Below are 55,026 nucleotides of genomic sequence, written 5' to 3' on the forward strand. Positions count from 1 at the left end.
GAATTTCGGCGCGGGGATGACTGGTGGAATGGCGTTCGTCTACGATCCCGACGACCTGTTCGGCACCCGCGCCAACCCCGACAGCATCGTGTGGCAACGCGTCGCAACGCCGCATTGGGAGGGGGTTCTCCACGATCTTGTCGCGCGGCATGCCGATGCCACCGACAGCACATGGTCGCGCGGGCTGATCGAGGATTGGCCGCGGATGATCGGCGATTTCTGGCAGGTCGTGCCCAAGGAAATGCTCACCCGCTTGCCTTACCCGCTCGACGAGGAGCTCGAGGCCCAGGCCGCCGAATGACATCGCGAGACACTGGCGACCAGGCCGGTTCTGGTGTAAAGTGCGCAACTTAGCCTCGATTCCCGAAGGACCCGAGTCATGCGTATCGTGCCACCAGCAAGCCTTGCCGCCCTCCTCGTCGTCACCGCGCTGCCCGCCGCTGCGGTCGCCGCTCCGCCCGAGGCGGATCGCGCCGCACAAGCTGCCGCCGCGCTTCAGAACCCGCTCGTTCAGGACGGCGTCGCGCAGACGCTGACGACGCTCGCCGGAATCATTCTCGACACGCGCGTCGGCCCGATCGCGGCGCTCGCCGATCCCGCGGCGGGCGTCCGTCCCGGCGATACGCTGCGCGATGTCGCGCATCGTGACGATCCGCAGTTCGAACGCCATCTCTACGAGAAAACCCGCCGCTCGGTCGCCACGGTTGGTGTGGTTGCAGGTGGGGTGACGCAGCAGGTCGCCGAGATCGACCGCACCGCCGATCGGCTCAAGATCGCGCTGGCGCCGTTGATGGCCGCGTTGGCACCGCATCGCGACGCGGAGCCCGCCGCCGATTATTGAGCAACGTGCGGGTTGACCCGCTCGCGGTGATTGACGACGGGCAGTTCTTTCGCCGTTCGGAGCTCCGTATGCGTTTGCGTTATCCTCGGATCGAACCCCTCGACGACGACGAGTTGAACGACGAACAGCGCGAGGTGCTGAAACCGTTCGGCGATCGCGTGCTCAACATCTTCCGCACGCTGGCGCACGCGCCCAAGGCGCTGAAGCGATTCAACGTCTGGGGCGGCTACATATTGTCGGATCGCAATGCGCTCACCCCCCGCGAGCGCGAGATCGCGATCCTGCGCACCGGCTGGCTGTGCGGCGCGGGGTATGAATGGACCCAGCACGTCACCCTCGCCAAGGAGGCCGGGCTCAGCGACGGCGAAATCTGGGCGATCGGGCGCGGGCCGAAGGCGCCGGGGTGGAGTTCGCTCGATGCCGCGATCCTGACCGCCGCGGACGAACTGGTAAAGGATCATTTCATCACCGACGCGACCTGGGCCGCGCTCGCGCCGCTGGGGCACAAGGCGCGGATGGACGTGGTCTTCACGGTCGGCCAGTACACCCAGGTCTCGATGTTCCTCAACACCTTCGGGGTCCAGCTCGACCTTGGCCAGACGCTCGACCCCGCATTTCCCAAACGTCCACCGAAAGCGCCCGAGTTGCGATGATCGGGCGCTTCGGCGCTTGCCGCGGCTTGTGGCCCGCCGCTACAGCCTGACACCATGTGGCAGCTTTACCAATTCCCCTTGTGTCCCTTCAGCCGCAAGGTGCGCCTGCTGCTCGGTGAGAAGGGCGTCGGCTACGAACTGGTCCGTGAATCGCCGTGGGATCGTCGTGACGAATTCGTCGACATGAACCCCGCGGGGGCGACCCCGGTGATGGTCGATTCGGCGCGCGGCGGCGCGCCGTTGATCGATTCGATGGCGATCTGCGAATATTTCGAAGAGACGGTCGACAAGTCGGCAATGATCAACGGCACCGCCATCAACCGCGCCGAGATTCGGCGGCTGGTCGCGTGGTTCGACACGCATTTCTATCGCGACGTCACCAGCCTGCTGCTCCACGAGCGCGTCGTGAAGCGGATCGCGCACCGCGCCGCGCCCGATGCCAAGGGGCTGCGTGAGGCGATGAAGGCGGCGGTCAGCCACCTCGATTATACCGATTATCTGCTCGATCACCGCAACTGGCTGGGCGGCGCGACGATGAGCCTCGCCGACCTCGCCGCTGCGGCGCAGATATCGGTCGCGGACTATCTCGGCGGGATCGACTGGAAAAGCCACCAGCAGACCGCACGCTGGTATGGCGGTCTCAAGAGTCGTCCGAGCTTCCGGCCATTGCTCTCCGAACGGATGGAACTCGTCGGCCCACCGCCGGTGCATTACGACAATGTCGATTTCTGATCGGGCGCCCGGGATCGCTTACCGGGATGTTCGATGAGCAACCCGATAGTCTCGCGCCGAGGCAACCACCCGACGGACCATACGTTGTTGCGGGATGAAAACGATTCCGATCGTCGCCGGGCTGCTACTGCTCACCGCGTGCAACAAGCACGACGCCGTAGCTGACAACGACCAAACCGCGACCGCGGCGTTCGTGCCGCCCAAAACCCAGGCGCCCGCGCCGCTGCCAGGGCAGGCGCATCAGGTGCCGCTCGCCGCCTATATCGGCAAATATCCGACCGACACGGTCGGTGGGGTCACGTTCTTCGACCGCACCGAGGTCGCCAATGCACTCATCGCAGCGGTCGGCGACGACAAATTGCGGCGGATGATCACCGCGCGCGACGGGGTGACAGTCCCGATCTTCGCGTATCAGAACAAGATCGCGGCGCACGGGTGCGAGCCGCACAATTGCAGCGCGCACAGTTGGACGTTCGTGATGAACCCGGACGCGAGCGGGGCGGTCGCGTGTTTCCACGATGAGGCGGCGATGGGCGATACTAGCCGATGGGTGGCCAATGACGAGCCGGTGACCCGTCCCGGCGATTGTCCGCAAGCCTGACATAGTGGATGATTGCGGTGGTGCGGCGGCGATCGGGTCGGTGCGGGCGCTGCCCCCGCCTGAGGTCCCCGTGGGAGGTGCTTAGCCTCGTACGACGGCGGCCTCTCAGGCGAAAAGTGCGTTGCCGTGGCGTGCCAGGACGAGCGCGGTGGTGGCGAACGACGCCATGCTCAGCAAGACGCTGCGGATCAGCGGGGAAGCCGCCGCGCGGCGGCCGAACCCGGTCATGCGATCGGCATCACGGGGACCGCGGCACCGACGAACAGCGCGGCGAAGAAGACGGCGCCGACAAACGAAACGGCAACGCGCTGGACGGTATCGATACGAGCGAACATGGATAAACTCCCTGGTGTCTGTCCGACCGGACGATCCGGCGGAACATCGGGAGCTTTGCATCGCGCGTGCCAGTTTCGGTAAGACATTGAAATGATATGGGAGGACCCGAATCGCCCGACCCTTATGGCGCATTGCGCCATCCGGCAGCGGTGCAAAACACCACTATCAGGCGGCGCTTACCTGGTCGCGGCCATTGGCCTTTGCGGTATAGAGGAGCCGATCGGCGCGGTCTAAAGCGGCTTCCGCCTCCTCGCCCTCGCGTACCGCGGTAACCCCGATCGACACGGTGATCTGTCCGAGCGGATGGTCAGTCTCGCGGTTGCGAAAGCGCTTGCCTGCGATCCCGGCACAGGCGGCTTGCAGCTTGGCGGTCGCGGAGATCAGGTCGGTTGCGGTCAACAGGATCGCAAATTCCTCGCCGCCGTGACGGACAACCAGATCGCCAGCGCACAGTTCGACCAGCGCGCGGCCGATCGCGCTGAGCACGCGATCGCCCACCGAATGCCCGTATTCGTCGTTGACACGCTTGAATCGGTCGATGTCGCACAGCGCTAGACAATAGGGGCCGGTCGCCAGATCGCGGGCCTGAAACGCCTCTTCGAACGCGCGGCGATTGGGCAGTCCGGTCAGGGCGTCGCGGCGCGCGCTGTCGTTCGCCTCGGCCAATTCGGAGCGCAGCGCCTCGGCCTCGCTGGTCGCCTGCGCCAATCGCGACTCGGCATCGCGGACGCGGCCGAGCATCGTGCCGGTGATACGGGCGATGTCGACGAGTCCGGCGGCACCCGGCGCGCGCTCGATCGCCGCCGCGCTCTGCTCGAGATCGCGTCCGAACCCGCGGGTTTCATCCCGAAGCGCGCGCATGATCGAAGCGAACCCGTCGACCTGGGCTTTGGTTTCGGCCACGAGTTGGTGTGCCCGATCTTCGGGATCGGCCGTCGTGCCGACCGCCACGGTGCAGCCGAATTCTTCGACGTCCTTGCTCTGCAGCCGGACGCCGCCATCGGTGAGCCGCGCCACCGCCCGCGCCACCTCGCTACCGGGGTTGCCCAGCACATGGTGAGCGAACGCGTAGTTGACGGGATCGACGCTCAGGCTCTGGTCGGCCAGAAACGCGCCGATCCTGTCGTACAGATCGTCGCCTTTCCGTTTTTGCCGTGTTGCCGCTGACCCGAACATGGCCATCCCCGAAATGAGTACGGGGGGTTTAGCGCCGAATCGTTAGGATCGGGTTGCCGGTTCCTAGCCGCCGTGCAAATTCTTGACCGCGGCGAGCGTCAGCTCGACATGGTGATCGGCATTGAGGTCGTCATGGACATATTTGATCCGCCCGTCCTGACCGATGACGTAGCTGGTCCGCCGGGTCGCGTTGTTGCCGTTGACGACATGATGGAGGTCGACATCATATCCGGCGACGACCTTCGGTCCGGCGCTGGCCACCGCGAATTTGCCCGCGCATTTTTCCTGGCTGAACCGCTGGAGCGTCGGGATATCGTCCGCGGACATGCCGATGACGGTCGCGCCAGCCGCCTTGAACTGATCAATCGCCTCGGCGAAGGCATGCGCTTCGGCGTTGCAGCCGCCGGTGAACGCCGCGGGGAAGAAATAGAGCACGACCGGGCCTTTCTTGAGCTGGTCGGCGAGATGCACCGTGAACACCTTGCCCGCGATCGCGCCGCGGGTGGTGAAATCGGGTGCCTTGGCGCCGGGAGCGAGCGCGGCGGCGGCGGGGGCGGCGGCCAGTGCGATGGCGGCGAGGGCGGGGACGAAACGCATGCTGGTCTCCTGAAAGCTAATCGACGCCGACTCCTAGCCTGGATCGCGTCGGCGCGATAGGCAGGCCCATGCCCGTCACCCAAGCCGATATCGACCTCGCCCACCGTCTCGCCGACGCCGCCGGCACTGCGATCCGCCCCTATTTCCGCAGCGCCCACGGTGTGGAACTGAAGGCGGATCATTCCCCCGTCACCCGCGCCGATCGCGAAGCGGAGGCGGTGATGCGCAAGCTGATCGAAGCGGAACGATCGGGCGACGGCATCGTCGGGGAGGAATATGGTATCAAGGACGGGGTGACGGCGCGCCAATGGGTGCTCGACCCAATCGATGGGACGCGCAGCTTTACCGTCGGGCGCGCGATCTTCGGCACCCTGATCGCGCTGGTCGAGGATGGCTGGCCGGTGCTGGGCGTCATCGACCAGCCGATCCAGCGCGAACGCTGGGTCGGTATCGCGGGGCGTCCTACCACATTTAATGGCGCCCCCATCCGTACGCGCGCGTGTCCCGCGGTGGCGGGCGCGATCCTTGCGACGACCAGCCCGCACCTGTTCGCCGATGACGACGTCCCGCATTATCTCGGACTCGTCGCCGCCGTCTCGGGTGGCCATGCGCGGCAGGGACCGGTGTATGGCGGCGACTGTTATAATTACGGGCTGCTCGCGTCGGGCCACCTCGACATCGTCTGCGAAAGCGGGCTCCAGTTGTACGACTATGCCGCGCTCGTTCCCGTGGTCGAGGGTGCAGGGGGGCGGATGTGCGACTGGAACGGTGACCCCCTGACCGCCACCAGCGCGGGGCACGTTCTGGCGATCGGCGACCCCGCGCGCACCGATGACGTGCTAGAGGCGCTGCACGGGACTACCGAGATTCACGACCGTTAGAGCGCGATGACTTCACATAAACCCGTTCGTGCAGAGCTTGTCGAAGCATGGTGAGTCTCACGGCCCTTCGACAAGCTCAGGGCGAACGGTTCAGATCTGATCGATCTAATGTCATCGCGCTCTAAGCCGGGGTCGCGTCAGAAAATCCCTAGAAATTTCTTTCGCTGCCCCTTCTTCTCCGAAGCCGACTTCTTGCCATTCTCCTCCTTCGCGGTCGTGCCCTTGCCGACATCGTCGCGCGGCTTGCCCTTCGTCGTGCGTTGCGCCTTGGCGGTGGCGCCCGCCAGCACTGGCCCACACGCCGCCGACTTCGCGTCCCCGACATCGACGAACGCCAGGATGCCCGCTAGCGGGGTCGCGACGATCGCGAGGCCCAGCCCGACGCCGGCGCGGGCGAGCAACTGATCGCTGACCACATCGATAGCTGGATGCGCGAAACTGCCGCCGAGCCCGACCGGCGACTGGCCTGAAAACAGGCTGAACTTCTTGCCGTCGGCGCGGAACGCCATGTCGACGCCTTCGGTCTTGAAGCTGAATCCGCCGCGTCCGACTATGACGTTCTTGGTCGTATCGATCAGGATCGGGTCGGCGGCTGCGACGCCGTTCCGCACGGTAAACCCGACTAGGCCACAATTGATCTGCACCGGCTCCTTCAGTTTATGCTCGAACATCTTCTGGACGAACGTGCCGACGTCGAGTTCGGCCAGCTGGACGTTGCGGGTCCAGAAAGAACCTGCGGGCATCGTGAACGCGATCCGTCCACTCGAACTGGCGAGCGAATCGTGGAGTGTGTTGCCGACGCCGTCGAGCTTGATCCGTCCCTTGATGGTGCCGGTGGTTCCCGAATCGGCGACCCCGAACCCTGCGAGCAGCCGCCCCATCGGGGTCTGCGCGAGGCGGATATCATAGCTCGCATGTGTCGGGCTTCGCCGTGCGTCGAGGATGATGTCCGACGCGACGTTGCCGCGCGCCATCGCGAACGTGAAGGGCGACAGCTTGAGCAGCGCGTTGTCGAGCGTGACCGTGACGTCGACGTTCGAGATCGGCACTTTCTTCGATGCGACCGTGCCGATCGTCCAATGCGCGTCGGCGTCGAACCGCTTCATCGATTCGATCCCGAGCTGCGCGTCGGGCAGGAGGCGCGCCGAACCAGCCCCCGTCGCCGCCGCGGCTGCCTGCACCCCCTGCGCCGCGACAATGTCGGGGTTATAGCCGATGAAGGGTGCAGCATCGACGATGTCGAGGCGCTTCGTCGTCAGCGTCGCGTCGATATGCGGACGCGGCAATATATTCTGGATCGTGAACTTGCCCGACAGGTCGCTGTCGCCGAACACCCCCGCCATCCGGGTGAAGGCATAATCGTTGCCCGATTTCACCAGCTGGGCATGGAGGCGATAATCGCGCGTGCGTGGGATCGGGACGCCGATGATCCACAGCAGTTCAGACAAATCGCGTCCGCGTGCCTTCACCTGGAGCGGCACCTCCTCGATATCGGCGAGGCTGGGGAGCGTCCCGGTAATATCGATGACGTTATTCGCGGCGTGCGCGGTCATCGTCAGTTCGTTCTTGCCGCGTGCGGCGGTCTGATTCGGGGAAAGCAGCGCACCGGACAGCGTGAACGGCGTGGCGCGCGCGCGGCCCGTGCCGGTGAAGGTAACCTTGTCGCCGATCGACGCGCCCGCCGACATCACCGTCGCGAACTTGAGGTCGGCGAGCAACTGCAACTGCGGATCGCGATAGCGCAGCGTCGTCCCCGCCAGCGTCGCACGATCAATGATGGGCAATGCGAACGGTTTCCCCTTCTGGTCGCTGAAGGTCCACGTGTTGCGATCGTGCGCGCCGTTCCATTCGAGGTCGACCGCGCCGTCGGTCAGATCGAGGAAGCGAAAATGCCGCCGCCCGAACAACAGCGACAGCGGCGCAATCCGCGAATCGATTCGCCTCGCCGCGAACAGATCGGGTTTGGTCGCCCAGTCCGGGTTCGACACGGTCAGTCCCTCGGCGAGGAACTTGATGTCGAACGGCGCGAAATAGAGCTGGAAGTCGCCGCGCACCGTGACCGTCCGGTGCGTCATCTTGCCCGCGATGCGCTCGAACGGGTGTTTGAGGAACCGCCCCTTGGTGATGAACAGGATCAGCCAGGCGAGGAAGACGGTCCCGATGACGCCGACGATGATATTGCGGACGCGATGGCGACGCGGAGCGCGCCTCTCGACCGGTGTACCGGCAGGCTCGGCAGGCTCGGCAGGCTCGGCAGGCGGTTCGTCGATCGTTACGCCATCAACATCATTCATCGACGGTAAGCGCGCGACGACGACGCCAGTTCCCGCGCGGTACGGGCAGCGGTTGATTTATCCGGGGCGGGGGGCTATGCGCCCCGCTCCCTTGCGACGAGTGGAAGAACGACCCGGCCAGTGTGGGCTGCCGCGGAAGTTCGTTTCGTTGTTATTTTTGGAGATGAAAATGCCCAAGCTCAAGACGAAGAGCGGCGTCAAGAAGCGCTTCAAGCTGACCGCGACCGGTCTGTTGAAGCACGGCGTCGCCGGCAAGCGCCACCGCCTGTTGCACCACAACGGCAAGTACATCCGCCAGAATCGCGGCACCAAGGTGCTGTCGAAGGCCGACACCGCAGCGGTGAAGGCCTGGGCCCCCTACGGTCTCGGCTGAGCGGAAAGGAATTAAAGAATGGCACGCGTCAAACGGGGTGTAACCACCCGCGCCAAGCATAAGCGGATCCTTGAACAGGCGAAGGGCTATTACGGCCGTCGCAAGAACACGATCCGCATCGCCCGCCAGGCCGTCGAAAAGGCCGGGCAATACGCCTATCGCGATCGCAAGGTGAAGAAGCGCACGTTCCGTGGGCTCTGGATCCAGCGCATCAACGCCGGCGTCCGCGCCGAGGGGCTGACCTATTCGCAGTTCATGCACGGGCTGAAGCTCGCGGGCGTCGAACTCGACCGCAAGGTCCTGGCCGACATCGCGATGCACGAAGGCGCCGCGTTTAGCGCGATCATCGCGCAGGCGAAGGCGGCTCTGCCCCAGGCCGCGTAAAGCACGCCTGTTGCGAGACGGATAAAGGGGCGTCGGTGGTCTAGGCCACCGGCGCCCTTTTCGTTATCGGCTCAATTGAGACGCGAGGAAACCAATGGACGATCCGAAATTAGTCGCCCTCAGCGAAATTGAGCAATGCGACACTCCCGCACGGCTCGAAGAAATTCGGGTGCAGACCCTTGGCAAATCGGGATCGATCACCGCTCTCACGAAGACGCTCGGTTCAATGACTGACGAAGAGCGTAGAGCGCAGGGTCCGATTATCCACGCTATTAAACAGACGATCTCCGACGCGATCGGCACGCGCAAGGTGGCGCTGGAGGATGCGGCGCTCGACGCACGGCTGGCGACCGAAACGCTCGACATGACGCTGCCTGCCGACGTTCCCGCCGGCGGCACGATCCATCCGGTCAGCCAGGTGATGGACGAACTCGCCGAGATCTTCGCCGATCTGGGCTTCGCGGTGGCGACGGGGCCGGAGATCGAGGACGACTGGCACAATTTCACCGCGCTCAACATCCCCGAAAGCCATCCCGCGCGGGCGATGCATGATACATTCTACTTTCCCGCGCCCGATGGGGCTGCGCGCAAGATGCTGCTGCGCACCCATACCAGCCCCGTCCAGATTCGCACGATGCTCAACCAGAAACCCCCGATCCGGATCATCGCGCCGGGCCGCACCTATCGCAGCGACAGCGATGCGACCCACACCCCGATGTTCCACCAGGTCGAAGGGCTGGTGATCGACAAGGGGATCACGCTCGGCCATCTCAAATGGACGCTCGAAACGTTCCTCAAGGCGTTCTTCGAGCGCGACGATATCGTCCTGCGGCTGCGCCCCAGCTATTTCCCGTTCACCGAACCCAGCGCCGAGGTCGACGTCGGCTTCACGATGGAAAAGGGCAAGCGCGTCATCGGCGGTAGTGACGGCTGGATGGAGGTGCTCGGGTCGGGCATGGTCCACCCCAAGGTCATCGCCGCCTGCGGCCTCGATCCCGAGGAATGGCAGGGCTTCGCGTTCGGTTGCGGGATCGATCGGCTCGCGATGCTCAAATACGGGATGGACGACCTGCGCCCATTCTTCGACGGCGATATCCGCTGGCTCAAACATTACGGTTTTTCAGGCCTCGACGTGCCCACGCTGTCGGGGGGAGTCGGCGCATGAAGTTCACGCTGGGCTGGCTCAAGGAGCATCTCGACACCACCGCATCGCTCGAGCACGTCGTCGAGACGCTGACGCGTATCGGGCTCGAAGTCGAAGGCGTCGAGGACGCGGGCGCGACGCTCGCGGCGTTCCGCGTCGCCAGGGTGCTGACCGCGGCTCCGCATCCGCAGGCCGACAAGCTGCAGGTGCTCACCGTCGATGCCGGAGATGGCCCGCTCCAGGTCGTGTGCGGCGCGCCCAACGCGCGCGCCGGGCTGGTTGGCGTGTTTGGGGCGCCCGGCGCGGTGGTGCCGTCGAACGCCATGGTGCTCAAGGTCGCAAGCATCCGCGGGGTCGAATCGAACGGGATGATGTGCTCGACCCGCGAGCTCGAGCTCGGCGACGATCATGACGGGATCATCGAACTGCCCGCCGATGCCCCGGTCGGGACGCCCTATCCCGACTATGCGGGGCTCAACGATCCGGTGTTCGACGTCGCGATCACCCCCAACCGACAGGATTGCATGGGGGTGCGCGGGATCGCGCGCGATCTCGCCGCGGCGGGTCTGGGGACGCTCAAGCCGCTCGCCGGGATCTATCGCCAGGACAACCTCGATCCCGTCGCGGGCGAGGGCCCCGGCCCCGATGTCCGCACCGACGACGCCGACGGCTGCCCCGCGTTCTTCGCACAGGGCGTCGCGGGGGTGACCAATGGCGCATCGCCGCCGTGGATGGCGCGCTACCTCACCGCGATCGGGCAGAAGCCGATTTCGGTGCTGGTCGACATCACCAATTTTCTGTCGGTCGATCTGGGTCGCCCGTTGCATGTCTACGACCGCGCCACGCTCCGCGGCGGGCTCGTGGCGCGCAAAGCGACCGCGGGCGAAACCGTCGTCGCGCTCAACGGCAAGACCTACACGCTCGACGCGACGATGACCGTGATCGCCGACGACGTCGCGGTCCATGACATCGGCGGGATCATGGGCGGCGAGGAATCGGGCGTGTCGGCGGACACCACCGACATCGTGATCGAATGCGCCTATTTCGACCCCGATCATATCGCGCGCACCGGGCAGAAACTCCAACTGACCAGCGACGCGCGCCAGCGGTTCGAACGCGGGGTCGACCCCGCCTTCCTCGACGAAGGTCTGTCGATCGCGACGCGGCTGGTGCTCGATCACTGCGGCGGCACGGCTAGTGGTGTCACCCGCGCCGGCAACCCACCGCTTGGACGACGCGCCTACGCCTATGGCATCGACAAGGCCGAGACGCTCGGTGGCCTCGCCGTGCCCGCCGACCGCCAGCGCGCGATCTTCGAATCGCTCGGGTTCGGCGTCGACGCGGTGTGGAACGTCACGCCCCCGACGTGGCGGCGCGACATTGACGGTCCTGCCGACCTCGTCGAGGAAGTCATCCGGATCGAAGGCATCGACAAGGTCGCCAGTGTACCGCTTCCGCGCGTCCCCGGCGTCGCACGCCCGACCGCAACGCCGGAACAGAAGCTCGAACGCCGCGTCCGCCGCGCCGCCGCGGCGCGGGGACTCGACGAGGCGGTGACGTGGAGCTTCGTGTCGGAGGCGCAGGCCGCGCCGTTCGGGGGGGGCACATGGACGCTCGCCAACCCGATCAGCGAAGACCTCAAGGTCATGCGCCCCTCGATGCTGCCGGGCCTCCTGAGCGCGGCGCAGCGTAATCTCGCGTCGCATGCCGACAGCGTGCGGCTGTTCGAGATCGGCCGCCGCTACCTGCCCGGCCGGGACGGCGCCTCGCACGAGCGCGCGACCGTCGGGATCGTCCTCACTGGCGATCGCCGCCCGCGCGGTTGGCGCGAGGGCCGCGGCGTGGCGTTCGACGCCTATGATGCCAAGGCGGAAGCGATCGCGCTGCTCGGCGTCGCGGGCGCGCCGGTCGACAACCTCCAGGTGATGGGGCCGGAATCGAACGGTGCAGCTGACGGCGCGGGCGAGGCGTGGCACCCCGGCCAATCGGGAACGCTGCGGCTTGGGCCGAAAACCGTGCTCGCCGCTTTCGGGATGCTCCACCCGCGGGTGCGCAAGGCGTTCGATCTCGACCTGCCCGTCGCTGCGGTCGAATTGTATCTCGACGCAATTCCGGCGAAGCGCGCGAACGGCTTCATGCGCCCCGCCTATGCCCCGCCCGCGCTGCAATCGGTGACCCGCGATTTCGCGTTCCTCGTCCCCGCCGATCTCGCCGCCGACGCACTCGTCCGCGCGGTGCGCGGTGCCGACAAGAAGGCGATCGTCGCGGCGCGGGTGTTCGACGTGTTCACCGGGCAAGGCGTCGAGGACGGCATGAAATCGGTCGCGATCGAGGTGGTGCTCCAGCCCGGCGACAAGAGCTTCACCGACGAGGAGCTCAAGGCGATCCGCGCCGCGATCGTCGCCGCGGCGGAAAAACAGGGCGCGACGCTGCGTGGGTGATCTGATCCACATCGCCACCGACCAGCTATCTGCCGCGATCAATCCGCTGGGTGCCGAACTGTGGAGCCTGCGTGACGCGGCGGGACGCGAGTTGATGACCGATGCGGACCCCGCATATTGGACCGGGCACGCGCCGATCCTGTTCCCCGTCGTCGGCCGCCCCTATCGCGAGGAGATTCGGGCCGACTGCCAGGCCTATCCGATGGCGCAGCATGGCTTCGCGCGGACATCGCTGTTTGAGTTGATCGAACACTCGGCGACCCGTGCGGTGTTCGCGCTCGCCGACAGCGACGAGACGCGGCGGCATTATCCCTTCGCGTTCCGTCTCGAAATCGCCTTCGCGATTCAAGCCGCGACGCTGTCGGTCGACGTGCGCGTCATCAATCCCGGCGACGTCGCGCTACCCGCGAGCTTCGGCTTCCACCCCGCCTTCGCCTGGCCACTGCCCTATGGCCACGACAAGCTCGATCACCGCATCGTCTTTGCCGCCGACGAACCCGATCGGCTGTGCGAGATCGCGAAGGATGGCACGATCGCCGCCGAAACCCGGGCCTCGCCGCTCGACGGGCGGACGCTGCAGCTGCGCGACGACCTCTTCACGAACGATGCGCTGGTCTGGAACGACATCCGTTCGGACCACGTCGTCTACGGCGCGGGCGACGGCCCCAGCCTGCGCGTCGATTTCCCCGACACCCCCAAGCTCGGCATCTGGACCAAGCCCGGCGCGCACTACATCTGCGTCGAGCCGTGGCACGGCATCGCCGATCCCGAAGGCTTCACCGGCGACATTCGCGACAAGCCCGGTATCTTCACAGTCGCGCCCGGCGACGAAGAGCGGATCGCGCTTCGGGTGACGCTGGTCGCCTGAACGATCGGCAACCGGCTCCCAGTCCCTGTCCTACATCGATCATTTCTGCCAGTGAGGGCGATATGAACGCCATCTCTCGCACCGCCGTCCGTCAGGCCATCCCAACATCATGAACCGCCCCCGCGCAAAACAGCGATTCCGTGTAAACTTCGTCCACTTCACCTGTGGCGCAGCCCTGCGGGATCGGTGCCGATGACCTCGCCGCGCCGCACCTTCGCGATCATTTCGCACCCCGATGCCGGCAAGACGACGCTGACCGAAAAGCTGCTCGTCGCGGGCGGCGCGATCCACCTTGCGGGCGAGGTCAAGGCGCGCGGGCAGAACCGGCGCGCGCGCTCGGACTGGATGAAGATCGAGCAGCAGCGCGGGATCTCGGTCACCTCCAGCGTCATGACGTTCGAGCGTGACGGGATCACCTTCAACCTGCTCGACACCCCCGGGCACGAGGATTTCTCGGAAGATACCTATCGCACCCTGACCGCGGTCGATTCGGCGGTGATGGTGATCGACGCCGCCAAGGGCATCGAGCCGCAGACCCGCAAGTTGTTCGAGGTGTGCCGCCTTCGCTCGGTCCCGATCATCACCTTCGTCAACAAGGTCGATCGCGAGGGGCGACCGGTGTTCGAGCTGCTCGACGAGATCGCCGACATGCTCGCGCTCGATGTGTGTCCGATGAGCTGGCCGATCGGGATGGGCGGCGAGTTCGAAGGCGTGATGGAACTCGCCACCGGCAAGGTCAGCCGCCCCGAGGGCGACAGCCGGACGTTTCAGGGCAAGATCGACACCGGCGTCACCCTGTCGGACAAGATCACCGAGGAGATCGAGCTCGCCGGGATCGGCTATCCCACGTTCGATGCGGAGGCGTACCGCAACGGCGATCTGACCCCGGTGTATTTCGGCTCCGCGCTCAAGGATTTCGGGGTCACCGACCTGATCGATGCGCTCGCCGACTACGCCCCGCCGCCGCGCCCGCAGCCCGCCGAGCCTGCGCCGGTGTCGCCCGACGAGCCCGACGTCACCGGGTTCATCTTCAAGGTTCAGGCGAACATGGACCCCAACCACCGTGACCGGATCGCGTTCATGCGATTGTGTTCAGGGACGTTCAAACGCGGCATGAAGCTGACGCCTTCGGGCAGCGGCAAGCCGATCGCGGTGCATTCGCCGATCCTGTTCTTCGCGCAGAACCGCGAGATCGCGGACGAGGCGTTTCCGGGCGACATCATCGGTATCCCCAACCACGGCACGCTGCGCGTCGGCGACACGCTGGCGGAGAAGCCGGGGGTCCGCTTCACGGGCCTGCCCAATTTCGCGCCCGAAATCCTGCGCCGCGTGATCCTCAAGGATCCGACCAAGACCAAGCAATTGCGTAAAGCGCTCGACGATATGGCTGAAGAGGGGGTGACCCAGGTTTTCTACCCCGAGATCGGCAGCAACTGGATCATCGGCGTCGTCGGGCAATTGCAGCTCGAGGTGCTGCTCAGCCGCCTCGACGCCGAATACAAGGTTGCCGCGGGGCTCGAACATGCGCCGTTCGACACCGCGCGCTGGGTCAGCGCGGACGAGGCTGCCGACCTCAAGGCGTTCACCGACATCAACCGAGCGGCGATGGCGAAGGACCGCGACGGCAACCCGGTGTTCCTCGCCAAGACCGCGTGGGAGGTCGGCTATGTCGCCGACCGTTATCCCAAGGTGAAATTCGCGGCGACGCGCGAACGCTAGACCCCCGGCTGGACCTCGACCCAATCGCGACGGAGCGGCTTGATCGCCAGCGTCATGAGGACGAACGCGATGAGGTAGAACCCCGCGAGGGCGACCGCGGCGTAGCGGAGCGAATCGGCGCCGAACCGCAGCGCCATCGCGTCCGACAGCCCGCCCATCACCCACGATCCCAGCCCCAGCCCGATGAGGTTGTTGATGAGCAGGAAGCTGGCCGAGGCGGTGGCGCGCATATGCGGCGGCACCAGGTTCTGCACCGCGGTCGTCACCGGCCCCAGCCACAGGATGTTGAGCGCGTTAGGGATCAGGAACAGGAGCCAGGCGACGGTGGGCGACCGCGACAGGAACGCCGCCATGAACAGCGGCGCGGTAATGAGCCAGGCGATCGCGGGCAGCTTCGCGTAGGCCCCCCGGTCGTTCGGCCCCATCCGGTCGGCGAGGAACCCGCCGAGGAATACCCCCGCGCATCCGCCGACCAGCAACAGCGACCCGAAATAATAGGAGGTATCGGCGAGGCTGAGCCCGAACGATCGGATCAGCAGCGACGGGGTCCAAAAGGCGAAGCCGTACCCGGCCAGGCTCGACATCGAGGCCGCGAACCCCATCAGCCAGAAACTGGGCTTTTTGGCGAGGATCGCGAATACCGCGGATACCGGCGCGCGCGTCGCGGGGGCGATGACCTTGGGCGGTTCCTTGACAACCAGGCGAAAGATCGGCGCGATCGCCACGCCCATGATCCCGACGGTGACGAACGCCGCGCGCCAGTTCACATGGGTCGCGATGTAGGCGCCGAGCAGCGTGCCGCTGGCCAGCCCGATCGGGATGCCGAGCGAATAGATCGCCAGCGCGCGGCTGCGGCTCTTGACCGGAAAATAGTCGGCGATCAGCGCATAGGAAGGCGCGACCCCGCCCGCTTCGCCGATCCCGACGCCGAGGCGGAACGCGAACAATTGCCAGAAGCCGGTGGCGAGGCCGCACAGCGCGGTAAAGCCGCTCCACAGCGTCAAAGAGATGGTGATGACCCAGCTCCGGCTGGTCCGGTCGGCGATCAGCGCCAAGGGAATCGCCAGCGTCGAATAGAGCAGCGCGAACGCGATCCCGCCCAGCGCGCCGAGCTGGGTGTCGCTGAGCCCGAGGTCGAGCTTGATCGGCTGTGCGAGGATACCCAGGATCTGTCGATCGAGGAAGTTGAAGGTGTAGACGATCAGCAACAACGTCAGCACCAGCCCCCGGTAGCCGGGGGTCGTCTTCATCTCTGTCATGCGCATCCTCTCCCGCCCGTCATCGCGGGGATGACGCGCGGGTGCAAGCGGTTCGGATCAGAACTTGGCGCTGAAGGTGCCGAAGACCTGGCGTGGATTGCCGTAGAAGGCGGTCGCGATGCCTTCCTTGCCCAGCGTCGCGATGTAGGGTCCGTTCGGCACCGGCTGATTGGCGAGGTTGATCGGGTTCCCCGCGATGTCGGTACGGATATATTGATAGCCCGAGGTCTTGTAGCGCCGGTCGGTCAGGTTCTTGCCATAGACGCCGATCGAGTAACGATCGCCCGCGCCGAAGGCGTAGGTGATGCCCGCATCGAGCAGCGTGTAGCCGGGCTGATCGAGGAAGGGACTCGCGGTCTCGAATTGATGGGTGAGGCTGCGATATGATACCGTCGAGTTCGCGGTCAGCGTGCCACCGCCGACCGGCACGATCAGCGTCGGGGTCGCCGACAGCGTCCATTCGGGCGTGTTCTGGAACACGCGGACGTTGGCGACGTCGACCCCGGTGGGGCCGATGAAATTGCGATATTTCGCGTCGACATAACCGAGTGTTCCCAGGATGCTGAGCGATGATCCGCCCCCCGCGAAATCGCGGGCCACTTGCGCGGTGGTTTCGAGCTCGACGCCCTTGATCCTCGCCTTGGCGGCGTTGGTCGTGATCCCGCAGAAGCTCTGGACGCCGCCGATCGTGCACCCGACCGATCCAGGCACCTGAACATCGTTATAATCGGCGTAGAACCCTGCCAATGCCCAGGTCAGCCGCCGGTCGAACGCGGACCCTTTGTAGCCGACCTCGTAGCTCTTCACGGTCTCGGGATCGAACGACAGGTAGTTGTAGATATCCTGATAGGTCCGCCCCGCCGCCGCGTTGCTGATCGGCGCCGACGCGCCCGATCCACGCGGGTCGAAGCCGCCGCCCTTGAAGCCTTCCGAATACGAGGCGTAGAGCAGATGGTTGGCGCTGGGCTTGAAGTTCACCGAAGCGCGCGGGGTAAAGCGTTTGAAGTTCGCCTCCCCGCGGAAATTGGTCGACGGCGGGGTGCCGAGGAACGGCACCGGCGACCCCCCGAACTCCTGGGTCAGGCCGATGTAGTTCGCTTTAAACACCACCGACTTGCGCTGATCCCACGTGTAGCGGCCACCGAGCGAAAGGCTGAGTTGCGGCGTGAAATCGAACGTGAAATCGCCGTAGATCGACGAGGTCTGGGTGCGCACGTCGCCCGCGGTATAGGCGTTGAGGCCCGGGAAGGTGGTCGAAAGCAGCACCCCGAACCCGGTCGCGGCCTTCGCATCGAGATAATAATAGCCGATCAGGCCGTTCAACCGCTCGCTCGCGTAGAGCAACTGGAATTCCTGGCTGATCTGTTCGTTGCGATACACCGCGGGGACGTCGACATCGGCCGCGGGCAGCGAGTCGAAGTCGATCGGGGTGTAGGACGTATCCTTGCGCCACGCGCTGATGCTGCGCAGCGTCATATGGTCGGTGATCTTTGCGGTGGCCGACATCGACAGGCCACCGGCCTCGATATCCTGGATCGGCGTGTTGAGCCCGGCGCGGGTATCGAACACGTTCGACAGGACGGGTGCGCCCGATTGCAGGCCTGGAAGCAGCCGGTGGCCGTTGCGCGGGCTAGACTTATCGTGCGTGTAGTCGCCGGTGACGCGGATGAAGAGTCGGTCGTCGGGCGAGGTCAGTTCGAGCGTCGCGCGCCCAGCGTAGATGTTCTTGTTGTAATTATCGATACCGAGGTTGAGGTTCTTGCCGAACCCGTCGCGCGACAGCCGCGCTCCAGCGACGCCGATCTTGATCACGTCGTTGAGCGGCAGTGACAACCCGACCACCGCATCGGCCTGATTGTAGCTGCCATAGCTGGCGCGGACTCGGACCTCGGGCGAATCGGGCAGACGCTTGGTCACATATTTGATCGCGCCGCCGATCGTGTTGCGTCCGTAAAGCGTGCCCTGCGGCCCGCGCAGCACTTCGATTCGGTCGACGTCGTAGATATCGAGCACCGCCGCCTGCGGGCGGTTGAGATAGACGTCGTCGAGATAGATGCCGATGCCCGCTTCGAACCCTGGCACCGGATCCTGTTGGCCGACGCCGCGGATGAAGGCGGCGAGCGTCGAGTTGCTGCCGCGCGCGACCTTGAGCGTGGTATTCGGGGTGGTATTCTGGAGATCGGTGAGATCGGTCGCGCCGGTTTTCAGCAACTTGTCCGCAGTGAAGGCGGTGACCGCGATCGGCACGCTCAGCAGGCTTTCCGACCGGCGCCGCGCGGTGACCACGATATCGCCGGTCAGCGCTGCGTTTGCATCGTTGGCGTCATTGGCAGCGGGAGTCGTATCGGGCGCGGTCTGCGCGAGCGCGGGGATCGCGGTGACGATGAGCGCGGCGGTAGCCACACTGAGCCGAAGACCGGCGCGCAAAGTCAGACAATTCATGGCAACCTCCCCTTTGGCGCTGGTTGATCCCCCGGTAGGCCCGGGTTGTGCGCCGTTCGATCGAGGCTATAGTGAAACATGAACCGGGTTTCAACTCGGTAGATGCGGGAGAGGCTGGCGTGGCGATCAAAGCTGGCGAGGGGAGCAAGGTGGGCGGTCGGCAGCAGACCGCCGACGTGAACCGCGCGATCACCGCGAGCGACGGCAAAGCGCCGCGAACCGAACGCGGGCGGCGGACGCTGCGCGGGATTCTCGATGCGGCGGCGATCGAATTCGGCGAGCGCGGGTTTCACGACGCGTCGATCAGCGGGATCACGCGCCGCGCGGGGGTCGCGCTCGGCAGTTTCTATACCTATTTCGATTCGAAGGACGCGGTGTTCCGCGCGTTGGTTCGCGACATGTCGGATCAGGTGCGCGATCATGTCGCCCCCGCGGTGCGCGCCGCCCCCGACGGAATTGCGGCGGAGCGCGCGGGGCTCGAACAGTTCATCGGCTTCGTCCGGCAGCATAAGGAAATCTATCGGATCATCGACGAATCCGAATTCGTCGATCCCGACAGCTTCCGGCTCCATTATGCGACGACCGCCGAACGGATCACGCGGCGACTCGCGGCGGCAGCGGCGCAGGGTGACCTGCGCGCCGACGTGTCGGAGGTGCACGCCTGGGCGGTAATGGGGATGAACGTGTTCCTGGGTCTTCGCTACGGCGTGTGGGACGACGATCGCGGGGTCGAAGACGTCGCCGATACCGTGGCGGAGATGCTGCGGAGCGGGTTGGGCCGCTGAGCAATTATCCGGTTGCTCGGGTCAGTCCTCGGCCAGCGCGCGCGCCAGTTGATCGCGGATTGCGACCAGGGGCGTAGAAGCCGTCACCGTGCGGCCGACGCCTTCGTCCGCCAGTGTTTGTTGCGCGCCCTTGATGGTGAAGCCACGCTGGTTGAGCAGCGAGTCGATCCGCCGCACCAGCGCAATGTCTTCGGGGCGATAGTATCGCCGGTTGCCGGCGCGGGTGATGGGGCGCAACTGCGGAAAGCGCGTTTCCCAATAGCGTAGAATATGCTGCGCGATGCCGGTGTCGCGCGACAGCTCGCCGATCGTTCGGAATGCCTCGCTCGTCTTGGAGGAGCCGTCCGCCACCGTCAGCCAGCGGCGACGATGCGTTCGCGCATCATCTGGCTCGCGCGGAAGGTCAGCACCCGGCGCGGTGCGATCGGGACCTCGACCCCAGTCTTGGGGTTGCGCCCGACGCGTTCGCCCTTGTCGCGCAACACGAACGTCCCGAATCCCGAGATTTTGACGTTATGGCCGTTCGACAGCGCCTCGCACATGTGGCGCAATATCTGCTCGACGATCGACGCCGAATCGGCGCGCGACAGCCCGATCCGATGGTGAAGCGCTTCGGCAAGGTCGGCGCGCGTCAGCGTGCCCGTCGTCGTCATCAACACTGCGGCCCCCAGTCGTTCAAGCCATTTCCCCTTAACAGCTTAACCCAGCAACGCCGCGATCGGAAGCCCCTTCTCCCGTGCCAGCCAGATCGTCAGAATCGGACGACCGCGGCGCCCCAGGTGAACCCGCCACCCATCGCTTCCAGCACGACGATATGCCCGTCGCGGATGCGTCCGTCGCGCACCGCCACGTCGAGCGCGAGCGGGACCGAGGCGGCTGAGGTGTTGGCATGCTGGTCGACGGTGACGACCACCTTGTCGGCAGGGAGCCCGAGCTTGCGCGAGGTAGCGTCGAGGATGCGCGCGTTGGCCTGGTGTGGCACCACCCAGTCGACATCGGCGGCGGTCAGCCCGGCGAGGCTCAGCACTTCGCCCAGGACGGCGGCGAGATTGACGACCGCGTGGCGGAATACTTCGCGGCCCTTCATGCGCAGCTTACCGACGGTGCCGGTGGTCGATGGTCCCCCGTCGACGTAGAGGAGATCATTGTGGCGCCCGTCGGCGTGGAGGCGGGTCGCGAGTATACCGCGCGCCGCGCCATCGCGATTGTCGTCGGCGGTCTCGCGCGCTTCGAGCACGATCGCGCCCGCGCCGTCCCCGAACAGGACACAGGTGGTGCGATCGTCCCAATCGAGAATCCGGCTGAAGGTTTCCGCACCGATCACGAGCGCGCGACGCTGCACCCCCGTTCGCAGCATCGAATCGGCAACCTGGACCGCGTAGAGAAACCCCGAACACACCGCAGCGACATCGAACGCGACGCAATCGTCGATGCCGAGCGCGGCCTGCACCTTCGTCGCGGTGGCGGGGAACGTCTGATCGGGGGTGGCGGTGGCCAGGACGATGAGGTCGATGTCCTGCGCCGCGATCCCCGCCGCGGCGAGCGCGGCCTTCGCGGCATCGGTCGCGAGCGTGCCCGTGGTCTCATCGGGGCCGGCGATATGGCGGAAGCGGATCCCGGTCCGTTCGACGATCCATTCGTCGGTGGTATCGACCTCCTGCGCCAGATCGGCGTTGGAAACGCGACGCGCAGGAAGCGCGGACCCCGTGCCGATCACGACCGATCGGATCATGCCGCGGCCTGCTCGACATGGGCGAGATCCTCGGCGATCCGCCGGGTGAAATCGGCCCGGACCAGCTTGGCGGCGTTGCCGATCGCGGTCGCGACACCAAGCTCGTTGGCGCCGCCGTGGCTTTTCAGCACGATCCCGCCGAGCCCCAGGAAGACCGCGCCGTTGTGGTTGTTGGGATCGAGATGGTCGCGCAGCAGCTTGGTGGCGGGGCGCGAAATCAGAAAGCCGAGCTTGGATCGCGCCGAACTCGAAAATGCGCGCTTCAACAGGTCGGCGACGAATCGCGCGGTGCCTTCCGCGGTCTTCAGCGCGATATTGCCCGCGAAGCCGTCGCACACGATCACGTCATGATCGCCGCGCGCAAGCCGATCACCCTCGACGAACCCGGTGAAAGTCATCGGCAGATGGGTCTGCGCGCGCAGCACCGCGGCAGCCTCGCGGATCACGTCGGTGCCCTTCTGGTCCTCGCTGCCGATGTTGAGCAGCGCGACCCTGGGTGCCTCGAGATCGAGCACCACTCGCGCATAGGCCGCGCCCATCACCGCGAACTGGATCAGGTTGCGCGCGTCGCATTCGGTGTTCGCGCCCAGATCGAGCATGATGACGTCGTTCGCGCCCAGCGTCGGCAGCGGCGCGGCGAGCGCGGGACGGTCTATCCCGGGCAGGGTGCGCAGCGAGAGCTTTGCCATCGCCATCAGCGCGCCGGTGTTGCCCGCCGAGACCGCGGCGCCCGCGCGCCCCTTTTTGACGAGATCGATCGCGATTCCCATCGAGGTCGATTTGGCGCGCCGCATCGCCTGGCTGGGCTTTTCGCTCGCCTCGACGACGCCGGGGGCGTGGACGATCTCGCTATGCTGCGAGAGGTTGGGATGGCTTTCGAGCCCCGCCGCGATCCGGGCTTCGTCGCCGACCAGCAGAAAGCGCATGCCCTCGAACTGGTGCCGCGCCCGCGCGACGCCAGCCAGCATGACCGCCAACCCCTCGTCGCCGCCCATCGCATCGACCGCGATCGTGGAGTTGTCGGGCATGGTTCAGCAGGTTCCGATCGAGTGAGCCTCAGCCCTCGACCGAAATGATCTCACGACCATTATAATGGCCACAGGCACCGCACAGCATGTGGGGACGCTTCAGTTCGCCGCAATTCGGGCATTCCTGGAACGCCGCGACGCTGAGCGAATCGTGGCTGCGGCGCATGCCGCGCTTGGAGGGCGTAGTCTTTCGCTTGGGGACGGCCATTTCGGCACCTTGTTCTATCTAGTCGAGAGGTCCGATACGCCCGGAACGGCGCTACGGCAACCGATGGCAGGACCACCAGCCGCGCGGAGCACTGAGCGGCCGGACGCATCGCGAAGGCGCGGCCTATAGAGGATTCGACGCGCGTTGCAAGCGCTGGCGCGGGGTGGCAGGGCGGAAGGCGAAGCCTCAGGGGGAATGCGATGACGATGTTGCCGGTGACACTGATATTGGCCGCGGGCTGTGCGCTGATCAACCTGTGGCTGTCGTTCCGGATCGGCGCGGTGCGGCGTGCGGCGAAAATATTCGTCGGCGATGGCGGCGACGATCGCATCATCCGCCGGATGCGCGCGCAAGCCAACTTCGTCGAGAACGCGCCTTTCGTGCTGGCGCTCGTCGGGCTGATCGAATTCGGGGTCGGCAGTTCGATCTGGCTGTGGATCGCGGTCGCCGTGTTCCTGGTCGGGCGGATCTGCCATGCAGTGGGGATGGATGGCTGGCGCGCCGGGCGGATGATCGGCACCGCGGTGACGATGCTGCTGCTGCTGACCCTGGCGATCTGGGCGGTGGTCATCGCCTATGGCGCGACGCGCACCGCAGCGATGCCGATCGAACCCGTCGACGTCAGTGTCCCGCGCGGCTAGGGTCCGGGGATGAAATATGCCCTGTTGCCACTCGCTGCGTTGATCGCGGCCCCGCTGTCCGCCCAGTCGACGACATCCACCAACCGGATCTCGCCCGCGCGATTGGAGGCGGACGTCAAGACGCTGTCGTCCGACGCGTTCCAGGGCCGCGCGCCGGGCACACCGGGGGAGACGAAGACGGTCGACTGGTTGATCGCGCAATTCAAGGCGATGGGGCTCAAACCCGGCGCGCGCGACGGCAGCTGGACGCAGCCGGTGCCGCTCGTCCACACGCGGATCGGCAAGGGGCCGATCAGCCTCGGCGACATGTCCGTCACGCAGGGCGAGGGCATTTATCTCAGCACTGTCCGCCCGGTCGATCGCGCGACGATCGCCGCTGCGCCGATGGTCTTCGTCGGCTATGGCGTCCATGCGCCAGAGCGGGGGTGGGATGATTTCAAGGACGTCGACCTGAAGGGCAAGGTCGCGGTGTTCCTGGTCAACGACCCGGATTTCGAGGCGACGCCGGACGACGATTCGGTTGGCAAGTTCGGCGGCAAGCGGATGACCTATTACGGTCGCTGGACGTACAAGTTCGAGGAAGCCGCGCGGCGCGGCGCGATCGGTGCGTTGATCGTCCACGATACACCGGGCGCAGGCTATGGCTGGGCCACCGTCGCGGCGCCCGCGGGCGAGAATTACGACATCGTCAGGCAGCCCGATGACTATCGCATCCTGCTCCAGGGCTGGATCCAGGGCGACACGGCGGCGAAGCTGTTCGCCGCATCGGGGCTCGACCTTGCGGCACAGCGGCGCGCGGCGCGACGGAGCAATTTCCGACCGGTCGACCTCACGTCGCGGTTCTCCGCCGATCTGCCGGTGACGCACAATACCGCGCAAAGCCGCAATGTGCTCGCGATCCTGCCGGGCACGACGCATCCCGACGAGACGATCATGTTCGGCGCGCATTGGGATGCCTATGGTATCGGCGCGCCGGATGCGCAGGGACGGACGATTCGACCGGGGGCCAACGATGACGCGCTGGGCGCGGCGGGCGTGCTCGCGCTGGCGCGGGTCTTCGCCAAGCGACCGCGGACCGAGCGCAGCCTGGTCTTCGCGCTATGGTCGGCGGAGGAACGCGGGCTGCTCGGGTCCGAAACCTATGCGGTCAATCCGATCTATCCGGTCGACAAGACCGTCGCGAACTTGACGCTCGACATCCTCCAGACCGCAGGCCCAGCCAAGGACGTGATGCTGGTCGGCGGGGGACAAGATAGCCTGGAGGACGATCTCGCCACCGCGGTTAAGGCGCAGGGGCGGGTGGTGACGCCCGAGACGCTGCCCGAACGCGGACTGTTCTATCGTGCCGATCATTTCAGCCTGGCGCGGCGCGGGGTGCCGACGCTGCTTCTGATGGCGATCAGCGGCGCGCCCGACCTCGTGAAGGGCGGACGCTCGGCAGGGCAGGCATGGCTCGACGGTTATATGAAATGCTATCACCAGACCTGCGACATGTGGGACCCGAGCTGGGATTTGCGCGGCGCGGCCGACGATGTCGGACTGTATCTGACGATCGGGCAGCGCCTCGCCAATTCGCGCAGCTGGCCGACGTGGCGCGGCGGGTCGGAATTCAAGGCGATCCGCGAACAGACCGCTGCGGCGCGGCGATAACGCCGCTCATTCCGCCATCGCGCGGTCGCTGACGAACATGTTGTGCTGGCGCTCGTGCGCGAAGGTGCTCGCGTTGCCGTGACCGGGAATGAAGGTCGTCTCGTCGCCGAGCGGCCATAATTTCTCGACGATCGATTTCAGCAGCGTCTGGTGGTTGCCGCCGGGCAGATCGGATCGCCCGATCGACCCTTGGAACAGGACGTCGCCGACTTGCGCGAATTTCGAGGGCGCGTGATGGAAGATCACATGGCCTTCGGTGTGCCCGGGGGTTTCATAGACGTCGAGCGTCAGGTTCCCCACCGTCACGGTGTCGCCCTCGACCAGCCAGCGGTCGGGCTCGAACGCCACCCCCTGGATGCCATAGGCCTTGCCGTCGTCTGCCAGCCGCGCGAGCCAGAAGCGGTCGGCTTCGTGCGGCCCCTCGATCGGAACGCCGAGATCATTCGCGAGCGGCTTGGCCTCGCCTGCGTGGTCGATATGGCCGTGGGTGAGGAGAATCTTCTCCACCGTCACCCCGGCCTGCGCGATCGCTGCCTTGATCCGCGGCAGGTCGCCGCCCGGATCGACCACCGCCGCCTTCATCGTCGCGGTACACCAGATCAGGGTGCAATTTTGTTCGATCGCCGTCACGGGGACGATCGCGGCGCGCAAGGGGGGAAGCTGGGTCATGCCGTCGGAAATGGTCGCGCGGCGTGGCCACGTCAACGCCGCGGCTTGCCCGAGAGGCAGGCGCAGGGCATCTGACGCACCATGCTGGCCGACCGCCGATCCTTCGTGTTGCTCGACGACGCCCGCGAGGGGGCCGTGGCCAGGCTGTATCGCGACTGCGTTCGAACCGTGGTCGCGGCGACCCCCGACGCGGTGACGCCCGCGTTCGAGGCGATTCGCGAAGCGGTGGCAACGGGGCTGCAGGCGGCGGGGTTCCTGGCGTATGAGGCGGGTGAAATGCTCGTGGCTGGCGCGCCGGCGATGGCGGCGGCGCAGCCCTTGCTGTGGTTCGGGTTGTTCGAGCGCCATGAGCTTCTGTCGCAGGCCGAGGTGGCGGAGTTGCTGCCCGATCCCGCGGGTGCATGGGTCGGCGCACCGCAACCCGATATTGCGCGCGACACCTATGACGACGCGCTGGCGCGGGTGCTCGACCTGATCCGTGCAGGCGACATCTATCAGGCGAATCTGACCTTTGCCGCGAGCGTGCGGTTCGCTGGCGATCCGCTGGCGGCCTATGCGCGGCTGCGGCGCGAGGCGCGCGCGGGTTATGGCGCGGTGGTCGATACCGGGGAAATCACGCTCCTGTCGCTGTCGCCCGAACTGTTCTTCACGCTCGATGGTGACGCGCTGACCTGCCGCCCGATGAAGGGTACCGCGCCGCGCGGGGTCACGCCCGCGGAAGATCGCACGCTTGCTGCGACGCTAGCGGGCGACGCCAAGCAACGCGCGGAAAATCTGATGATCGTCGACCTGATGCGCAACGACGTATCGCGCGTCGCGGCGGCGGGAAGCGTCGCGGTGCCCAAGCTGTTCACGGTCGAGACCTATCCGACCATCCACCAGATGACCTCGACCGTCACCGCGACGCTGGCCGAGGGGCATGATGCGGTCGACGTCATCGGCGCGCTGTTCCCGTGCGGATCGATCACCGGCGCGCCCAAGCGGCGCGCGATGGAGGTGATCGCCGAGGTCGAGGCGCGCGCCCGCGGCCCCTATACCGGCAGCATCGGCCGAATCGACCCGTCGGGCGCGGCGTTCAATGTTGCGATCCGGACGCTTGCGATTCACCGGGATGGCTACGCCACGTTGGGGCTGGGATCGGGTATCGTCGCCGATAGTCGCGCCGACGATGAGTGGGCCGAATGTCTCGCCAAGGCGGCGTTCGTTACCGCGGGGCAGCGCGGGTTCGACCTGATCGAGACGATGGCCTTCGACCCCGAGGCGGGGTTGCTGCGGCTCGAACGCCACCTCGCCCGGCTGCAGGCGAGCGCGGACCTGTTCGGCTATCCGTTCGACCGCCACGCTGCGCGCAACGATTTGCAGGCGGCGACCTTTCGGCTGCGCGCGCCGCGCCGCCTTCGGCTGTTGCTCGCGCCATCGGGCGCGGTCGCGATCGAGGTCGGCGCGATGCCGCCCGTTTTCGATGACGCGGTATCGGTCGCGGTCGTCCCGCTGCCGGTCGCGTCCGCCGATTTCCGCTTGCGTCACAAGACCACCGATCGCGCGTTCTACGACGACGCCCGCCGGTTGGCCGGGACCACGGAGGTCGTATTCGAATCGGCGGGGGTGCTGACCGAGGGCAGCTTCACGTCGCTGTTCGTAGCGCGCGACGATGGCGTACTCGTCACCCCGCCGCTCGCCCGCGGCCTCTTGCCGGGTATCCTGCGCGAGGCGTTGATCGCCGAAGGTCGTGCGATCGAGGGGGATGTCACCCGCGCCGACCTGGCGCATGGGTTCTTCGTCGGCAATGCGGTACGCGGCTTGATCCCTGCGCATGTTGCGGATGCGAACGCAGCAACGCTATAGCGCACGCGCCTCTCCGCCATAAGGCTTCGCTCATGACACCCTCTGCCGCGCTCGGTCGTATCAATCCCTCGCCGACGCTGGCGATCACCAGCCGCGTGCTCGAACTGAAGCGCGCCGGGATCGATGTCATCGGGCTCGGCGCGGGCGAGCCTGACTTCGATACCCCCGATTTCATCAAGGACGCCGGGATCGCCGCGATCCTTGAGGGCAAGACGAAATACACCAACGTCGATGGCACGATGGAGCTGAAGGAAGCGATCGTCGCCAAGTTCGCGCGCGACAATTCGCTGACATACACGACCGATCAGGTAACTGTGAATGTCGGCGGGAAACATACGCTGTTCAACGCGATCGTCGCGACCGTGGACAAGGGCGACGAGGTCGTGATTCCGGCGCCCTATTGGGTGAGCTATCCCGACGTCGTCCAGTTCGCGGGAGGCACCCCGGTGTTCGCGGCCGCGGGGCCGGAGCAGGCGTACAAGCTGTCTCCCGAAGCGCTCGAGGCCGCGATCACGCCGCGGACGAAATGGGTCATCCTGAATTCGCCATCGAACCCCACCGGTGCGGGCTATACGATCGGCCAACTGCGGGCGTTGGGCGCGGTGCTGGCGCGGCACCCTCATGTGTGGATCTTCGCCGACGATATGTACGAACACATCGTCTATGACGGTTTCCAGTTCGCGACGATCGCAGAGGCGTGTCCGGAACTCTATGACCGGACGTTGACGGTCAACGGCTGTTCGAAGGCCTATGCGATGACCGGGTGGCGGATCGGATACGCGGGCGGCGCGGCGTGGCTGATCAAGGCGATGGCCAAGTTGCAGTCGCAATCGACGAGCAATCCGTGTTCGATCGCGCAGGCGGCGGCGGTCGCGGCGTTGAACGGCCCGCAGGATTTTCTCGCCGAGCGCAATACGGTGTTTCAGGGGCGGCGCGATCTGGTCGTGTCGATGCTGAACCAGATCAACGGGATGCACTGCCCACGGCCCGAGGGCGCGTTCTACGTCTATCCCTCGTTCGCCGAACTGATCGGCACATCGACCCCCGGCGGCAGGCGGATCGATACCGACGAGGACATGGTTGGCTATCTGCTCGACGACGCCAGGGTCGCGGTCGTCCAGGGCGCGGCGTTTGGGATGAGCCCGGCGTTCCGGATCAGCTATGCGACCTCGGACGCGTTGCTTCAGGAAGCGTGCGAACGCATCCAGACCGCCTGCGCCGCCTTGCGCTGACGCAGGCCTTCCTAACGCAGGCTTTTCCTAACGCTGGGATGAACGCCGCGCCCACGGTTGGTTCATCACCCACCTGCTAGATCTGACGGACCGTCGATGGCCGGGTGCGCACCCCAATGCGTCCCGATCCCACCGACATCCGTAACTAAACTCACAACCGATCCGAAGAGGACACCATGCGCACTTTCCTGAAATCCAGTTTCGTCTGGCAATTCGGCACCGGCTTCGTGCTTGGCGCCATCGGGCTTGTCGCGCTTCAGCCAGTCGACGGACGCCAGGCGCTCGTCAGCCATTTCACCCCAACCGCCCTGGTGCAGCGCTAAGCCAACAAGCGCCAAGTCACTGGAAAAACAGGGCCTTCGTCACCAGATGGATAGCATGACCAAGACTCTTATCGCCACCTCCGCCGCTGCCTTGTTCGGCTTCGCCGCGCTCCAATCAGGGGCCGCAAGCGCCGAACGCGCGGTCGTCATTCCCGCCGCCGCGATCGACGTACCCGCGACCCCGGGGCTTCAGACGACCGTCCTGGCGGGTGGTTGCTTCTGGGGCATGGAGGCGGTGTTCGAGCATGTGAAGGGCGTGAAGTCGGTGACCGCGGGCTATGCCGGGGGCGACGCCGATACCGCCAACTACGGCGATGTGGCGACCGAGCGCACCGGCCATGCCGAGGCGATCAGGATCAGCTACGATCCCCGTCAGGTCAGCTATGGGACATTGTTGCGCGTCTATTTCTCGATCGCGCACAACCCGACCGAACTCAACCGGCAGGGCCCCGACAGCGGCCCGAGCTATCGGTCGGCGATCTTTGCGCAGACGCCGCAGCAGGCCCGCGCCGCGAAGGCGTATATCGCGCAACTGTCCGCGGCGCATCGCTTCTCCGGACCGATCGTGACCAAGCTGGAAACCGGCAAATTCTATCCGGCGGAGGCGTATCACCAGGATTTCTACGACAAGAATCCCAGCCATCCGTACATCGTGCGGTGGGACAAGCCCAAGGTCGCGGCGTTCCGCGCGGCGTTCCCGACGCTGGCGAGCTAAGCGCGCTTCCTACGCCGCGATCGGGAAGCGCAGCATACGCTGGTCGACCGGCACCAGCGCTTCGGCGTCGGGGCCGGTCGCACGGCGAATTTCGGGGTGATCGACATCGAGCCCCCCGGTGAGCGCACCGAACGCGGGCAGGATGAGCTTGCGCTCGGTCGCGACGAAGCAGCGACGCGACACCAATTTGCCGCGGACGCGGAGCCGTAATTTGGGATGGAAATGACCCGATAGCTCGGGACGTCGCTCGTCCGGTTCGGCTTCGTGGCGGAGCATCAGGCCGTCGACCACGATCTCGTCCACGACCTCGCCGCCGCAACGATCGAGGATCGTGCGATCGTGGTTGCCGGTGATCCAGGTCCAGCGCGTCGCGGCGGTCAAGCCGCGCAGCACGTCCTGCGCACGGGGCGGGAGCCGGTCGCAGCCGTCGATGTCGTGGAAACTGTCGCCCAGGCACCACGTCTCGACCGCGTCGGTCGCGGCGACCAGCGCGGTGAGATCGGCAAGCGTCGCGATCGAATCATAGGGGGGCAGCATCTGCCCACCTCGCGCAAACCAGCTCGCCTTTTCGAAATGAAGATCGGCAACCAGCAACGCGCGGCGCGCGGGCCAGAACAGCGCGCCTTGCGCCAGCGCGACGAGCGCGTGACCGCCGAACGAAAAGGGAACCATCCAACCGCCATGGCCGACCCGAGTCGCGCGATCAAGCACTTGTCGCCGATCGATGGTGCGTTGCAACGAATCCGCTTGCGCGACAATGCGATGAGCGTACAGCGCCCCGTCCTTCCTCCGGGGTAAGTGCGCGCCATGTCGCCCGCCGTCCAGTTTTTGCCAGATCAGCCGTCATCGACGCACCTGCGCCATCGCGCGCTTGCCGCGTTGACGGTCGGTGCGATCGGGGTGGTGTTCGGCGATATCGGGACCAGCCCGCTCTATGCATTTCGCGAGGCGCTGGCGTTGTGCGGCGCCGACGGGTTCGACGCGAGCGAGATATTGGGTGTGCTCAGCCTCGCGCTGTGGTCGTTAATTCTCGTCGTCTCGATCAAATACGTCATGTTTCTGACCCGCGCCGACAATCATGGCGAGGGCGGCGTGCTCGCGCTAGCGGCGTTGGCGCGCGGTGCGCTCGGGCGCCGAAGCCAGATCGCGCTCGTGCTCGGCGCAGCAGGGGCGGCGTTGTTCTACGGCGATGCGATCATCACGCCTGCACTATCGGTGTTATCGGCGATGGAGGGCTTGAGAACGATCCCGTCGGCAGCGTCGATCTTCGACGAACATACCATCCGGCTGGTGACGATCGCGATCCTGATTGCGCTGTTCATGTTCCAGCGCCGCGGTACCGCGCGCGTGTCGGCGCTCTTCGGCCCGGTCTGCATCGTCTGGTTCCTCGCCATCGCAGCGTTGGGTATCTGGCATATCGCCGACGAGCTTTCGATCTTTCGCGTGTTCGACCCGGTGTATGGCATCGCCTTCTTGGCGACCCACGGCATTACCGGGCTGTTCGTGCTCGGCGCGGTGTTCCTGACCGTGACCGGCGCCGAGGCGCTGACCGCGGACATGGGGCACTTCGGGGTTGTGCCGATCCGGCTCGGCTGGTTCCTGCTCGTGTTCCCCACGCTGACGCTCAATTATTTGGGGCAGGGCGCCTTTGCGCTCGCGCATCTCGAGGCGGCTAACGCTGGCGGCGCGGTCTTCGTCAACCAGGATTGGTTCTACGTGATGGCGCCGCTGCCGGTTCGCGGCCCGCTCGTCGTGCTCGCGGGGCTGGCGACCGTGGTCGCGAGCCAGGCGGTGATTACCGGCGCCTTCTCATTGACCCAGCAGGCGATTCAGCTTGGATTGCTGCCACGGTTGCGCATTCGTCAGACATCGGGCGTGCTCGCGGGGCAAATCTACCTGCCTGCGATCAACTGGATGTTGCTGGCGGGGGTGCTGATCCTGGTCGTCCAGTTCAAGACGTCGTCGGCGATGGCGGCGGCCTATGGCATCGCGGTCACCGGAACGATGGTGGTCACCACGCTGCTCGGTTATCTGGTCGTGCGGCACGTCTGGCACTGGTCGCGCGCGCTGGCGCTCGCCGCGCTGCTGCCGTTCCTCGCGCTCGACCTGGTGTTCTTCGGCGCCAACATCCTGCGCGTGATCGAGGGCGGCTGGGTTCCGTTGGTGATCGCCGCCGCGATCGGCCTGTTGATCGCGACCTGGGTGCGCGGGCGGGCGATCGTGCGCGATTTCGAACAGCAACAGAGCATTCCGCTGATCGATCTCGCCGCGGCGCTTGCCAAGCGTCCGCCCGAACGGGTCGAGGGGAATGCGGTGTTCCTGACCGGCAATCCCCATGCCGCGCCTGGCGCCCTCCTACACAATCTGAAGCACAACAAGGTGCTGCACGAGAACAATGTGATCGTGACGATCCGCACTGCCGACCGCCCGATCGTCGATCACGAACACCGCCGCACGATCGAGCGGGTCGACAACAATTTCTCGATCGTCGTGCTCCACTACGGCTTCATGGAATCGCCCGACGTGCCGCGCGATCTGGGCTTCGGTAGCAAGGGCGAGGACCAGGGGCTCGATGCGATGAAGACCAGCTTCTTCATCGGCCGTAACACGCTGAAGCCCGATGCGGATCAGGGGATGCCGCTATGGCAGGACCGGATCTTCATGTTCCTTCAGCGCAACGCCAACGATCCCACCGAGTTTCTCCAGATTCCGCCGGGCAAGGTGCTCGAACTCGGTGAACAGGTAACGGTCTGATCCCTCGCGCCGCGGAACCGGCGTTTACCCCGCGAACGTCGTGACCAGATCGTACAGGTAATCGCGGCCGTCATAGAGCGATTTCACCGCGATCCGTTCGTTGAGTCCGTGGATTCCCGACATGTCCTTGTCGATGAACATCCCCGGCGCGCCATAAACCGGGATCCCGATCGCTTCGAAGAAGATGCCGTCGGTCGCGCCGGTCGACATCAGCGGCAGCACCGGGACGCCGGGGAAATGCTGTGCGGCGACCTTGGTCATTGGCCCGACGATCTTGGGGTCGAGTTGGGGCGGGATCGCAGTCGGGCGGACGGGCTGGTTGGCGGTGACGGTGACCTTCGCCCCGGCGAGTTCCTTCAGCTTGGCAAGCGTGGCGTCGACGGTTTCGCCGGGAAAGATGCGGCAATTGACGTTGGCGGTTGCGCGCTGGGGCAGCGCGTTTTCGGCATGGCCGGCGTTTAGCAACGTCGCAACGCAGGTGGTGCGCAGCGTCGAATGCATCGCCTTGTCCTGGCTGACAAGCTTGTCGGCGGCCTTGTCCTCGGGGTTCGCGAGCAGCCGGGTGATCGCATCGCCGATCGGGCCGGGCTGCGATTTCGCGGTCGCGGTGAAGAATGCGCGGGTGGTGTCGGTGAATTTGACCGGGAAGTCGTAATTCTGCACCGCTTTTAACGCATCGGCGAGTTCGTAGATCGCATTTTCCGGCGTCGGCTGCGAGCTGTGGCCGCCAGGGTTGGTGGTGAGGAAGGTGTAGTTCTGCGCGGCCTTTTCGCCGACCTGGATCGCGAGCACCTCGCGCTTGCCGTTAGCGTCGAGCCGCCCGCCGCCGCCCTCGTTGAGCGCGAATTCGGCGGCGATCAGGTCGGGCTTGTTCTTGGCGAGCCATTCGGCGCCGTTGAACGCGAAGGTCGTCTCCTCGCCGCAGGTCAGCGCCATCTTGATCGTCCGCTTCGGCGGGGTTTTGGCCTGTTTCAGCCGGATCATGGTGTCCGCCCACACCGCGGCCATCGCCTTGTCGTCGACGGTGCCGCGCGCATAATAATAGCTATTCTCTTCGATCAGCGTGAACGGGTCGCGGGTCCAGTCTTCGCGCTTGGCGGCGACAACGTCGAGATGGCCGAGTAACAACATTGGCTTCATGGCCGCGTCGGAACCTTTCAGGGTCGCGACGAGGCCACCGTCCTTGGGATGATCGGGAACCGAGAAGAACGTCAGGTCGGCGTCGCGATAGCCCGCCGCCTTCAACCGCGTGCCGATCTGCGCCGCAGCCTGGGTGCAACTGCCAACATCGACGACGGTATTGGTCTCAACGAGCTGCTTGTAGAGATCGAAGAACTGCTTCTGGTCGGGGCGGGTCTGCGCGCTCGCCATCATCGGTATCGCCATCATCGCGAGCGCGGCCGCCCCCGTCATCAATCCTGCACGCATCGTCGTTCTCCCCCTTTGTTTCGTCATACTAGAGCGGGAAAGTGGACGGGGTGCAACGCCGGGATGACGCAAGGGGCGAGTCGCATGGGACTGACGCGGGCGCGGCCACGCGCTATGGCGCCGCGATGACTGACACCGCACCCCCCGTCGCCGCGACCCGCCCGTTTCATTTCGAGGCGCACGGGGTCACGATCGATGACCCCTGGGCATGGCTCAAGGATCCGGCCTATCCCGAGGTCACCGACCCCGACGTGCTCGCCTATCTCGAGGCGGAGAACGCTTATTTCGCGGGCGCCATGGCGCCGCACCAGCCGCTGGTCGAGACGATCTTTCAGGAGATGAAGGGGCGGATGAAGGAGGACGAATCCTCGGTTCCGCAAAAGGACGGCGAGTGGCTTTATTGGGCCGCGTACGAGACCGGGGGCCAGTATCGCAAATGGTGGCGCAAGCCGGTGGCGGGCGGTGCCGACCAGCTGCTCCTCGATGAACCCGCGCTGGCCGAGGGCAAGGAATATTTCCGGCTCGGCGCGTTTTCGGTCAGCAATGACGGTCGCCATCTCGCCTATGCGATCGACGACAGCGGGGCGGAGCGGTTCGAGGTGCGGGTCAAGAATCTCGCGACCGGCGAGCATCTGCCCGAGATGATCCCGGGCATGCTCTCGGACATCGTGTGGACGAGCGACGATGCGGGATTTCTCTACGGCCTCGCCAACGATCAGTGGCGGACCGACAATGCGCGGTTCCACCGGCTCGGCAGCGCGGTCGCCGACGATGTCATTCTCTACACCGAACCCGACGAGGGCTATCGCGTCTCGGTGGGGGAGACGAGCGACCGGCAATGGCTGATCATCGGGACGGGCGATCATGTGACAAGCGAAGTGCGCCTGCTCCCCGCGGGCAATCCGCTGGCCGAGCCGGTGATGGTTGCCCTGCGGCAGGCGGGGCGCGAATATGACGTCGATGCGCATGGCGACACGCTGTTCATTCACACCAACGATACCGATCCGATGTGGCGGCTCGTCACCGCGCCGGTCGCATCACCGGCGGAATGGACCGAACTCATCGCGCCGTCCGAGCGTTTCTATATGACCGGGGTCGAATGCTACGCCGGGTTCTTCGTCGTCGAGGGGCGCGAGGACGGGCTCGATCGAATCGCGATCCATCGCTACGCCGCGCCGACCGTTCCGCGCTGGATCGATTTCCCCGAGGCGAGCTATGCTGCGGGGCTCGGCGACAATCCTGAATATGATGTCGACACGCTCCGGCTCGGCTATGAATCGATGGTCACGCCCGGCACCGTCTATGATTACGACATCGCGACCGGCGACCTGACGACGCTGAAGGTTCAGGAGATCCCGTCGGGCTATGACGGCGAGAAATATCGGACCGAGCGGCTCAAGATCACCGCGCGCGACGGCACCGCGGTGCCGGTGTCGATCATCTATCCCGCGGGTTTCGTGAAGGACGGGTCGCAGCCGTTGTACCTTTATGCCTATGGCGCATACGGACACGCAATCCCGCCGGGGTTTTCGACCGGGCGCCTGTCGCTGCTCGACCGCGGCTTCGCGTATGCAATCGCGCATATCCGCGGCGGCGACGATCTGGGACAGCAATGGTATCACGACGGCAAGCTCGACAAGCGCAATAACACCTTCAACGATTTCGTCGATGTGGCGGAGAGGCTGATCGCCGCGGGATGGACGAGCGCCGGACGAATCGCGATCGAAGGCGGGTCGGCGGGCGGCGAACTGATGGGCGCGGTCGCCAATTCGAACCCTGAGTTATGGGGCGCGGTGGTTGCGGTGGTGCCGTTCGTCGACGTGCTCAACACGATGATGGACCCCGACCTGCCGCTCACCCCGGGCGAGTGGCCCGAATGGGGCAACCCGATCGAGGACAAGGCGGCGTTCGACCTGATCCGCTCGTACAGCCCGTACGACAATGTCGCCGCGCAGGATTATCCGCCGTTGTTCATCTCGGGCGGGCTCAACGATCCGCGCGTCACCTATTGGGAACCCGCCAAATGGGCCGCAAAACTTCGCGCGACCAAGACCGACGATCATATCCTGTTGCTCAAGACCAACATGGGCGCAGGCCATGGCGGCAAATCCGGACGGTATGATTCGCTGCGCGAAGCCGCGGAGGAACATGCGTTCGTGCTGTGGCAGCTCGGGATCGCCGGGTGAATATCGAGGCGCTGGTCGCCCATTATGGACTGATCGCGTTGTTCGTCGGATCGGGGATCGAGGGCGAGGCGGTGGTGGTCGCGGGCGGGCTGATGGCGCATCGCGGGCTGGTGCCGCTGGGCGCTGCGATGATCGCCGCGTCGGTCGGATCGTTTGTCGCGGACCAGATATGGTTCCAGGTCGGACGACGCTTTCGCACCGCGCGATTGGTTGAAAGGGTGCGCGCACAGCCCGCCTTCGCGCGGGCGGTGGCGGCGTTGGAACGCCACCCGATCGGCTTCATCTTCGCCTTTCGCTTCATTTATGGCCTCCGCACCGTCAGCCCGATCGCGATCGGGACGAGTGCGGTCGCCGCGCGCACCTATCTGGCGGTCAACGCGGCGGCGGCGGTCGTGTGGGGATGTGCCTTCACGCTGGTCGGCTATGCGTTCGGCACGAGCTTCGAACGATTCTTCGGGCGGTTCAAGCCGCATGGGCATCAATGGCTGTATGTCGCGGGCGCGCTCGTGCTGATGGGGGCGATCGTCGGTCTCGTCCATTTCTGGCGGCAGCGACGCGCCCCGGCATGAGGTTCGCACGCGACTTCGCGGCGCAGGCGGCGGACATCGACGAGCTCGGCCATGTCAACAACGCGGTCTGGGTCCGCTGGATCCAGGATCTCGCAACCGCACATTGGCAGGCGGTCGCGCCGCCCGAGCATCAGGCTGCGTATGTCTGGGTCGTGACGCGGCACGAGATCGATTACCGCGGCAACGTCGGGCTCGGCGACGTGGTTACGGGCGAAACGTGGGTGCCGGATGCGCCCAAGGGCGCGCGGTTCGACCGGCATGTGCGGTTCGCGGATGCGGCGGGCAAGACGGTGGTCGAGGCGGTGACGACCTGGGCGTTGATCGACCGCGCGACTGGGCGGCTGCTGCGCGTCCGGCCCGACATCGCCACGCCATTCCTCGATTAACCGACCAGAACCCAGGCGAGCGCGGTGACGGTCAGCACCGACAGGATGGTCGAGACCAGGATCGTGCGCGCGGTGAGCGTCACGTCCTGCTGGTAGAGCTGCGCGACCATGAACGGGCCGGTGCCGGTCGGCAGCGCGGCGAGCAGCAGCGCCGCAGCCGCCCACGGGCGCGCCAGCGGAACGGCGAGCAGCATCGCGAAGGTGAGCAGCGGTTGGGCAATGAGCTTGAGCATGACCGTCGCGCCGAGTTCACGCGCATTGCCCGCCGGGCGCGGCTGGGCGAGGAAGACCCCGATCGTCACCAGTGCAACCGGAGAGGCGGTCGCCGAGAGCAGCGCGAGGACGCTGGCGGCAGGGGCGGGGATCGCGAGGCCGGTCGCCGCCCAGGCCAGCCCGGCGAGCGGTGCGGCGACGAGCGGATTGCGGACGACCGCGGTGGCAATCCGGCCGATCCGGTGCAGTGGTTTGCCTCCCGGCGCGAGATCGATCTCGACCAGCGTGACCGAGAGCGCGAACAACGCGCACACCGTCATCAGCGACGCGATCACCGCCGCCGCGGTGCCGACCGGGCCGAGCAGCGCGCCCGCGAGCGGAATGCCGAGATACGCGGTGTTGGCGTAGCTTGCGCTCAGCGCATCGAGCGAGCGGCGCGCGAGCGGGCGATGGCGGTTGGCGATCAGCGCGACCGCGAACACCGCGAGCATCGCAGCGCCGAACACCAGAATGAACCCGGGTTGCGCCAGAGTGTCGCGATCGGCCTGCGCGACGAAATCGAACAGCAGCGCGGGCAGCGCGACCCAAACGACATAGGCGTTGAGGATCGCGACCGCATCCTCTCCCAGCCCGCGCAGCCGCGCGAAGGCGAAGCCGACCAGGATGATCGCGAAGACCGGGAGCACCGCCCCCACGACGGTCATGGCGCGATGGTCATGCGATTCGGCCCGGCACCTCGGCGGCATCCTCGGCAATCGCCGTGGCGGGGGCGATCGCTTCCCACGGGAAGACGAACCAGTCCTTGGTCACGTCGCGGTCGATCGTGCGCGCGGCGTAATCGACGCGCTGCGCCGAGCGGATGTTGTCGATCAGCGTCGCGAAGCGGACATGCCCCGGCGCGGCATCGGCCAGCGCGTTGCGCAGCCGCCCGATCGTCATCCCCGAATCGTTGATGTCGTCGACGAACAGCAATCGCTCGCCGTTGCGGGTCCGCGCCGCGAGGCGAACGAGCGCCGCCGACGCGAACTCGGGAACTTGCGAACTCCAGTCGACCGACAGCGATCCCATCCCGGTCGCGTGGCTGAGATAGACCGCGGGGACGAGCCCGCCGCGCCCGATGCCGATGATATAATTGGGGGTCCATGCATCGACGCGGATCGCCTCGGCGAGCGTCAGGACATCGGCAACGAAGGCGTTGTGATCGATGGCGGTGAAGACCGGCATCAGGCGGCGATGTAGGCGTCGAGCGCCGCGAGATGCGCGGCGACCGCCTCGTCGGGCAGGAACGAGCCGAGGAAGCTGTTGCGCGCCAGCGTTGCGCAATCGGCGCGGGTTAGCCCGCGCGCATCGACGGCGGTACGATAGTTGGCGCCGATATAGCCGCCGAAATAGGCGGGATCGTCCGAATTGATCGTCGCGCGCAGGCCCTCGCGGAGCATCCGGTCGATCGGGTGATCGCGCATGTCGTCGACAACACACAGTTTGAGGTTGGAGAGCGGGCAGACGGTGAGCGTCATCCCCTCGCGTGCCAGCCGCGCGGTGAGCACCGGGTCTTCGAGGCTGCGGTTGCCGTGATCGAGCCGGTCGATGTGGAGGATGTCGAGTGCCTGACGGACATAATCGGGCGGTCCCTCTTCGCCCGCGTGCGCGACGAGCTTGAGTCCTAGCCGACGTGCCTCGGCGAACACGCGCGCGAATTTTTCGGGCGGGTGGCCGAGTTCGGACGAATCGAGCCCGACCGCGGTGATTCGGTCGAGATACGGTGTCGCCGCCTCGAGCGTCGCGAACGCGGCGTCTTCGTCGAGATGGCGCAGAAAGCACAGGATCAGCTTCACCGTCATGCCGTGTCGAGCCTGCGCTTCGTGGATCGCGGACGAGAGCCCGTCGATCACCGTCCCGAACGCGATACCGCGATCGGTGTGGGTCTGCGGATCGAACATGATCTCGGCATGGACGACCCCGTCAGCGGCGGCGCGGTCGAAATAGGCGGCGGCGAGGTCGTGAAAATCCTGCACGGTCAGGAGGACGTTGGCGCCCTGATAATAAATGTCGAGAAAGTCCTGGAGATTCGAGAAGGCGTAGGCGGCGCGAACCTCTTCGACGCTGGCGAAGGGGATTTCGACCCGGTTACGCGCGGCGAGCGCGAACATCAGTTCGGGCTCGAGGCTGCCCTCAATGTGAAGATGGAGTTCGGCCTTGGGCAGGCCGGCGATGAAGTCGTCGGATACGTCCATCCGTGCTTCATCGCCGAGCAGCGCGCGCCACGCAACGATTCAGATCGCCGCCAGCGCTTGGTCGAAATCGGCGATCAGGTCGTCGGCGTCCTCGACTCCGATCGAGATGCGGACCAGATTGTCGGTGATTCCGAGCTGCGACTTGCGCGGTTCGGCGACCGAGATGTGGGTCATGCCCGCGGGGTGCGAGGCTAGCGTTTCGGTGCCGCCTAGACTGACCGCCAGCTTGGCGATCCGCAGCGCGTCGAGGAACGCGAAGCTCTCGCGCTCGCCGCCCTTGAGGTACAGCGAAAAGGTCGATCCCGCGCCGAGGCAGTGGCGGCGATAGATATCCGCCTGCTGCGCGTCGCCCTGTTCCTCGAGGAAGCCGAGATAGCCGACGCGTTCGACCTTGGCGTGGTCGTTGAGGAAGCGGCAGACCTTGGCAGCGTTCTCGCCCGCGCGGCTCATCCTGAGTTCGAGTGTTTCGAGGCTGCGGAGCAGCATCCACGCGGTGTTGGGATCGGTGATCGTGCCGATCGTGTTGCGCATCGCGCGGATGATGTTGATGTGCTCCTTGGATCCCAATACGCCGCCCGCGACGAGATCGCTGTGACCGCCGGCATATTTGGTGAGCGAATAGACAACGATGTCGGCGCCGTGCTTGAGCGGCTGGTGCCAGAGCGGGCCAAGGAAAGTATTATCGATCGCGATCGGGGGCTTTTCGTCGGCATCGGCGAAGATCGCGTCACGGCTGGCGGCGACCGCCTCGACATCGACCAGCGCGTTGGTCGGGTTGGCGGGGCTTTCGAGGTAGATCAGCGCGACCCGGCCCTCGTCCTTGGCCTGCGCCATCACCGCATCGATCTGGTCGCGAGTTGCCCCGGCGGGGAAATCGAGATAATTGACCCCGAACTTGCCGAGCACACGCGCGATCAGCGTTTCGGTCGCGGCATAGAGCGGCCCCGAATGGACTATCGTGTCGCCGGGCTTCACCATCGACAGGAACAGCGTCGCGATCGCGGACATGCCGGAAGAAAAAGCGAGCGCATCCTCCGCCTCTTCCCAGACGCCGAGCCGATCCTCGAGGATTTCCTGGTTGGGGCCGTTGAAGCGCGAATAGACGAGGCCTTCGGCGCCGCCGGGTCGCTTGCCGGTGACGCCTTCGAAATGGCGCTTGCCCGCGGCGGCGTTGGGGAAGACGAAGGTCGAGGTGAGGAAGATCGGCGGCTTGAGCGATCCTTCCGACAACGCAGGGTCATAGCCATGCCCCATCATCAGCGTCGATGCCTTGAGCTTGCGTCCGCCGATCTTTTCGACCTCGGGCTTGGGGCTGATCCGGGCTTCGACGCCGGTCATGTCGGCTTCGGTCGGGGTCTTGTCGGGCATCGTCATCTCCTGGGGTTGCCAGGCATGTACCGCGAAACCAGTATCATTGGAAACCAGTTCGCGCGCGACCGGTCGGCGTTACAGCCCGATCAGGCTGATCTGTCGCCCATAGTCGGGTTCGCCGCGGTGCGTCGCACGCCGATAGCTGTAGAAGTGCGTATCGTCGGCATAGGTGTCGAGCCCCAGCGCCTCGACGCGGGTGACGCCCGCGGCGGTGATGCGGTGGGTGACATAGGCTTCGAGATCGAATTGGTGATGGCCGTCGCGCGCCGGGGCGAAGAAGCGTTCATTGGCGGGGTCAGATGCGGCGAAGCGGCGCGCGAACCCGTCGTCGACCTCGTAGCTGGCGGGCGCGATGCAGGGGCCGATTGCGGCGGCGATCCGGGTGCGGTCCGCGCCGAGCGCCTCCATCGCGGTGATGGTCGAATCGGTGATCCCGGCCAGCGCGCCTTTCCACCCGGCATGCGCCGCGCCGACGACGCCTGCGGCGCGGTCGGCGAACATGACGGGGGCACAATCGGCGGTCAGGATGCCGAGCAGCAGTCCGGGCCGGTCGGTCACCATCGCGTCGGCGCGCGGGCGGGAGTCGGGGGCGAAGGGGGCTGTCACGCTCACGGCGTCGTGGCCATGGACCTGATAGATCGAAACCAGCGCCGCGCCGGGCAGCACCGCGTCGGTCGCGCGGCGGCGGTTCTCGGCGATCGCGGCGGGATCGTCGGCGGACCCCATACCGACGTTGAGCCCCGCCACGATGCCGGTCGAGACGCCACCACGCCGCCCGAGGAAACCGTGCTTCACCCCATCGAGCGCGGCGGCGCAGAAGACGTCGATGCTCACAGCGTCAGCCGCATGACGTCGTCGGTATCGCGATGATTGCCGACCATGAAGCCGTATTCGCCGATCCGTTCGAAGCCGTGGCGCGCGTAGAAACGCCGCGCACGGTGGTTGTCGACGAAGACCGAGAGATACAGGTTGTCCGCGCCGCGCCCGCGTGCGGTGTCGAGTACCCATGCCATCATGTCCTGCGCCGCACCCGTGCCTTGCGCGGGGGCGAGAAGATAGAATTGGCGCAGTTCGATCGACGCGCCGCGCGGCTCGAACGGCAACGACGGCGGGCCAAGCTTGGCATAACCGATTGCCGATCCATCCTGTTCGGCGAGGCGGATCGCGAACGCGGGGTCGGCGAGCTCGTTGCGCCATCGTTCGGGAGTGTGCGTTGCGAGAAAGGCGGCGAGGTCGCCGGGATCGTAGAGGTGGCCGAACGTGTCGCTGAAGGTTCGGCGGGCGAGCTCGCACAGGATGTCGGCATCGGCGACGACGGCGTCGCGGAAGGCAATCATGCGAACCCCGCGGGGGCGGGCCATGTCGGCGCGGTGACGCCGAGCGCGCGGAACAACGTGCCCATGTCGTCCATCAACCGGGTACGATCGGCGAGCAGCGCGTCGGCGCGGGCGGGCGAGGCCTTGGCGAGCGCGCTGGTGCGGCCGTCGATGCCCAGCGCGCCAAGCAGGTCGCGCTGGGGGACCGGCCCCCATACGACGCCGCTCGCATTCTGCGCGGCGGCGGCGAGCGTGGTGAAATCGACGTGCGCGGTCAGGTCGTTCTCGCCGGGCGTGTCGAACGGGTTGGCGCAGCGATGGCCGCGCACCGCCTGGAGCGTGTCGCCGAGCGCGGGGCCGTCATAGCCATAATCGATCGCGAGGAGCGCGCCGCCCTGCGCGACGAGCCGCGTGGTCAGCGCGCGGATCAGGTGGACCGAATCGGGCGACGCTTCGAGGATCGATCCGACCGGCGCGTCGCGCAACGGTGCGGGGACGATGTCGGCGGGCACCGGCTTGCCCGCGATCGGCAGGAACAGCGTGTCCTGGCACGCGACGAGGCGTTCGTGCCATTCGTCCCGCTTGACCAGTTGGCGGATCGGTAGCGCGTCGAAGAATTCGTTGGCGACGACGATCAGGGGGAGGTCGGTGGGCAGTGTCGCGATGTCGTAATGCCAGACCGCGTCGGGGACGTGTGCGCGTTGCGCATCGCGGAGGACCGGGCTCGTTTCGACGAAATGGACCGCAGGGGTGAGCTCCGCCGTTGCCATCGCGCGCACGGCGTCGGCGGTGAGCGTGCCGCGACCGGGACCGAGCTCGACCCACGCGACGGCGGGACGATCGGCGCGATCCCACAGGTCGGCGGTCCATAGTCCGATCAGTTCGCCGAACATCTGGCTGATTTCGGGTGCGGTGACGAAATCGCCGGCGCGGCCCAGCGGATCGCGGGTCGCGTAATAATGCGCGTTCGCCGCGGCCATGAACTGCGCGATCGACATCGGTCCCGCCATCGTGATCGCGGCGGCAAGCGCGTCGGGGAGGGGGAGGGTGTCGTCCATCACTATTTCGTCACCCCGGGCTCGGTACGGCATGACGGATGCTAGGCCACGCTCTCGGTTCCCCAGGTCGGCTCGACGCGGGTGCGGCGTTTGGCGGCGGTGAGGATCAGATAGAGCCCGCCAAGAATCATCGGCAGCGTGAGGAACTGGCCCATGTGGAACCCCCATTCGCCGAACAGCGTGCCGCGGAACTGCGCGTCAGGTTCGCGGAAGAATTCGACCGTGAAGCGGGCGAGGCCATAGCCGACGAGGAACAGCCCGACGAGCTTGCCGGGTTCGTACCGCGCGCGGGTGCGCCAGAACGCGAACCACAGGATCGCGAATAGCGCGATTCCCTCAAGCCCCGCTTCGTAGAGCTGGCTGGGATGCCGCGCGGGCTCGATCATGCCGTAGGGTACGGTCCGTTCGAACACGATCCCCCACGGTGCATCGGTGGGTCGCCCCCACAATTCACCGTTCACGAAATTCGCGAGTCGGCCGAAGAAGAGTCCGAATGGTACGCAGCAGGCGATATAGTCATGGACGCGCAGCCAGTTGAGCTTGTGCTTGCGCGCGAACAGGATCAGCCCGAGCGACGTACCGATGACCCCGCCGTGGAACGACATGCCGCCGTCCCACAGCCGGAGGATGCGCAGCGGGTGCAGGATCATGTCCGGCGCGTAGAACAGGACATAGCCGATCCGCCCGCCGAGAATGATCCCGAGCGTCGCGTAAAAGACGAGGTCGTCGGCGTGGCGACGCGCCATCGGCGCACCCGGTTGCGCAAGCAGCTTCAGCAGATACCACCAGCCGATCAGGATCCCCGAGATATAGGCGAGGCTGTACCAGCGCAGCGTGAAGAAGCCGATCGTGAAGATATCGGGGTGGAGCCCCAGATCGGCGAACTGAATATGGCCCGTCGACATGGCGGGGGCGGCGGCGGCGAGTTCGGGTATCAAGGCTTCCCCCTGGGCTGTGTCGCCTGCATAATGAACCCAAGGCACAAGACCAAGCGGAGAGAATGATGCGCACCGAACTCGACCAGCGAATGGATACGATGATGGATGCGCTGACCGGCGAGGGCGGACAGCTGGCATTGGGCACGTGCGAGCGCCGCGGTGTCGTCATGCCGACGATCGCCGCCGCGCCCCCGACGCTGACCGCCTATTTCGCGCATTATTGCCATGAGCACGCCGACGCGACCTTTCTGGTGGCGGGCGACGAACGGATCAGCTTTGCCGAGATGCACACGGCGGCGAATCAGGTCGCGCGCGCTGATCGCCGGATACGGTATGGCGAAGGGCGATCGCGTCGGAATCGCGATGCGCAATTCGCCCGCGTGGATCGCGCTCTATATGGGCATTCTCATCGCAGGCGGGGTTGCGACTCTCCTCAACGGTTGGTGGCAGTCGGATGAGCTTGCCGCCGCGATCGGCGAGGTCGAGTGTTCGCTGATCTTCGCCGATCGCCCGCGTGAACAGCGGCTGGCGGAGGTCGAGGGGCTGGCGGCCACGGTCGTCGGGATCGACGACACCGGCACGCTGGCCAGCGCGCTCGCCGGGGTCGTGGGGGATGTCGGCCACGCGGTGGCGTTGCCGGTGCTGACCGCGGACGATCATGCGACGATCCTGTTCACCTCGGGATCAACGGGGCAGTCGAAGGGGGCGCTCGCGGATCATCGCGGGGTGGTGCAGGGCGTCTTCAACTATCTGGCGCAAGCGGTGATGATGCTAGGTTTGGCGCAGCAGGACGGCACCGCTTCCGACGACCAGCCTTCGACGCTGTTGTCGGTGCCGCTGTTCCACGTCACCGCTGAAGTACCGATGATGCTCCAGAGCTTCGCGATCGGGCGCAAGATCGTGATGATGAAGAAATGGGATGCCGAGGAGGCGATGCGGCTGATCGAGGCGGAGAAGATCAGCTATTTCGTCGGCGTGCCGCTGATGAGTTTCGAGATCCTGACGCATCCGAACCGCGCCAACTACGACCTGTCGTCGGTCACCGATTTCGCCGCGGGCGGTGCGCCGCGCCCGGTCGAGCACGTCAAGCGGATTGATAACGAGATGGGGGGGGCAGATGGCAAGGGTGGGGCGCCGCTGATCGGCTATGGCCTGACCGAGACCAATGGAGTCGGCACCGGCAACTGGCGGACGAACTATACCGCCAAGCCCAATTCGGCGGGTCGCGCGTCGGCACCGCTGGTCGACCTCGCGATCCTCGACGATGCGGGCAACGCCGTCGCGCAAGGCGAGCGGGGCGAGATCTGTATCCGCAGCGTCGCCAATTTCCTCGAATATTGGGGCCGGCCCGATGCGACCGCGGCGGCCTATACCGACGACGCGTATTTTCGCACCGGGGACATCGGCTATCTCGATCCGGAGGGCTATCTGTTCATCGTCGACCGCAAGAAGGATATCATCATCCGCGGCGGCGAGAACATCAGCTGCCAGGAGGTCGAGGCCGCACTGTACGAGCATCCCGACGTTGCCGAGGCCGCGGTGTTCGGGCTCGACGACGAACGCTTCGGCGAAGTGCCCGGTGCGGTCGTCCATGCGCGTGACGGCGCGGCGCTCGACGCGGACACGCTCTGTGCGTTTCTCGACGATCATATCGCCGCGTTCAAGGTGCCGCGACGGATCTGGGTAAGCGCGGTTCCGCTGCCGCGGCTGGGGACCGAGAAGATCGACAAGGTCTCGCTGCGCAACACCTATCGCGCGCTCGCCGCACGCGAGGCGGCGTAGCGCTTTCCACCCCTGCCGCATCCCGATAGAGCGCGGCGCATGGCGGGGATCAGCAGAAGGGGGCTCCTGGTCGGCGGGGGCGCGGGGATCGGCCTGATCGTCGCATGGGCGGTGTGGCCGCGCGATTACGCGCCCAATCTCGTCGCAAGCCCGGGGGAGGCCATCTTCGGCGCATGGCTGAAGATCGGTATCGATGGGCATGTCACCGTCGCGGTGCCGCAGCTCGAACACGGCCAGGGCGTCTATACGACGCTGCCGCAGATCGTCGCGGACGAGCTGGGCGCGGACTGGCGGACGGTGGGCGTCGAACCAGCGCCGATCAACCCGCTCTACGCCAACCCGCTGGCGCTCGACGAGCTGTTCGACGGCAGTTTTGCGCGAATCCCCGACGACGTGCTCGGGACGGTTGCGACGCGCGCCGCGGCGATGCTGACCGGCGGGTCTACCTCGATCCGGATGTTTGAAGAGGCGGGTCGCATCGCCGGCGCGGGGGCGCGGGCGCTGCTGCGTCAGGCGGCGGCAGCGCGGTGGGACGTTGCCGCGGATACGTGCAGCGTCGACGCGGGGTTCGTCGTCCACGAGGGCAAGCGGCTGCGGTTTGCCGAGCTTGCTGCCGATGCCGCGACGCGAACGCTGCCCGATCCACTGCCGATCGGCGGGCAGGGCGCGGGCAGGCTGGCGGGCCAATCGGTGCCCCGGCTCGACGTTCCCGCGAAGGTCGACGGATCGGCGACCTTCGCAGGCGATATCCGGCTACCCGACATGGTCCATGCGGCGATCCGCCAAGGACCGATCGGCGATTCGCGGCTGGTCCGGGTCGACCGCGTCGCGGCGGATCGCATCCGCGGGGTGCTGCAGGTCGTCGGGAATCCGCGCTGGGTGGCGGCGATCGCGACGACTTGGTGGGCGGCGGCACGCGCGCTCGACGCGCTCGAGCCGCGGTTCGAGACGCGGGGAAGTGGGGTCGATAGCGCGAGCATCGACGCCGCGCTGCTGGCGGCGTTCGACGGCCCTGGGCTGCGGGTTGCGAGCGGTGGCGATCTGGCGGGCGTGTTCAAGGGCGCGCCGCTCGTGACCGCGGACTATAGCGCGGGGGTGGGTATCCATGCCGCGGTCGAGACGATGAGCGCGACCGCGGCGTATCGCGATGGGCGGCTGGAACTGTGGCTGCCGACCGCCGCGCCCGCGGCAGCGCGAACCGCGGCGGCGCGCGCGGCGGGGATCGACGAGACCGCGGTCGTGATCCATCCTGTGATGGCCGGCGGCGGGTTCGGCGCGACGCTCGACCCGCTCGTCGCCGAGCAGGCGGCGGTGGTCGCGGTGATGCTGCGCCGCCCGGTCAATCTGGTCTGGTCGCGGGGAGAGGATACGCTCCATGACCGCTATCGCCCGCCCGCCAAGGCGCGGATGGCGGCGCGGATTGCGCCGAACGGCAGGATTCTCGGCTGGAGCGCGAAGATCGCGGCGCCGTCGACCGGCATCGACCTCGCCAGCCGGGTGATGCCGGGGGCGTTGACCAGCGCGGCCTCGATCGGTCTGCGTGGGGACCGCTATGCGGTTGCGGGCGCGACGCCGCCCTATCGCCTGCCTGCCTTCGCGATCGATCATCACCCCGCGGACATCGGTGTGCCGACGGGGCATCTGCGCGGCGGCGCGCATGGCTACACCGCATTCTTCACCGAATGTTTCCTCGACGAACTCGCGCATGTCGCGGGGAACGAGCCGTTGTCGTACCGGATCGGGATGCTCGGCGGCGACGCGCGGTTGGCGCGGTGCCTGTCGACGGTTGCGGCGCTGGGCGGCTGGGACGGCGGCGTCCCGGGCAGCGGGCAGGGGATCGCATGCCATGCGTTTCGTGGCAGCTATGTCGCGGTGCTCGCCGAAGCGCATATCGGCGACGACCAGCGTCCGGTGGTCGATCGCCTGGTTGCCGCGGTCGATTGCGGGCGCGTGATCAATCCCGACATCGTCCGCCAGCAGATTGAGGGAGGGCTCGTGTTCGGGATGGCGCAGGCGTTGGGCGCTTCGACCGGCTTTACCCGCGGGCTTGCCGACGTGCGGGGCTTTGCGGGACTTGGCCTGCCGCGGCTCGCCGATACCCCTGATATCATCGTCGACGTGGCGCGCAGCGACGAGGATCCGGGCGGAGTCGGTGAGCTAGCGGTTCCCGCGGTCGCGCCCGCGATCGCCAATGCGCTTCACTCCGCGACGGGCTATCGCATCCGGTCGCTTCCGCTTAGGCCGGGGGCATGACATTGCCTCCCGATCATCCCCCGATTCCTAGGCCGCGCATCGGCGTGCTGCTGATGAACCTCGGCACTCCCGACGCTCCCGACGCGAAATCGGTCAAACGCTATCTCGGCGAATTTCTGTCCGATCGGCGCGTCGTCGAGCTGCCCGCGTTCGCGTGGCAGCCGATCCTACGCGGGATCATCCTGCAGACCCGGCCCAAGAAATCGGCGCACGCCTATAGCTTGGTCTGGCGCGACGACGGCTCGCCGCTCGCCGCGATCACCAAGTTGCAGAGCGCACGGTTACAGGGTGCGTTCGGCGAGAGCGTGATGGTCGATTGGGCCATGCGCTATGGCAACCCGTCGATCCCCGACCGGATCGCCGCGATGAAGGCGGCGGGATGCGAGCGGATATTGCTCGCGCCGCTTTATCCGCAATATTGCGCGGCGACGACCGCGACCGCCAACGACAAGGCGTTCGCGCAGCTCGCGACGATGCGCTGGCAGCCCGCGATCCGGACGCTGCCGCCCTATCATGACGATCCCGGCTATATCGCGGCGCTGAAGGAATCGGTCGCGACGGGATTGGCGGCGCTCGATTTCGTCCCCGATGCGCTGATTGCGAGCTTCCACGGGATGCCGCAACGGACACTGGAGCTGGGCGATCCCTATCATTGCCACTGTCAGAAGACCGCGCGGCTGTTGGGAGAGGCGCTCGGTCGCGAGGTTACGATCGCGTTCCAGTCGCGATTCGGGCGCGCGCAATGGCTCCAACCCGCGACCGACGCGACGCTGGCGGTGCTGCCCGCGGCGGGGGTTAAGAAGGTCGCGATCCTGGCCCCGGGATTTTCGGCGGACTGCCTCGAAACGCTCGAGGAACTTGCGATCCGAGGACGCGAGAGCTTCATCGAGGCGGGCGGGACCGATTTTGCCTATCTTACCTGTCTCAACGACACCCCTGGCGGCATCGCCATGCTGCGGCGCATGATTGCGCGAGAGCTACAAGGCTGGGTATCCCCGGACTGATCGAAGAATCGGCTTGGGAGAGCATGAATGGCACGCGTGGCGATCGTTACCGGCGGGACTCGCGGAATCGGCGAGGCGATCAGCCTCGCGCTGAAGGAAACCGGGGTCGTTGTCGCCGCGAGCTATGCGGGCAATAACGCGCGCGCCGAGGAATTCTCCGACCGCACGGGGATCGCGACGTTCAAATGGGATGTCGGCGATTTCGACGCCTGCCAGGCGGGATGCGCGACGGTAGCCGAGCAACTGGGGCCGGTCGACATCGTCGTCAATAACGCCGGAATCACCCGCGACGGCACGATCCTGAAGATGACGTACCAGGCCTGGAAAGAGGTGATCGACACGAACCTCGGCGGGTGTTTCAACATGGCCAAGGCGACGTTCGCTGGCATGCGCGAGCGCAAATGGGGGCGGATCGTCAACATCGGGTCGATCAACGGCCAGGCCGGGCAATATGGCCAGGTCAATTACGCGGCCGCCAAATCGGGCATCCACGGCTTCACCAAGGCGCTGGCGCAGGAGGGCGCACGCGCCGGGGTGACGGTCAACGCGATCGCGCCGGGCTATATCGACACCGACATGGTCGCCGCGGTTCCCGCCGACGTGCTCGAGAAGATCGTCGCGAAGATTCCGGTCGGGCGATTGGGCCAGGCGCACGAGATCGCGCGCGGCGTGGTGTTCCTGTGTTCGGAAGACGGGGGGTTCGTGACCGGTTCGACGCTGAGCATCAACGGCGGACAGCATATGTATTGACCGCCGTCGGCGGGCCGTGTCCCGGCCCCGACAAAACTAGGGGCCCGGCTCTTGCGAGCCGGACCCCCGCCCTCGATACGCTACGCGAGGGATAAGCACTGCCGCTTAGCGGCGGCAGTATCCGGGTCGGTCCGATCGATCGATGGCGCGGCCCGCAAGGGCCCCTGCGCCAGCGCCGAGGACGGTACCGAGAAGACGATCGTTGCGGCCGGCAACGGTGTGGCCGAGCAACCCACCGGCAATCGCGCCGACGATGGTGCCGCCGTCGCCGTCGTTGCACTTCTGGCGCGCGCGGTAGCTGCGATAGTTCTCGCCGCGATAGGTGCGGCCATTGTCCTGATAGCCCCGATCGTAGCCGCGGCTGTTGTAATAGCCACGTTGCGCCATCGCAGGGGCTGCCGGAACGAGCGCGGTCGCGCTCATGGCCACTGCGGCACCGGTAAGGGATAGTGTTTTGAACATGGCTGTTCTCCCGTAAAAATCCTGTCGGCGGTGGCGGCCTTGCGGGGCCGCGCCTCCGTCGTCGATGGCGGCGTTATGCCGGTACCGCGTTGAGCAGAGGCTGAATGCGTCCGTTATCGCGGGTTCAGACTATCGCCCGGCGAAACGACGGCTATGACGACCGGATCGTGCGCGTCCTTTTCGTCATCCTGGCCGTGCTGCTGGTCGTGCCTAGCTGGACCGGGGAGACCAGGCTCGACCTGCTCGGACCTGGATTGACTGTCGCGGCGCGGCGCGTCGCGCACGATGCGACGCGGGCGCGGTTGGGCGGCCTGACCTACATCGGCGGGGTCGAACTGACGGGGAGCGATCCGGCGTTCGGGGGCTATTCGTCGCTCGCGGTCGCGGGGGACCGGTTCACCTTGCTGAGCGATGGGGGCAATATCCTGCGCTTTTCGATGGGGGAGGACTGGCAGCCGCGCGACGCGAGCGGCGCGAATCTGCCCGCCGGTCCCGGAACCGGATGGGAGAAGCGGGACCGTGATTCCGAATCGATGGCGACCGACGAACGCCATGTCTGGGTCGGCTTCGAAGGCTATAACCAGATCTGGCGGTATGATGCGGGCTTTGCCCGCGCCGACGCGTGGATCGCGCCCAAGGCAATGCGCGCGTGGTCAGCGAATGGCGGCCCCGAATCCCTCGTGGCGCTGCCCGATGGACGGTTCCTGACGATCAGCGAGATGTCGCATTCCCCGAAGCGCCGGTGGGAGGGCAGCGAGAAGGCGCGATTGAAGACGCGCGATGCGCTGATCTTCGCGCACGATCCGGTCGCCGATCCGCATCCCCGGCGGTTCGCGGTGGTCGAGCAGCGGCGGTACGATATCTCGGATGCGGCGGCGCTGCCCAACGGCGACGTGCTGCTGCTCAACCGAAAGTTCGTGCTCCCGTTCCGATTCGTCACACGAATCACGCGGGTGCGCGCCGCGCGTATCCGCGCGGGCGCAGTCGTGGTGCCGGAGACGATCGCGACGCTGGGCGCGCCGCTGATCGGCGAGAATTTCGAAGGGATCGCGGTGACGCGCGAACGTGACGCGACGATGATCTGGATCGTGTCCGACGACAACCAGTCGGCCCTGCAGCGGACGTTGCTGCTGAAATTCAGGCTGGACGCGCGATAGCCCGAGACGGCGACGGCCCGCCGCTCCGGGAGCGACGGGCCGTATCGAATCGCTCGAAGCGCAAATCAGGCCGCGGCGGCGGCGGTGCTCTTCTTCGCGATCTCGCGCTTCAGGCGACGGCAGCGCAGCGACAGCTTGTCCTCGCTGGTCTTCAGCAGCCAGTTGTCGAGGCCGCCATTATGCTCGACCGAGCGCAGCCCGTGCGTCGAAACGCGCAGCTTGACGCCCTTTTCGAGGCTGTCGGAGATCAGCGTCACATTCTGCAGGTTGGGCAGAAAGGTCCGCTTGGTCTTGTTGTTGGCGTGCGAAACATTGTTTCCCACCTGCCGGCCCTTGCCGGTCAGCTCGCAAATGCGCGACATGGTTGAATTCCTGAAGTTCGGCCTGTGCCCGGGTTTACCCCGGAAAGGGGGCGCGGATAGCCGCTGGGGGCGCGGGCGTCAACCGTGGGGACGTGCAACCCCACTGGCGGGACCGCGTTGTTACGCCTACGATCCCACGGACAAAGGGGAATGATTTCATGCGTACGCTACTCGTCCTGCTCGGGCTGATCGCCCTCATCGTTGCGGGCCTGATGTATTTCGGGCTGATCAACATCGACCAGACCCGTGCTGGTGCGATCCAGACCCCGCAATTCCAGGCCGACGTGGCGCGGGTGTCGGTCGGCACCGAGAACAAGACCGTGGCGGTGCCCACCGTCAACGTCCAGAAGCCCGGCAACCCGCAGTAAACGCGGGCGTCGGCGGCGTGGAACCCCACGTCGCCCGCGCGCCACGGCGAGCGCGATGATCCCGCTGCCCGAACCGATGCGCCTGGCGCTCGATGCCGCGCGCGCCGCAGCGGCGGCGGGCGAGGTGCCGGTCGGGGCGGTTATCGTCCAAGCCGGACGGGTGGTCGCGACCGCGGGCAACGCGCCGCGGCGCCTTCACGATCCGACCGCGCATGCCGAGATCCGCGTGATTCGCGCGGCCGCGGCGGCGCTGGGCCGCGAGCGGCTCGACGATTGCGACCTGTGGGTCACGCTGGAACCCTGCGCGATGTGCGCGGGGGCGATCGCGCATGCCCGGATCGCCCGGCTCTATTATGCCGCGGCCGACCCCAAAGGCGGGGCGGTGGAGCATGGCGCCCGCATCTTCACGCAGCCGACCTGTCACCACCGCCCCGATGTCTATGCGGGGATCGCCGAGGCCGAAGCCGCGGCGATCCTGCGCGGGTTTTTCGCCGAGCGCCGCTGAGCGTCAGCGGCGAACGTCGGTTTCGGGAATCGGCACGATCTTGATCTCGACCCGGCGATTCGCGGCGCGCCCGGCGTCGGTGTCGTTCGACGCGATCGGCTGGCTTTCGCCATAGCCGCGTGTCCCGATCCGTGCCGACTGGACGCCGCGGCTTTCGAGATAGCTCGCGACCGAGGCGGCGCGCTGTTCGGACAGCGTCTGGTTATACGCATCGCTGCCGGTCGAATCGGTATGGCCGTACACGTCGATATAGGTCTGGTTATATTGCTTGAGCGTGTCGGAAACCTGATCGAGCGTGCGCTGGAATTGCGGCTGCACGTTCGCGCTGTCATAGGCGAAGGTGATCCCCGACGGGATGTTGAGGACCAGATTGTCGCCGTCGCGGGTCACGCGAACATCGGTGCCCGCGGTGCGCGCGCGCAGATCGCGTTCCTGCTTGTCCATGTACGCGCCGATCCCGGCCCCGGCGAGCCCGCCGATCCCCGCGCCAATAATCTTTTCGGTGCGATCGTTGCGACCGCCGACCAGGTCGCCGAGCAGATAGCCGCCGACGACACCACCGATGCCGCCGATCGCGGCCTTCGAAATGCGGCGTTCGCCGGTGACCGGATCGGTCGTGCAGGCGCTGGTGGTGACGAGCGCGGCGAGCGCCGCGGCGGCGAGAAATTTGGTTTTCACTGACTTACTCCCTTACTGATGCCGGTATAACCAGACGGCCCACCCGATTGTTCCGCTTCCGGTCTGAATGGCAGCTGATGGTTGTGGTCGCGCGCAACGTGCGGCAAAGAGGGGGACGCCAATGGCACCGCTTCCCCCCTTCCCCTGGATCGACGTGCTGATCATCCTCGCGCTGGTCGCGGTGAACGGCGTGTTTTCGATGAGCGAACTGGCGATCGTCTCGTCGCGCAAGGCGCGGCTCGAGGCGATGGCGCGCAGCGGCAGCACGGGCCTGCGGCGCGGCGCGGCGGTCGCGATCGTGCTGGCGGCGAACCCCGGCAAGTTCCTGTCGACCGTCCAGATCGGAATCACGCTGATCAGCGTGCTGGCGGGCGCGTTTTCGGGCGAGGCGCTGGGGCAACCGACCGCGCTCAGGCTCGAGGCGCTGGGGCTGGCCCCCGATACCGCGCGCAGCGCGGGGCTGGCGCTGGTGATCGGGGTCACGACCTTCGTGTCGCTGATCGTCGGCGAATTGATCCCCAAGCAATTCGCGCTCCGCAAACCCGAACCGATCGCGGCGATCATGGCGCTGCCGATGACGTGGCTCGCGGTCGCGACCAAACCGATCGTGTGGCTGCTCGATTCGACCAGCGCGCTGTTTTTCCGGCTGCTGGGGCTGAAACGCGAATCGGACGAGCATGTCACCGCCGAGGAATTGCACCTGATCGTCGCGGAGGCATCGAAATCGGGGGTGATCGCGGAGCATGAACGCTCGATCATCTCGGGCGTGGTCCGGCTCGCGGATCGCCCGGTGCGCGAGGTGATGACACCGCGGACCGAGGTCGACTGGCTCGATCTGGGCTGGGATGCCGACGCGATTCGCGCGACGCTGCTCGAAACCGCGCACACCCGGCTGCCCGTGGCGGACGGGTCGATCGATACGGTGCTCGGCGTCGTCCAGGCGCGCGACATCGCGCGCGCGCTGTTCCGCGGCGAGGAGATCGACCTGGCCGCGCTGATGCGCAAGGCGCCGGTGGTGATCGACCAGATCGACGCGATGGACGCGCTGATCGCGCTGCGCGAGGCGGAGGTGCCGATGGCGCTGATCCACGACGAATACGGGCATTTCGAAGGGATCGTGACCCCCGCCGACCTGCTCGCGGCGATCGCGGGGGAATTCAAGTCGGACACCGACCCCGACGAGGCGCCGAGCGTGGTCGAGCGCGACGACGGATCGCTGCTGGTCGCGGGGACGATGGCCGCGGATGCGCTCGCCGAACGGCTCGGGATCGAGCTGCCCGAGGATCGCGACTATGCGACCGTCGCGGGGCTGGCGCTCGCCGCGTTCCGGCATCTGCCGCGCGAGGGCGAGACGTTCGAAGAACAGGGCTGGCGGTTCGAGGTCGTCGACCTCGACGGGCGGCGGATCGACAAGCTGCTGGTGAGCGCGGTCGAGACGGTGGAAGACTGAAGCGCCGCCGATTGGAGTGCGGAAGTTCACGGAAGGTCATGCTATCGACGCGAGTGATCGCGCCCAAAGGTAACGAAGTTCACGCGACGTAAGGGGCGAAAATGCGACGAACCGAGGGCAACGGGTCGGCGTCGCGGGGTGCCGACGGCGGTGCGTGGATCAACGGTGGGAAAGAGCGTCGGACGGAGCATGACAGCGGAGACGCGTGTAGGACAGCGATCGTTTCGTGGGTT

Annotated in this window: 55 protein-coding genes and 1 pseudogene (1 of these 56 cut by a window edge); 31 read left to right on the forward strand and 25 right to left on the reverse strand. The window is 66.4% G+C overall.

The genetic code is table 11. From position 1 onward, the window contains the following. From gltB to EAH84_RS04980, 5 genes are all read left to right on the forward strand, one after another. Window positions 1-301 carry the final stretch of a glutamate synthase large subunit gene (gene gltB, locus EAH84_RS04960; RefSeq protein WP_140869253.1) on the forward strand. It extends 4,202 nt beyond the left edge of the window, so 301 of the gene's 4,503 nt are visible here — the last part of the coding sequence; its start codon lies off the left edge, out of view; it ends in the stop codon at window positions 299-301. A gap of 78 nt (window positions 302-379) precedes the next feature. Next, window positions 380-841: a hypothetical protein gene (locus tag EAH84_RS04965; RefSeq protein WP_140868657.1), complete on the forward strand. Its 462-nt coding sequence runs from the start codon at window positions 380-382 to the stop codon at window positions 839-841. Window positions 842-909: 68 nt separating this feature from the next. Then, window positions 910-1,494 carry a carboxymuconolactone decarboxylase family protein gene (locus EAH84_RS04970; protein ID WP_140868660.1) on the forward strand — a complete coding sequence of 195 codons (585 nt, stop codon included), beginning with the start codon at window positions 910-912 and terminating at the stop codon, window positions 1,492-1,494. 54 nt (window positions 1,495-1,548) lie between these two features. Beyond that, complete coding sequence (locus tag EAH84_RS04975; protein ID WP_140868663.1) at window positions 1,549-2,226, forward strand: glutathione S-transferase family protein; 678 nt, start codon at window positions 1,549-1,551, stop codon at window positions 2,224-2,226. 94 nt (window positions 2,227-2,320) lie between these two features. Continuing rightward, window positions 2,321-2,827: a hypothetical protein gene (locus EAH84_RS04980; RefSeq protein WP_140868666.1), complete on the forward strand. Its 507-nt coding sequence runs from the start codon at window positions 2,321-2,323 to the stop codon at window positions 2,825-2,827. A gap of 105 nt (window positions 2,828-2,932) precedes the next feature. On the opposite strand, the gene EAH84_RS16530 is transcribed toward EAH84_RS04980, so the two are convergent. The 3 genes from EAH84_RS16530 to EAH84_RS04990 form a co-directional block, all read right to left on the reverse strand. Further along, window positions 2,933-3,055: a hypothetical protein gene (locus EAH84_RS16530; protein ID WP_277753719.1), complete on the reverse strand. Its 123-nt coding sequence runs from the start codon at window positions 3,053-3,055 to the stop codon at window positions 2,933-2,935. A 273-nt stretch (window positions 3,056-3,328) separates the two neighbouring features. Beyond that, window positions 3,329-4,339 carry a GGDEF domain-containing protein gene (locus EAH84_RS04985; protein WP_140868669.1) on the reverse strand — a complete coding sequence of 337 codons (1,011 nt, stop codon included), beginning with the start codon at window positions 4,337-4,339 and terminating at the stop codon, window positions 3,329-3,331. A 63-nt stretch (window positions 4,340-4,402) separates the two neighbouring features. Then, window positions 4,403-4,936, reverse strand: a complete 534-nt coding sequence (locus EAH84_RS04990) for a peroxiredoxin (RefSeq protein WP_140868672.1) — start codon at window positions 4,934-4,936, stop codon at window positions 4,403-4,405. 68 nt (window positions 4,937-5,004) lie between these two features. Between EAH84_RS04990 and EAH84_RS04995 the strand changes: the two genes are divergently transcribed. Beyond that, the gene (locus EAH84_RS04995; RefSeq protein WP_140868677.1) at window positions 5,005-5,817 is read left to right on the forward strand and encodes an inositol monophosphatase family protein; all 813 of its coding nucleotides are present in this window, start codon (window positions 5,005-5,007) and stop codon (window positions 5,815-5,817) included. Between the two features lie 137 nt (window positions 5,818-5,954). On the opposite strand, the gene EAH84_RS05000 is transcribed toward EAH84_RS04995, so the two are convergent. Then, entirely contained in the window at window positions 5,955-8,111 is a 2,157-nt protein-coding gene (locus EAH84_RS05000; protein WP_140868682.1) for an AsmA family protein, read from the reverse strand. Window positions 8,112-8,280: 169 nt separating this feature from the next. On the opposite strand from EAH84_RS05000, the gene rpmI reads away from it, so the two are divergent. The 6 genes from rpmI to EAH84_RS05030 all read left to right on the forward strand — a co-directional run bounded on the left by rpmI (window position 8,281) and on the right by EAH84_RS05030 (window position 15,040). Further along, on the forward strand, window positions 8,281-8,484 hold the full coding sequence (rpmI, locus tag EAH84_RS05005) for a 50S ribosomal protein L35 (protein ID WP_093333883.1): 204 nt from the start codon (window positions 8,281-8,283) through the stop codon (window positions 8,482-8,484). Window positions 8,485-8,502: 18 nt separating this feature from the next. Further along, window positions 8,503-8,868: a 50S ribosomal protein L20 gene (rplT, locus tag EAH84_RS05010; protein ID WP_140868688.1), complete on the forward strand. Its 366-nt coding sequence runs from the start codon at window positions 8,503-8,505 to the stop codon at window positions 8,866-8,868. Between the two features lie 94 nt (window positions 8,869-8,962). Next, window positions 8,963-10,033, forward strand: coding sequence for a phenylalanine--tRNA ligase subunit alpha (gene pheS / locus EAH84_RS05015; protein ID WP_140868693.1), 1,071 nt, complete (start codon window positions 8,963-8,965; stop codon window positions 10,031-10,033). Further along, on the forward strand, window positions 10,030-12,453 hold the full coding sequence (gene pheT / locus EAH84_RS05020; RefSeq protein ID WP_140868696.1) for a phenylalanine--tRNA ligase subunit beta: 2,424 nt from the start codon (window positions 10,030-10,032) through the stop codon (window positions 12,451-12,453). The genes pheS and pheT overlap by 4 nt, the downstream gene beginning before the upstream one ends. Beyond that, entirely contained in the window at window positions 12,446-13,321 is an 876-nt protein-coding gene (locus tag EAH84_RS05025; protein WP_140868699.1) for an aldose 1-epimerase family protein, read from the forward strand. The genes pheT and EAH84_RS05025 overlap by 8 nt, the downstream gene beginning before the upstream one ends. 192 nt (window positions 13,322-13,513) lie before the next feature. After that, on the forward strand, window positions 13,514-15,040 hold the full coding sequence (locus EAH84_RS05030) for a peptide chain release factor 3 (RefSeq protein WP_140868702.1): 1,527 nt from the start codon (window positions 13,514-13,516) through the stop codon (window positions 15,038-15,040). Here EAH84_RS05030 and EAH84_RS05035 read toward each other — a convergent pair. Together EAH84_RS05035 and EAH84_RS05040 are read right to left on the reverse strand one after the other, a co-directional pair. Then, window positions 15,037-16,299, reverse strand: a complete 1,263-nt coding sequence (locus tag EAH84_RS05035; protein WP_140868707.1) for a spinster family MFS transporter — start codon at window positions 16,297-16,299, stop codon at window positions 15,037-15,039. The two genes, EAH84_RS05030 and EAH84_RS05035, sit on opposite strands and share 4 nt — an antisense overlap. 57 nt (window positions 16,300-16,356) lie before the next feature. Continuing rightward, entirely contained in the window at window positions 16,357-18,741 is a 2,385-nt protein-coding gene (locus EAH84_RS05040; protein WP_140868713.1) for a TonB-dependent receptor, read from the reverse strand. 176 nt (window positions 18,742-18,917) lie between these two features. On the opposite strand from EAH84_RS05040, the gene EAH84_RS05045 reads away from it, so the two are divergent. After that, on the forward strand, window positions 18,918-19,526 hold the full coding sequence (locus tag EAH84_RS05045) for a TetR/AcrR family transcriptional regulator (RefSeq protein ID WP_140869256.1): 609 nt from the start codon (window positions 18,918-18,920) through the stop codon (window positions 19,524-19,526). Between the two features lie 21 nt (window positions 19,527-19,547). Here EAH84_RS05045 and EAH84_RS05050 read toward each other — a convergent pair whose 3' ends face one another. The 5 genes from EAH84_RS05050 to rpmF all read right to left on the reverse strand — a co-directional run bounded on the left by EAH84_RS05050 (window position 19,548) and on the right by rpmF (window position 22,494). Beyond that, complete coding sequence (locus tag EAH84_RS05050; protein ID WP_140868718.1) at window positions 19,548-19,877, reverse strand: MerR family transcriptional regulator; 330 nt, start codon at window positions 19,875-19,877, stop codon at window positions 19,548-19,550. A 2-nt stretch (window positions 19,878-19,879) separates the two neighbouring features. Next, window positions 19,880-20,179 (reverse strand): integration host factor subunit alpha, encoded by a 300-nt coding sequence (locus tag EAH84_RS05055; protein WP_140868721.1) that lies wholly within the window; start codon window positions 20,177-20,179, stop codon window positions 19,880-19,882. Between the two features lie 98 nt (window positions 20,180-20,277). Then, window positions 20,278-21,258, reverse strand: coding sequence for a beta-ketoacyl-ACP synthase III (locus EAH84_RS05060; protein ID WP_140868723.1), 981 nt, complete (start codon window positions 21,256-21,258; stop codon window positions 20,278-20,280). Then, the gene (plsX, locus tag EAH84_RS05065; RefSeq protein WP_140868726.1) at window positions 21,255-22,286 is read right to left on the reverse strand and encodes a phosphate acyltransferase PlsX; all 1,032 of its coding nucleotides are present in this window, start codon (window positions 22,284-22,286) and stop codon (window positions 21,255-21,257) included. Before plsX ends, EAH84_RS05060 begins: the two co-directional genes overlap by 4 nt. Before the next feature lie 28 nt (window positions 22,287-22,314). Next, window positions 22,315-22,494, reverse strand: a complete 180-nt coding sequence (gene rpmF / locus EAH84_RS05070) for a 50S ribosomal protein L32 (protein WP_140868729.1) — start codon at window positions 22,492-22,494, stop codon at window positions 22,315-22,317. Window positions 22,495-22,694: 200 nt separating this feature from the next. Between rpmF and EAH84_RS05075 the strand changes: the two genes are divergently transcribed. Both EAH84_RS05075 and EAH84_RS05080 read left to right on the forward strand, forming a co-directional pair. Continuing rightward, entirely contained in the window at window positions 22,695-23,135 is a 441-nt protein-coding gene (locus EAH84_RS05075; RefSeq protein ID WP_140868732.1) for an MAPEG family protein, read from the forward strand. Between the two features lie 9 nt (window positions 23,136-23,144). Continuing rightward, window positions 23,145-24,785: a M28 family metallopeptidase gene (locus EAH84_RS05080; RefSeq protein WP_140868735.1), complete on the forward strand. Its 1,641-nt coding sequence runs from the start codon at window positions 23,145-23,147 to the stop codon at window positions 24,783-24,785. 6 nt (window positions 24,786-24,791) lie between these two features. Here EAH84_RS05080 and EAH84_RS05085 read toward each other — a convergent pair whose 3' ends face one another. Further along, window positions 24,792-25,454 carry an MBL fold metallo-hydrolase gene (locus EAH84_RS05085; RefSeq protein ID WP_140868738.1) on the reverse strand — a complete coding sequence of 221 codons (663 nt, stop codon included), beginning with the start codon at window positions 25,452-25,454 and terminating at the stop codon, window positions 24,792-24,794. Window positions 25,455-25,535: 81 nt separating this feature from the next. Between EAH84_RS05085 and pabB the strand changes: the two genes are divergently transcribed. The 4 genes from pabB to msrA all read left to right on the forward strand — a co-directional run bounded on the left by pabB (window position 25,536) and on the right by msrA (window position 29,569). Further along, on the forward strand, window positions 25,536-27,299 hold the full coding sequence (pabB, locus tag EAH84_RS05090; protein WP_140868742.1) for an aminodeoxychorismate synthase component I: 1,764 nt from the start codon (window positions 25,536-25,538) through the stop codon (window positions 27,297-27,299). Between the two features lie 32 nt (window positions 27,300-27,331). After that, window positions 27,332-28,531 (forward strand): pyridoxal phosphate-dependent aminotransferase, encoded by a 1,200-nt coding sequence (locus tag EAH84_RS05095; protein ID WP_140868746.1) that lies wholly within the window; start codon window positions 27,332-27,334, stop codon window positions 28,529-28,531. 176 nt (window positions 28,532-28,707) lie between these two features. Continuing rightward, on the forward strand, window positions 28,708-28,854 hold the full coding sequence (locus EAH84_RS16050) for a hypothetical protein (RefSeq protein WP_170209839.1): 147 nt from the start codon (window positions 28,708-28,710) through the stop codon (window positions 28,852-28,854). Window positions 28,855-28,909: 55 nt separating this feature from the next. Continuing rightward, window positions 28,910-29,569, forward strand: a complete 660-nt coding sequence (gene msrA, locus EAH84_RS05100) for a peptide-methionine (S)-S-oxide reductase MsrA (RefSeq protein WP_140868749.1) — start codon at window positions 28,910-28,912, stop codon at window positions 29,567-29,569. Between the two features lie 9 nt (window positions 29,570-29,578). On the opposite strand, the gene pdeM is transcribed toward msrA, so the two are convergent. Beyond that, window positions 29,579-30,241, reverse strand: a complete 663-nt coding sequence (gene pdeM / locus EAH84_RS05105) for a ligase-associated DNA damage response endonuclease PdeM (protein WP_140868752.1) — start codon at window positions 30,239-30,241, stop codon at window positions 29,579-29,581. Between the two features lie 135 nt (window positions 30,242-30,376). Here pdeM and EAH84_RS05110 point away from each other — a divergent pair, with 135 nt between their 5' ends. Further along, on the forward strand, window positions 30,377-32,323 hold the full coding sequence (locus EAH84_RS05110; RefSeq protein ID WP_140868755.1) for a potassium transporter Kup: 1,947 nt from the start codon (window positions 30,377-30,379) through the stop codon (window positions 32,321-32,323). A 24-nt stretch (window positions 32,324-32,347) separates the two neighbouring features. Here the strand turns inward: EAH84_RS05110 and EAH84_RS05115 are convergent, their stop codons facing one another. Next, a complete protein-coding gene (locus EAH84_RS05115) occupies window positions 32,348-33,751 on the reverse strand; it encodes a M20/M25/M40 family metallo-hydrolase (protein ID WP_140868758.1) in 1,404 nt (467 codons plus the stop codon). Between the two features lie 125 nt (window positions 33,752-33,876). Between EAH84_RS05115 and EAH84_RS05120 the strand changes: the two genes are divergently transcribed. The 3 genes from EAH84_RS05120 to EAH84_RS05130 are packed head-to-tail and all read left to right on the forward strand — an operon-like array spanning window position 33,877 to window position 36,892. Next, window positions 33,877-35,937 (forward strand): S9 family peptidase, encoded by a 2,061-nt coding sequence (locus tag EAH84_RS05120; RefSeq protein ID WP_140868761.1) that lies wholly within the window; start codon window positions 33,877-33,879, stop codon window positions 35,935-35,937. Then, complete coding sequence (locus EAH84_RS05125) at window positions 35,934-36,506, forward strand: DedA family protein (protein ID WP_140868764.1); 573 nt, start codon at window positions 35,934-35,936, stop codon at window positions 36,504-36,506. The genes EAH84_RS05120 and EAH84_RS05125 overlap by 4 nt, the downstream gene beginning before the upstream one ends. Further along, complete coding sequence (locus EAH84_RS05130) at window positions 36,503-36,892, forward strand: acyl-CoA thioesterase (protein WP_140868767.1); 390 nt, start codon at window positions 36,503-36,505, stop codon at window positions 36,890-36,892. Before EAH84_RS05125 ends, EAH84_RS05130 begins: the two co-directional genes overlap by 4 nt. Here the strand turns inward: EAH84_RS05130 and EAH84_RS05135 are convergent. From EAH84_RS05135 to lgt, 8 genes are all read right to left on the reverse strand, one after another. Further along, window positions 36,889-37,809 carry an AEC family transporter gene (locus EAH84_RS05135; RefSeq protein ID WP_140868770.1) on the reverse strand — a complete coding sequence of 307 codons (921 nt, stop codon included), beginning with the start codon at window positions 37,807-37,809 and terminating at the stop codon, window positions 36,889-36,891. The two genes, EAH84_RS05130 and EAH84_RS05135, sit on opposite strands and share 4 nt — an antisense overlap. Before the next feature lie 10 nt (window positions 37,810-37,819). Next, window positions 37,820-38,329 (reverse strand): phosphoribosyltransferase, encoded by a 510-nt coding sequence (locus EAH84_RS05140; protein ID WP_140868773.1) that lies wholly within the window; start codon window positions 38,327-38,329, stop codon window positions 37,820-37,822. Continuing rightward, entirely contained in the window at window positions 38,329-39,339 is a 1,011-nt protein-coding gene (locus EAH84_RS05145; protein WP_140868777.1) for an adenosine deaminase, read from the reverse strand. Before EAH84_RS05145 ends, EAH84_RS05140 begins: the two co-directional genes overlap by 1 nt. A 39-nt stretch (window positions 39,340-39,378) precedes the next feature. Then, entirely contained in the window at window positions 39,379-40,707 is a 1,329-nt protein-coding gene (locus EAH84_RS05150; protein WP_140868781.1) for a cystathionine gamma-synthase family protein, read from the reverse strand. Window positions 40,708-40,785: 78 nt separating this feature from the next. Beyond that, entirely contained in the window at window positions 40,786-41,544 is a 759-nt protein-coding gene (gene pgeF / locus EAH84_RS05155; protein WP_140868784.1) for a peptidoglycan editing factor PgeF, read from the reverse strand. After that, entirely contained in the window at window positions 41,541-42,047 is a 507-nt protein-coding gene (locus EAH84_RS05160; RefSeq protein WP_140868786.1) for a GNAT family N-acetyltransferase, read from the reverse strand. Before EAH84_RS05160 ends, pgeF begins: the two co-directional genes overlap by 4 nt. Further along, complete coding sequence (locus EAH84_RS05165) at window positions 42,044-43,084, reverse strand: class I SAM-dependent methyltransferase (RefSeq protein WP_241656475.1); 1,041 nt, start codon at window positions 43,082-43,084, stop codon at window positions 42,044-42,046. The genes EAH84_RS05160 and EAH84_RS05165 overlap by 4 nt, the downstream gene beginning before the upstream one ends. A gap of 41 nt (window positions 43,085-43,125) precedes the next feature. Beyond that, window positions 43,126-43,989, reverse strand: coding sequence for a prolipoprotein diacylglyceryl transferase (lgt, locus tag EAH84_RS05170; protein ID WP_140869262.1), 864 nt, complete (start codon window positions 43,987-43,989; stop codon window positions 43,126-43,128). 98 nt (window positions 43,990-44,087) lie between these two features. Here lgt and EAH84_RS05175 point away from each other — a divergent pair. The 4 genes and pseudogenes from EAH84_RS05175 (at window position 44,088) to phbB (ending at window position 49,811) form a co-directional block, all read left to right on the forward strand. Continuing rightward, window positions 44,088-45,804, forward strand: a pseudogene (locus EAH84_RS05175) (class I adenylate-forming enzyme family protein). Between the two features lie 39 nt (window positions 45,805-45,843). Beyond that, window positions 45,844-48,057: a molybdopterin cofactor-binding domain-containing protein gene (locus EAH84_RS05180; RefSeq protein WP_140868788.1), complete on the forward strand. Its 2,214-nt coding sequence runs from the start codon at window positions 45,844-45,846 to the stop codon at window positions 48,055-48,057. Continuing rightward, window positions 48,054-49,061, forward strand: coding sequence for a ferrochelatase (gene hemH / locus EAH84_RS05185; RefSeq protein ID WP_140868790.1), 1,008 nt, complete (start codon window positions 48,054-48,056; stop codon window positions 49,059-49,061). The genes EAH84_RS05180 and hemH overlap by 4 nt, the downstream gene beginning before the upstream one ends. A gap of 27 nt (window positions 49,062-49,088) precedes the next feature. Next, complete coding sequence (gene phbB / locus EAH84_RS05190) at window positions 49,089-49,811, forward strand: acetoacetyl-CoA reductase (protein WP_140868793.1); 723 nt, start codon at window positions 49,089-49,091, stop codon at window positions 49,809-49,811. Between the two features lie 105 nt (window positions 49,812-49,916). Here the strand turns inward: phbB and EAH84_RS05195 are convergent, their stop codons facing one another. Then, window positions 49,917-50,273: a glycine zipper 2TM domain-containing protein gene (locus EAH84_RS05195; RefSeq protein WP_140868795.1), complete on the reverse strand. Its 357-nt coding sequence runs from the start codon at window positions 50,271-50,273 to the stop codon at window positions 49,917-49,919. 167 nt (window positions 50,274-50,440) lie between these two features. On the opposite strand from EAH84_RS05195, the gene EAH84_RS05200 reads away from it, so the two are divergent. Beyond that, window positions 50,441-51,430 (forward strand): esterase-like activity of phytase family protein, encoded by a 990-nt coding sequence (locus EAH84_RS05200; protein WP_140868797.1) that lies wholly within the window; start codon window positions 50,441-50,443, stop codon window positions 51,428-51,430. A 65-nt stretch (window positions 51,431-51,495) separates the two neighbouring features. On the opposite strand, the gene rpmB is transcribed toward EAH84_RS05200, so the two are convergent. Continuing rightward, window positions 51,496-51,792 carry a 50S ribosomal protein L28 gene (rpmB, locus tag EAH84_RS05205; RefSeq protein ID WP_140868799.1) on the reverse strand — a complete coding sequence of 99 codons (297 nt, stop codon included), beginning with the start codon at window positions 51,790-51,792 and terminating at the stop codon, window positions 51,496-51,498. 158 nt (window positions 51,793-51,950) lie between these two features. On the opposite strand from rpmB, the gene EAH84_RS05210 reads away from it, so the two are divergent. After that, window positions 51,951-52,160, forward strand: coding sequence for a hypothetical protein (locus EAH84_RS05210; protein ID WP_140868801.1), 210 nt, complete (start codon window positions 51,951-51,953; stop codon window positions 52,158-52,160). A gap of 76 nt (window positions 52,161-52,236) precedes the next feature. After that, a complete protein-coding gene (locus EAH84_RS05215; protein ID WP_140869265.1) occupies window positions 52,237-52,665 on the forward strand; it encodes a nucleoside deaminase in 429 nt (142 codons plus the stop codon). Window positions 52,666-52,668: 3 nt separating this feature from the next. Here EAH84_RS05215 and EAH84_RS05220 read toward each other — a convergent pair whose 3' ends face one another. Beyond that, window positions 52,669-53,343, reverse strand: a complete 675-nt coding sequence (locus EAH84_RS05220) for an OmpA family protein (protein ID WP_140868803.1) — start codon at window positions 53,341-53,343, stop codon at window positions 52,669-52,671. A 121-nt stretch (window positions 53,344-53,464) separates the two neighbouring features. On the opposite strand from EAH84_RS05220, the gene EAH84_RS05225 reads away from it, so the two are divergent. After that, window positions 53,465-54,793, forward strand: a complete 1,329-nt coding sequence (locus tag EAH84_RS05225) for a hemolysin family protein (protein ID WP_140868805.1) — start codon at window positions 53,465-53,467, stop codon at window positions 54,791-54,793. Window positions 54,794-55,026 lie beyond the last annotated feature (233 nt).

This window comes from Sphingomonas oligophenolica, assembly GCF_006438955.1.
Classification (GTDB): Bacteria; Pseudomonadota; Alphaproteobacteria; order Sphingomonadales; family Sphingomonadaceae; genus Sphingomonas; species Sphingomonas oligophenolica_A.

What these genes read in the sequence shown, in the direction of transcription:
- EAH84_RS05095 (WP_140868746.1), top strand. Translation starts at nt 27,332, where the DNA reads ATGACACCCTCTGCCGCGCTCGGTCGTATCAATCCCTCGCCGACGCTG.
- rpmI (WP_093333883.1), top strand. Translation starts at nt 8,281, where the DNA reads ATGCCCAAGCTCAAGACGAAGAGCGGCGTCAAGAAGCGCTTCAAGCTG.
- pdeM (WP_140868752.1), bottom strand. Translation starts at nt 30,241, where the DNA reads ATGGTTCCCTTTTCGTTCGGCGGTCACGCGCTCGTCGCGCTGGCGCAA.
- EAH84_RS05055 (WP_140868721.1), bottom strand. Translation starts at nt 20,179, where the DNA reads ATGACGACGACGGGCACGCTGACGCGCGCCGACCTTGCCGAAGCGCTT.
- EAH84_RS16530 (WP_277753719.1), bottom strand. Translation starts at nt 3,055, where the DNA reads ATGACCGGGTTCGGCCGCCGCGCGGCGGCTTCCCCGCTGATCCGCAGC.
- EAH84_RS04970 (WP_140868660.1), top strand. Translation starts at nt 910, where the DNA reads ATGCGTTTGCGTTATCCTCGGATCGAACCCCTCGACGACGACGAGTTG.
- EAH84_RS05210 (WP_140868801.1), top strand. Translation starts at nt 51,951, where the DNA reads ATGCGTACGCTACTCGTCCTGCTCGGGCTGATCGCCCTCATCGTTGCG.
- EAH84_RS05165 (WP_241656475.1), bottom strand. Translation starts at nt 43,084, where the DNA reads ATGGACGACACCCTCCCCCTCCCCGACGCGCTTGCCGCCGCGATCACG.
- EAH84_RS05115 (WP_140868758.1), bottom strand. Translation starts at nt 33,751, where the DNA reads ATGCGTGCAGGATTGATGACGGGGGCGGCCGCGCTCGCGATGATGGCG.
- EAH84_RS05080 (WP_140868735.1), top strand. Translation starts at nt 23,145, where the DNA reads ATGAAATATGCCCTGTTGCCACTCGCTGCGTTGATCGCGGCCCCGCTG.
- EAH84_RS05035 (WP_140868707.1), bottom strand. Translation starts at nt 16,299, where the DNA reads ATGACAGAGATGAAGACGACCCCCGGCTACCGGGGGCTGGTGCTGACG.
- EAH84_RS05085 (WP_140868738.1), bottom strand. Translation starts at nt 25,454, where the DNA reads ATGACCCAGCTTCCCCCCTTGCGCGCCGCGATCGTCCCCGTGACGGCG.
- EAH84_RS05130 (WP_140868767.1), top strand. Translation starts at nt 36,503, where the DNA reads ATGAGGTTCGCACGCGACTTCGCGGCGCAGGCGGCGGACATCGACGAG.
- EAH84_RS05135 (WP_140868770.1), bottom strand. Translation starts at nt 37,809, where the DNA reads ATGACCGTCGTGGGGGCGGTGCTCCCGGTCTTCGCGATCATCCTGGTC.
- rplT (WP_140868688.1), top strand. Translation starts at nt 8,503, where the DNA reads ATGGCACGCGTCAAACGGGGTGTAACCACCCGCGCCAAGCATAAGCGG.
- EAH84_RS05040 (WP_140868713.1), bottom strand. Translation starts at nt 18,741, where the DNA reads ATGAATTGTCTGACTTTGCGCGCCGGTCTTCGGCTCAGTGTGGCTACC.
- pheS (WP_140868693.1), top strand. Translation starts at nt 8,963, where the DNA reads ATGGACGATCCGAAATTAGTCGCCCTCAGCGAAATTGAGCAATGCGAC.
- rpmF (WP_140868729.1), bottom strand. Translation starts at nt 22,494, where the DNA reads ATGGCCGTCCCCAAGCGAAAGACTACGCCCTCCAAGCGCGGCATGCGC.
- lgt (WP_140869262.1), bottom strand. Translation starts at nt 43,989, where the DNA reads ATGTCGACGGGCCATATTCAGTTCGCCGATCTGGGGCTCCACCCCGAT.
- EAH84_RS04995 (WP_140868677.1), top strand. Translation starts at nt 5,005, where the DNA reads ATGCCCGTCACCCAAGCCGATATCGACCTCGCCCACCGTCTCGCCGAC.
- hemH (WP_140868790.1), top strand. Translation starts at nt 48,054, where the DNA reads ATGACATTGCCTCCCGATCATCCCCCGATTCCTAGGCCGCGCATCGGC.
- EAH84_RS05195 (WP_140868795.1), bottom strand. Translation starts at nt 50,273, where the DNA reads ATGTTCAAAACACTATCCCTTACCGGTGCCGCAGTGGCCATGAGCGCG.
- EAH84_RS05060 (WP_140868723.1), bottom strand. Translation starts at nt 21,258, where the DNA reads ATGATCCGATCGGTCGTGATCGGCACGGGGTCCGCGCTTCCTGCGCGT.
- EAH84_RS04990 (WP_140868672.1), bottom strand. Translation starts at nt 4,936, where the DNA reads ATGCGTTTCGTCCCCGCCCTCGCCGCCATCGCACTGGCCGCCGCCCCC.
- EAH84_RS05075 (WP_140868732.1), top strand. Translation starts at nt 22,695, where the DNA reads ATGACGATGTTGCCGGTGACACTGATATTGGCCGCGGGCTGTGCGCTG.
- plsX (WP_140868726.1), bottom strand. Translation starts at nt 22,286, where the DNA reads ATGCCCGACAACTCCACGATCGCGGTCGATGCGATGGGCGGCGACGAG.
- EAH84_RS05000 (WP_140868682.1), bottom strand. Translation starts at nt 8,111, where the DNA reads ATGAATGATGTTGATGGCGTAACGATCGACGAACCGCCTGCCGAGCCT.
- EAH84_RS05030 (WP_140868702.1), top strand. Translation starts at nt 13,514, where the DNA reads ATGACCTCGCCGCGCCGCACCTTCGCGATCATTTCGCACCCCGATGCC.
- EAH84_RS05215 (WP_140869265.1), top strand. Translation starts at nt 52,237, where the DNA reads ATGCGCCTGGCGCTCGATGCCGCGCGCGCCGCAGCGGCGGCGGGCGAG.
- EAH84_RS05160 (WP_140868786.1), bottom strand. Translation starts at nt 42,047, where the DNA reads ATGATTGCCTTCCGCGACGCCGTCGTCGCCGATGCCGACATCCTGTGC.
- EAH84_RS04965 (WP_140868657.1), top strand. Translation starts at nt 380, where the DNA reads ATGCGTATCGTGCCACCAGCAAGCCTTGCCGCCCTCCTCGTCGTCACC.
- EAH84_RS05150 (WP_140868781.1), bottom strand. Translation starts at nt 40,707, where the DNA reads ATGCCCGACAAGACCCCGACCGAAGCCGACATGACCGGCGTCGAAGCC.
- EAH84_RS05145 (WP_140868777.1), bottom strand. Translation starts at nt 39,339, where the DNA reads ATGGACGTATCCGACGACTTCATCGCCGGCCTGCCCAAGGCCGAACTC.
- phbB (WP_140868793.1), top strand. Translation starts at nt 49,089, where the DNA reads ATGGCACGCGTGGCGATCGTTACCGGCGGGACTCGCGGAATCGGCGAG.
- EAH84_RS05140 (WP_140868773.1), bottom strand. Translation starts at nt 38,329, where the DNA reads ATGCCGGTCTTCACCGCCATCGATCACAACGCCTTCGTTGCCGATGTC.
- EAH84_RS05110 (WP_140868755.1), top strand. Translation starts at nt 30,377, where the DNA reads ATGTCGCCCGCCGTCCAGTTTTTGCCAGATCAGCCGTCATCGACGCAC.
- EAH84_RS05120 (WP_140868761.1), top strand. Translation starts at nt 33,877, where the DNA reads ATGACTGACACCGCACCCCCCGTCGCCGCGACCCGCCCGTTTCATTTC.
- EAH84_RS04975 (WP_140868663.1), top strand. Translation starts at nt 1,549, where the DNA reads ATGTGGCAGCTTTACCAATTCCCCTTGTGTCCCTTCAGCCGCAAGGTG.
- EAH84_RS05180 (WP_140868788.1), top strand. Translation starts at nt 45,844, where the DNA reads ATGGCGGGGATCAGCAGAAGGGGGCTCCTGGTCGGCGGGGGCGCGGGG.
- pabB (WP_140868742.1), top strand. Translation starts at nt 25,536, where the DNA reads ATGCTGGCCGACCGCCGATCCTTCGTGTTGCTCGACGACGCCCGCGAG.
- EAH84_RS04985 (WP_140868669.1), bottom strand. Translation starts at nt 4,339, where the DNA reads ATGTTCGGGTCAGCGGCAACACGGCAAAAACGGAAAGGCGACGATCTG.
- EAH84_RS04980 (WP_140868666.1), top strand. Translation starts at nt 2,321, where the DNA reads ATGAAAACGATTCCGATCGTCGCCGGGCTGCTACTGCTCACCGCGTGC.
- EAH84_RS05225 (WP_140868805.1), top strand. Translation starts at nt 53,465, where the DNA reads ATGGCACCGCTTCCCCCCTTCCCCTGGATCGACGTGCTGATCATCCTC.
- msrA (WP_140868749.1), top strand. Translation starts at nt 28,910, where the DNA reads ATGACCAAGACTCTTATCGCCACCTCCGCCGCTGCCTTGTTCGGCTTC.
- pheT (WP_140868696.1), top strand. Translation starts at nt 10,030, where the DNA reads ATGAAGTTCACGCTGGGCTGGCTCAAGGAGCATCTCGACACCACCGCA.
- rpmB (WP_140868799.1), bottom strand. Translation starts at nt 51,792, where the DNA reads ATGTCGCGCATTTGCGAGCTGACCGGCAAGGGCCGGCAGGTGGGAAAC.
- EAH84_RS16050 (WP_170209839.1), top strand. Translation starts at nt 28,708, where the DNA reads ATGCGCACTTTCCTGAAATCCAGTTTCGTCTGGCAATTCGGCACCGGC.